This is a genomic window from Shewanella sp., from assembly GCF_041630135.1.
Classification (GTDB): Bacteria; Pseudomonadota; Gammaproteobacteria; order Enterobacterales; family Shewanellaceae; genus Shewanella.
The window spans coordinates 1-41,894 of sequence record NZ_JBFKLW010000032.1 but is presented as its reverse complement, the minus strand read 5'-3'; the positions used below and the strand labels follow the sequence as shown (position 1 = coordinate 41,894).

General features: G+C 52.1%; 39 protein-coding genes and 1 pseudogene. 26 read left to right on the top strand and 14 right to left on the bottom strand.

What is annotated here, in order from left to right; all coding sequences use genetic code 11:
• From ABYK60_RS10575 to lgt, 4 genes and pseudogenes are all read left to right on the top strand, one after another.
• Positions 1 to 419: pseudogene (locus tag ABYK60_RS10575) on the top strand (hypothetical protein); the annotation flags it as partial.
• Positions 420 to 476: 57 nt separating this feature from the next.
• On the top strand, positions 477 to 1,364 hold the full coding sequence (locus ABYK60_RS10570) for an NDP-sugar synthase (RefSeq protein ID WP_372871987.1): 888 nt from the start codon (positions 477 to 479) through the stop codon (positions 1,362 to 1,364).
• Positions 1,357 to 2,421 (top strand): phosphotransferase enzyme family protein, encoded by a 1,065-nt coding sequence (locus ABYK60_RS10565; protein WP_372871986.1) that lies wholly within the window; start codon positions 1,357 to 1,359, stop codon positions 2,419 to 2,421. The genes ABYK60_RS10570 and ABYK60_RS10565 overlap by 8 nt, the downstream gene beginning before the upstream one ends.
• 68 nt (positions 2,422 to 2,489) lie before the next feature.
• Positions 2,490 to 3,248, top strand: a complete 759-nt coding sequence (gene lgt, locus ABYK60_RS10560; protein WP_372871985.1) for a prolipoprotein diacylglyceryl transferase — start codon at positions 2,490 to 2,492, stop codon at positions 3,246 to 3,248.
• A gap of 110 nt (positions 3,249 to 3,358) precedes the next feature.
• Here lgt and pepT read toward each other — a convergent pair whose 3' ends face one another.
• On the bottom strand, positions 3,359 to 4,672 hold the full coding sequence (gene pepT, locus ABYK60_RS10555) for a peptidase T (RefSeq protein ID WP_372871984.1): 1,314 nt from the start codon (positions 4,670 to 4,672) through the stop codon (positions 3,359 to 3,361).
• Positions 4,673 to 4,744: 72 nt separating this feature from the next.
• Positions 4,745 to 5,794 carry an ornithine cyclodeaminase gene (locus ABYK60_RS10550; protein WP_372871983.1) on the bottom strand — a complete coding sequence of 350 codons (1,050 nt, stop codon included), beginning with the start codon at positions 5,792 to 5,794 and terminating at the stop codon, positions 4,745 to 4,747.
• A gap of 163 nt (positions 5,795 to 5,957) precedes the next feature.
• Here ABYK60_RS10550 and ABYK60_RS10545 point away from each other — a divergent pair, with 163 nt between their 5' ends.
• The 3 genes from ABYK60_RS10545 (at position 5,958) to ABYK60_RS10535 (ending at position 8,448) form a co-directional block, all read left to right on the top strand.
• Entirely contained in the window at positions 5,958 to 6,389 is a 432-nt protein-coding gene (locus ABYK60_RS10545) for an Lrp/AsnC family transcriptional regulator (RefSeq protein WP_372871982.1), read from the top strand.
• A 159-nt stretch (positions 6,390 to 6,548) separates the two neighbouring features.
• Positions 6,549 to 7,988, top strand: coding sequence for an MFS transporter (locus ABYK60_RS10540; RefSeq protein WP_372871981.1), 1,440 nt, complete (start codon positions 6,549 to 6,551; stop codon positions 7,986 to 7,988).
• A gap of 244 nt (positions 7,989 to 8,232) precedes the next feature.
• Positions 8,233 to 8,448 (top strand): LytTR family DNA-binding domain-containing protein, encoded by a 216-nt coding sequence (locus tag ABYK60_RS10535; RefSeq protein ID WP_372871980.1) that lies wholly within the window; start codon positions 8,233 to 8,235, stop codon positions 8,446 to 8,448.
• A gap of 56 nt (positions 8,449 to 8,504) precedes the next feature.
• On the opposite strand, the gene ABYK60_RS10530 is transcribed toward ABYK60_RS10535, so the two are convergent.
• From ABYK60_RS10530 to ABYK60_RS10520, 3 genes are all read right to left on the bottom strand, one after another.
• The gene (locus tag ABYK60_RS10530; protein ID WP_372871979.1) at positions 8,505 to 10,868 is read right to left on the bottom strand and encodes a hypothetical protein; all 2,364 of its coding nucleotides are present in this window, start codon (positions 10,866 to 10,868) and stop codon (positions 8,505 to 8,507) included.
• 198 nt (positions 10,869 to 11,066) lie between these two features.
• Entirely contained in the window at positions 11,067 to 11,750 is a 684-nt protein-coding gene (locus ABYK60_RS10525) for a sulfotransferase (protein WP_372871978.1), read from the bottom strand.
• Positions 11,751 to 11,819: 69 nt separating this feature from the next.
• Entirely contained in the window at positions 11,820 to 12,104 is a 285-nt protein-coding gene (locus tag ABYK60_RS10520; protein WP_372871977.1) for a hypothetical protein, read from the bottom strand.
• Between the two features lie 720 nt (positions 12,105 to 12,824).
• On the opposite strand from ABYK60_RS10520, the gene ABYK60_RS10515 reads away from it, so the two are divergent.
• Positions 12,825 to 14,081 carry a DNA cytosine methyltransferase gene (locus ABYK60_RS10515; RefSeq protein WP_372871976.1) on the top strand — a complete coding sequence of 419 codons (1,257 nt, stop codon included), beginning with the start codon at positions 12,825 to 12,827 and terminating at the stop codon, positions 14,079 to 14,081.
• A 572-nt stretch (positions 14,082 to 14,653) separates the two neighbouring features.
• On the opposite strand, the gene ABYK60_RS10510 is transcribed toward ABYK60_RS10515, so the two are convergent.
• A complete protein-coding gene (locus ABYK60_RS10510) occupies positions 14,654 to 15,451 on the bottom strand; it encodes a TdeIII family type II restriction endonuclease (RefSeq protein ID WP_372871975.1) in 798 nt (265 codons plus the stop codon).
• Between the two features lie 1,164 nt (positions 15,452 to 16,615).
• Positions 16,616 to 17,230, bottom strand: a complete 615-nt coding sequence (locus ABYK60_RS10505; RefSeq protein WP_372871974.1) for a paraquat-inducible protein A — start codon at positions 17,228 to 17,230, stop codon at positions 16,616 to 16,618.
• A 517-nt stretch (positions 17,231 to 17,747) separates the two neighbouring features.
• On the opposite strand from ABYK60_RS10505, the gene ABYK60_RS10500 reads away from it, so the two are divergent.
• The 7 genes from ABYK60_RS10500 (at position 17,748) to ABYK60_RS10470 (ending at position 24,110) form a co-directional block, all read left to right on the top strand.
• The gene (locus ABYK60_RS10500) at positions 17,748 to 19,181 is read left to right on the top strand and encodes an alanine/glycine:cation symporter family protein (RefSeq protein ID WP_372871973.1); all 1,434 of its coding nucleotides are present in this window, start codon (positions 17,748 to 17,750) and stop codon (positions 19,179 to 19,181) included.
• A gap of 108 nt (positions 19,182 to 19,289) precedes the next feature.
• Complete coding sequence (locus tag ABYK60_RS10495; RefSeq protein WP_372871972.1) at positions 19,290 to 19,952, top strand: Imm43 family immunity protein; 663 nt, start codon at positions 19,290 to 19,292, stop codon at positions 19,950 to 19,952.
• Between the two features lie 89 nt (positions 19,953 to 20,041).
• On the top strand, positions 20,042 to 20,512 hold the full coding sequence (locus tag ABYK60_RS10490) for a DUF4274 domain-containing protein (protein WP_372871971.1): 471 nt from the start codon (positions 20,042 to 20,044) through the stop codon (positions 20,510 to 20,512).
• 9 nt (positions 20,513 to 20,521) lie between these two features.
• Complete coding sequence (locus ABYK60_RS10485) at positions 20,522 to 21,217, top strand: DUF4304 domain-containing protein (protein WP_372871970.1); 696 nt, start codon at positions 20,522 to 20,524, stop codon at positions 21,215 to 21,217.
• A gap of 99 nt (positions 21,218 to 21,316) precedes the next feature.
• Positions 21,317 to 21,790, top strand: coding sequence for a hypothetical protein (locus ABYK60_RS10480; protein ID WP_372871969.1), 474 nt, complete (start codon positions 21,317 to 21,319; stop codon positions 21,788 to 21,790).
• A 746-nt stretch (positions 21,791 to 22,536) separates the two neighbouring features.
• Positions 22,537 to 23,253 (top strand): pyrimidine 5'-nucleotidase, encoded by a 717-nt coding sequence (gene yjjG / locus ABYK60_RS10475; protein ID WP_372871968.1) that lies wholly within the window; start codon positions 22,537 to 22,539, stop codon positions 23,251 to 23,253.
• Positions 23,254 to 23,300: 47 nt separating this feature from the next.
• On the top strand, positions 23,301 to 24,110 hold the full coding sequence (locus tag ABYK60_RS10470) for a hypothetical protein (protein ID WP_372871967.1): 810 nt from the start codon (positions 23,301 to 23,303) through the stop codon (positions 24,108 to 24,110).
• Between the two features lie 143 nt (positions 24,111 to 24,253).
• Here the strand turns inward: ABYK60_RS10470 and ABYK60_RS10465 are convergent, their stop codons facing one another.
• The gene (locus ABYK60_RS10465) at positions 24,254 to 25,117 is read right to left on the bottom strand and encodes a YicC/YloC family endoribonuclease (protein ID WP_372871966.1); all 864 of its coding nucleotides are present in this window, start codon (positions 25,115 to 25,117) and stop codon (positions 24,254 to 24,256) included.
• 242 nt (positions 25,118 to 25,359) lie between these two features.
• Here ABYK60_RS10465 and rph point away from each other — a divergent pair, with 242 nt between their 5' ends.
• Together rph and pyrE are read left to right on the top strand one after the other, a co-directional pair.
• The gene (gene rph, locus ABYK60_RS10460; RefSeq protein ID WP_372871965.1) at positions 25,360 to 26,073 is read left to right on the top strand and encodes a ribonuclease PH; all 714 of its coding nucleotides are present in this window, start codon (positions 25,360 to 25,362) and stop codon (positions 26,071 to 26,073) included.
• Between the two features lie 102 nt (positions 26,074 to 26,175).
• On the top strand, positions 26,176 to 26,817 hold the full coding sequence (pyrE, locus tag ABYK60_RS10455; protein ID WP_372871964.1) for an orotate phosphoribosyltransferase: 642 nt from the start codon (positions 26,176 to 26,178) through the stop codon (positions 26,815 to 26,817).
• Between the two features lie 67 nt (positions 26,818 to 26,884).
• On the opposite strand, the gene folE is transcribed toward pyrE, so the two are convergent.
• The 4 genes from folE to coaBC form a co-directional block, all read right to left on the bottom strand.
• Positions 26,885 to 27,535 carry a GTP cyclohydrolase I FolE gene (gene folE / locus ABYK60_RS10450; RefSeq protein WP_372871963.1) on the bottom strand — a complete coding sequence of 217 codons (651 nt, stop codon included), beginning with the start codon at positions 27,533 to 27,535 and terminating at the stop codon, positions 26,885 to 26,887.
• A 204-nt stretch (positions 27,536 to 27,739) separates the two neighbouring features.
• Positions 27,740 to 28,333: a nucleoid occlusion factor SlmA gene (slmA, locus tag ABYK60_RS10445; protein WP_372871962.1), complete on the bottom strand. Its 594-nt coding sequence runs from the start codon at positions 28,331 to 28,333 to the stop codon at positions 27,740 to 27,742.
• A gap of 39 nt (positions 28,334 to 28,372) precedes the next feature.
• Positions 28,373 to 28,831, bottom strand: a complete 459-nt coding sequence (dut, locus tag ABYK60_RS10440; RefSeq protein ID WP_372871961.1) for a dUTP diphosphatase — start codon at positions 28,829 to 28,831, stop codon at positions 28,373 to 28,375.
• Positions 28,828 to 30,090 (bottom strand): bifunctional phosphopantothenoylcysteine decarboxylase/phosphopantothenate--cysteine ligase CoaBC, encoded by a 1,263-nt coding sequence (gene coaBC, locus ABYK60_RS10435; RefSeq protein ID WP_372871960.1) that lies wholly within the window; start codon positions 30,088 to 30,090, stop codon positions 28,828 to 28,830. Before coaBC ends, dut begins: the two co-directional genes overlap by 4 nt.
• Before the next feature lie 83 nt (positions 30,091 to 30,173).
• Here coaBC and radC point away from each other — a divergent pair, with 83 nt between their 5' ends.
• From radC to ABYK60_RS10410, 5 genes are all read left to right on the top strand, one after another.
• Entirely contained in the window at positions 30,174 to 30,851 is a 678-nt protein-coding gene (radC, locus tag ABYK60_RS10430; RefSeq protein ID WP_372871959.1) for a DNA repair protein RadC, read from the top strand.
• Positions 30,852 to 30,970: 119 nt separating this feature from the next.
• Entirely contained in the window at positions 30,971 to 31,207 is a 237-nt protein-coding gene (gene rpmB / locus ABYK60_RS10425; protein ID WP_372871958.1) for a 50S ribosomal protein L28, read from the top strand.
• A gap of 6 nt (positions 31,208 to 31,213) precedes the next feature.
• A complete protein-coding gene (gene rpmG / locus ABYK60_RS10420; RefSeq protein ID WP_214508728.1) occupies positions 31,214 to 31,387 on the top strand; it encodes a 50S ribosomal protein L33 in 174 nt (57 codons plus the stop codon).
• 286 nt (positions 31,388 to 31,673) lie between these two features.
• Complete coding sequence (gene argA, locus ABYK60_RS10415; RefSeq protein WP_372871957.1) at positions 31,674 to 32,996, top strand: amino-acid N-acetyltransferase; 1,323 nt, start codon at positions 31,674 to 31,676, stop codon at positions 32,994 to 32,996.
• 155 nt (positions 32,997 to 33,151) lie between these two features.
• Positions 33,152 to 33,685, top strand: coding sequence for a hypothetical protein (locus ABYK60_RS10410; protein WP_372871956.1), 534 nt, complete (start codon positions 33,152 to 33,154; stop codon positions 33,683 to 33,685).
• A 20-nt stretch (positions 33,686 to 33,705) separates the two neighbouring features.
• On the opposite strand, the gene rarD is transcribed toward ABYK60_RS10410, so the two are convergent.
• Positions 33,706 to 34,587 carry an EamA family transporter RarD gene (gene rarD, locus ABYK60_RS10405; RefSeq protein WP_372871955.1) on the bottom strand — a complete coding sequence of 294 codons (882 nt, stop codon included), beginning with the start codon at positions 34,585 to 34,587 and terminating at the stop codon, positions 33,706 to 33,708.
• 208 nt (positions 34,588 to 34,795) lie between these two features.
• Here rarD and recQ point away from each other — a divergent pair, with 208 nt between their 5' ends.
• Positions 34,796 to 36,625 carry a DNA helicase RecQ gene (gene recQ / locus ABYK60_RS10400; protein WP_372871954.1) on the top strand — a complete coding sequence of 610 codons (1,830 nt, stop codon included), beginning with the start codon at positions 34,796 to 34,798 and terminating at the stop codon, positions 36,623 to 36,625.
• A gap of 72 nt (positions 36,626 to 36,697) precedes the next feature.
• On the opposite strand, the gene ABYK60_RS10395 is transcribed toward recQ, so the two are convergent.
• The gene (locus tag ABYK60_RS10395; protein WP_372871953.1) at positions 36,698 to 38,437 is read right to left on the bottom strand and encodes a hypothetical protein; all 1,740 of its coding nucleotides are present in this window, start codon (positions 38,435 to 38,437) and stop codon (positions 36,698 to 36,700) included.
• A 498-nt stretch (positions 38,438 to 38,935) separates the two neighbouring features.
• Between ABYK60_RS10395 and leuA the strand changes: the two genes are divergently transcribed.
• The 3 genes from leuA to ABYK60_RS10380 all read left to right on the top strand — a co-directional run.
• On the top strand, positions 38,936 to 40,504 hold the full coding sequence (leuA, locus tag ABYK60_RS10390) for a 2-isopropylmalate synthase (RefSeq protein ID WP_372871952.1): 1,569 nt from the start codon (positions 38,936 to 38,938) through the stop codon (positions 40,502 to 40,504).
• Positions 40,505 to 40,572: 68 nt separating this feature from the next.
• A complete protein-coding gene (gene leuB, locus ABYK60_RS10385; protein ID WP_372871951.1) occupies positions 40,573 to 41,667 on the top strand; it encodes a 3-isopropylmalate dehydrogenase in 1,095 nt (364 codons plus the stop codon).
• On the top strand, positions 41,667 to 41,894 hold a 228-nt coding region (locus ABYK60_RS10380; protein ID WP_372871950.1), incomplete at its 3' end, for an aconitase family protein. The genes leuB and ABYK60_RS10380, both read left to right, overlap by 1 nt.

Here is a 41,894-nt window from a genome sequence, read left to right as displayed (position 1 = left end):
GTCTGGGCAATAACACGGATACGCCCGGCGAGCCGACGAACAGCCCTCAAGCCGTCACAGCCCAAACAGTCATACGGCTTGAGTCCGGTTTGGAACTGGCATTGGAGAGTGAAACACTTATTCTGAGCTGGCACTCAGGCAGCAGTCAGAGTGGCATAATTTGGTCATTGGCTACCGCCGAGGGCGAGCGTCATTGTGCCAGTCTGCTGTTCAACAACGGTAACCGCTACCGGCCGGTGGAGGTTACAGCCGCGGGAGCCCGAAGAGAGGCTCGCTTTTCGCCGCTCGATACTCAGGCGATTGTGCGTGATATCGCCTTCAGGGGAAATGTGCAGCTTTGTGGTCAGGGATTCAGCCTGAAGGGCAGCCAGGCCTTGCTCGAAGGCAATGAACGCCTGAGTGAATTGCTGGTTCCCTGATTAATCTGCTGGCTCAGGTAAAAGACCATGCAGTAAACTCTCGGGCTTCGTGTGGTGATGGACGGCAAAAAGGCGTTTATGGCGGAACTGACATTGGTGATACTTGCCGCAGGACTTGGCAGTCGTTTTGGTGGCGACAAGCAGCTGGCAGAGATTGGCCCCGATGGCGAGACCATGCTGGAATTGTCGCTGCTAAGTGCCATTCGCGCAGGTTTTAGTCGCGCCGTGTTGGTGATCCGTCCCGAGCTTGAACTATTGCTGACGGGGCGCCTGGCCCGCTCTTTGCCGTCCCACTTTCCCATCACTTTTTGCCATCAGCGTCCCGATGATTTACCGGTAGCGGCCGGATTAATCCCGGGCCTGCTCGAAGGACGTCAAAAGCCCTGGGGCACGGCTCATGCGCTCTATTGCGCCCGTGAGCATTTCAGCGGCCCCTTTGCGGTGATAACTGCCGATGACTTTTATGGTGACTTTGCCTTTTCCGCCATGGCTGCGGGGCTGAAGCAGGGTGGTTGGCTGATGGTCGGCTACCCATTGTCGGCGACCCTGTCAGAGCACGGCGGCGTAAATCGTGGCATATGCGAGGTCGAACAGGGCTTTTTACGGCGGATTGAAGAATTTACTGATATTAAGCAATCGGTTAGTGGGATTTGTGGCAGCCATAATGGCGCAGTCAAACCGCTTGATGGCAGTGTACCTGTTTCCATGACCCTGTGGGGATTTGATGACAGCGTTGTCAATATGTTGCAACAGGCGTTAATATCCTTTTTATTGGCATCGCCATCTGCCCGGCAGGAATGTTATCTTCCTGATGTAGTACAAACCTGTATTGAGCAGGGACAAAAGGTTCGGGTAGAAACCGCCCGGGGAGAATGGCTGGGAGTTACCTATGCCGAGGATGCCCCCCGGGTCAGAACAAGATTGATGGAGTTATTGCGTGATTGAACTTATCCGGCAGCGGGTTCTGCCTCACTATGGATTGGAAGGCAAAGCTGCCAAGGTTTCCCCTTTGGGTAACGGCCATATTAACGACACCTTTTTGGTCAGCTGGGATGACGGCAATATGGTGTTGCAGCGTTTGAATACGACTGTGTTTGCCACCCCCTGGATCCTGGTTGAGAATGCCGACTTAATCAGCGGGCATCTGGTCGAAAAAGAGGGCATGGATTACGGCCTTAAAGTGGTCAGCCCAAAAACAACTGCCGAAGGCGAGTTGGCAATTGATTTGGGTGAGGATGGTTTCTGGCGGGCTATTCGCTATCTGAAGCATTCCGACAGTATTGATGTGGTTGGCAGCGAAGCGCAGGCCGAGCAGGCTGCCCGTGCCTTTGGGCATTTTGCCCGTGCCTTGTGCGACTTCGACGCTACCCGTATTGGTGATGTGATCCCCAAGTTTCACTTTCTCCCCGGGCGTATTGCTGCATTGGAAACCGCTGTGGCGGAAGATAAGGCGGGTCGACTCGCAGATTGCCGCCGGTGGGTTGATTTTGCGTTGAGCCAAAGGGACTTACTGGCAGAGCTGGCCGAACTTGAGCCAAAACTGCCGCTGCGGGTTTGTCATAACGACACCAAAATCAATAACATGCTTTTTGATAAGCGTGATGACTCTGCTCTGGCCGTCATCGATTTGGATACCTGTATGAAGGGCCATTTAATGTATGATTTCGGTGATATGGTGCGTACTTTCACCTCTCCGGAAGCCGAAGACAGTACTGAGCTTGACAAAGTACAGGTGCGGCCAGAGATATTCGCTGCTATCTGCCGTGGCTATCTGGCTGAGCTTGGCGATGTGCTGGAAGCGGTTGAGCGCGAAAGTCTGTGGCTGGGAGCCCGTATCATGTGCCTGATGATTGGTATTCGTTTCCTCACAGACCATCTCAATGGTGATCTGTATTTCCATGTGCACCGAGAGGGACATAATTTGGATCGTGCCGCCAATCAGTTTACCCTTTATCAAAGTTTACTTTCTCAGGCTGACAGGCTTAAATCCTACATCGGCTAGCTGACTGCACCGCCCCTGGGGCGGTGTTTTGTTGTCAGGTTACCCATTACCAAAAGAGATCCGAATTTATGAACTGGAATGTAGACCCCATATTGTTTCAATTTGGCGCTATCAGTCTTCACTGGTATGGCTTGCTGTTTGCCTGTGGTATCTGGGGTGGGGCGGCTTTGCTCAAGCGGATGCTGGGCGAGTCCAGACAAAATACCGGTCTGGTGGATGAACTGTTTTTCCCTGTGTTCATCGGTATTATCGTGGGCGCGCGTCTGATGCATTGTCTGGCCTATGAGCCTGACTTTTATCTCGCCCATCCCCTGGAGATTCTTTATATCTGGAAAGGTGGGCTTGCCAGCCACGGCGGTGGCTTGGGAGCGATACTGGGAGTGATGTGGGTAGCCAGGAAAAACAATCTGAAGCTGATGTATTTGCTCGACTACCTTGCCTTGCCTACATTGGTGTTTGCCGTATGTGTCCGCATGGGCAATCTGATGAACTCCGAAATATACGGCAAGGTGACCGAAGGCCCTTGGGCGGTGATTTTTGAGCGGGTCGACATGCTGCCCAGGCATCCGGCACAGTTGTACGAAGCCATGGGTTACCTGCTGATGGCGCTGGTGTTGTGGCAATTGCGCCGTTCGCTGTTGGCGGCACAGGGCAAGCTCTTTGGTGGCTTCCTTATCGGTGTGTTCGTTATTCGTATGCTGGTGGAAATGGTTAAACCTGAGCAGGCCAGCTACATTCCGTCACTGCCTCTCACCGTCGGGCAAATCCTCAGCGTGCCCTTTATTCTGGTTGGTATTTGGCTGTGGCTGCGCCCGGTAAATCGCTAAAGCAGGATAATTTTTGTCGAGACCGGCCAGTTTGCCTGTATCTTTTTCCTGTAGCGTCCCACAGATTTGGCGGGCTGGATTGATAGCCCGCCGGTGAGACAGTCACTTGATTACTTGCCTTGTTCTACGAACACTTTTGCCAGATTGATTAGGGTGTCAGTGGTTTTTTCCAGGCCTTGGCGGGAGTTGAATTCCAGCTTGCTGTGGAAGTTATGGCCACCGGTGAAGATGTCCGGACAAGGCAGGCCCATGAATGAAAGACTGGATCCGTCGGTGCCGCCACGGGAGGCACTGGTGAAGGCGGTCACGCCTGCGCGTTTGGCGGCAAGCTTGGCGTTGTCTATCAGTTCTGGATACTCCCTGAGTACCTGGACCATGTTGCTGTAGTTCTTGGCAATGTCTATTTCCACTTTAATACCGGGGTACTTCTGTTCAACGGCTGCACCCAGCTTGCCAATTAAGTCAGCCTGAGCGTCCAGGCCTGCTTCGGTAAAATCACGCAGAAGTAAATGCAGGCTTGATTCTGCAGTGCTCATTGTTGCGCCTTCTGGATGAATAAAACCCTGACGGTCCTCGGTGTTCTCGGGACGGATGTCCACCGGGATGGCAGCGACAAACTCCGCCAGTGCATAGGCTGAGTTGACCATGGCACCCTTGGCCGAGCCGGGATGGGCGCTCTTACCCAGGAAGCGGATGTGAGCCTCTCGGGCGCTCCAGGTTTCATTGGTTATTTCCCCCAGCTCACCACCGTCGACCGTGTAGGCAATCTTGGCGCCAAAATTGGCCACATCGAACTTCTCTATGCCGACGCTGGTCTCTTCATCGGGAGTGAAGGCGATGGCAATATCGCCATGGGGAATGCTCGGGTCTTTAAGCAGTATGTCGACCAGAGTCATGATGGCCGCAACGCCGGCCTTATCATCCGAACCCAGCAGGGTGGTGCCGTCAGCGGTGATGATGTCATCCCCGATAAGCCGGCTCAGATCTGCGGCGGGGATCACCTGAGTGGGGTCGGCAGGCAGTACCAGATCGCCACCCTGATAGTTTTTGTGGATCATGGGTTTAACGCCACGGCCGGGGGCGTCAGACGAGGTATCCAAATGGGCTATTAGGCCGAACGCTTGGATGTGCTTATCTTTGGGTTGGTTGCTTGGCAGTAGGGCGTAGACAAAGCCGTATTCACTCAGGCGCACGTCATTGACACCCATGGCAGTCAGTTCGTTTGCCAATTGTCTGGCAAATTCCCGCTGGGTTTCTGTGGTGGGCACGGTGTTACTGTGTTCGCTGGATTGGCTGTCTATCTGCACATAGCGCAGAAAGCGACTGACGACTGTTTCTTCTGGGGCGGCGGCATGGGTGGCTGCGACTGGCAGCAGCAGGCTCAGGCCACAGCAGACAGATCTCAGCGTATTTCTTTTCATCATTGGCTGTCCTGGGGGAAATTTAAGTTGCGCGGCCAAACCTGCCGCTGTTATCAGGTAGCACTGAGTATAACGTCAGGCCATCTTTCTGAGCAGACTCACATTGGCCTCACCAATGATGCGGCCGTAGAGATCTTTGGGGTCGGTCAAGCTGGGGATCAGTTCCAGTGGCTGCCCAAGACCCAGTTTGGTCGCCATGTCGTAAATGAAACGCAGGGTTGAGTAATCTTCCAGCGCAAACCCGACCGAGTCGAACAGGGTGATCTGCTCGCGGTGATCGCGCCCTGTTTGTCCTTTGGCGATAACGGCCCACAGTGGATGCACAGGGTGGTCGGCCGCCAACTGTTGAATATCACCCTCAATTCGGGTCTGTGGCTCATGTTCAACAAAGATCTTGGCGGCGTGAAGCACCTCGACGGCCAGCTCTGTCTTGCCCGGACAATCGCCACCGACACCGTTGATATGCATGCCGGGGGCAATCATATCGGCCGTGAGTATGGTGGCCTTGGTCTTGTCGGCGGTGACTGTGGTCACTATGTCGGCTCCCTGTACGCAATCTTTCGCCGACGTGCACAGCGTTAGCTTCAAGGAGGGGAAGGCCTGAAGGTGGCGCGCCAGTTTGGCCATGGCAGCGTTATCAATGTCAAACACCCGCAGTTCATTAATCCCCATCAGGGTGTGGAAGGCAATCGCCTGAAACTCACTTTGGGCACCACAGCCAATCATGGCCATGATGCGTGAGTCTTCCCGAGCCAGCGCTCTGGCGGCCATGGCCGATGTGACGGCGGTGCGCAGCGCGGTGGCCAGCGTCAGCTCAGACAGCAGTCTGGGATAGCCAGTGGTCATATCGGCCAAGGCACCAAAGGCCATTACGGTTGGCAGTCCCTGTGCCGGATTGCCCGGATGGCCATTGACATATTTGAAGCCATAGCCTTGTTCATCGGCAATGGGCATGAGTTCTATCACCCCCACATCCGAGTGGGCGGCCGTGCGTGCAGATTTATCAAATGCCTGCCAGCGGCAAAAATCCTGTTCCAGATAATCGAGCAAGCCGGCCATAAACCCGCCTACCCCTAAGTGATTCACCAGTCGGCCCAAGTCGGATACATCCACAAAGAGTGTCATCACTGTTTCCCTATTTTGTTTGTTGTTCTTAGTGATGACTATGCTACGCCAGGCCGATGATAACCAACAGCTAACAAAGTGTTCATTCTGTCAGTTGTATTTTACAAAATGTCAGGCACTATTTTCTTATTGAAAAGTAGCATTGAAGCAGACGATAAAATTGATGGCAAATGACAATCTGGATGAGAAGGATCGGCAGCTGATCGCCTTGCTCAGGGCTGATGCCCGTATGCCCATGGTGGACATCGCCAAAAAACTGGGGGTATCGCGTCCGACGGCGCAGAATCGGCTGAACCGACTGGAGCAATCGGGGGTGATTTTGGGCTATACCCTCAAGCTCAAGCCGGGAACCGAATCTCACCCCATCAGGTTGTTGATGAATATCTCGGTCGAGGCCAAAAGCGAGCCAGCTGTAATCAAGCAATTGCAACGCTACCCGGAAATTATTGTCATCCACCACACCACCGGCCATTGGGACCTGATAGCGGAGATCCGCGCCGAATCGCTGCCGGTGTTGAATGCCTTGTTGGGCGAGATACGTTTACTCAAAGGTATAGTGCAAACCGAGACCAACCTACTGCTCGACAGTGTTTAGTGGTGGTGTTGGCGTAATGCAGCCTGGGAGTTGGCTATGGGGCTATGGTGATTCGCGTTGGCGCTGGCCTGGCATTTTACCGGCTGGCTGGTGTTGGCCGAAGCTTTGGGCCATAATCTGCACCTTAATACCCCTTAGGTTCATATGGGCTTATCGTCAATGAATGCTTCAGTTGATGCCGTTGCAGCGTCACCTTGTAACGCCCGTGCCAGCAGAAATCTGTGGCTCCGGTGTACCCTGAAGCGTTCCCAGCAAGAGGCCGTTGCCTCATCGGCCATGACGGCCACCTCCGATAATTTCTTCAACGCTTTCGCGATATTTTTAGGCGCAACCCTGGGGCAAATGGCCTGGGTCAGCGGCTTGCCGCAATTGTTTGGTGCTGTCTCCCAGCTTTTGTCCGTCTGGCTTGCCAGCCATTTTGCCCGTAAAGGCTTTATTACAGTGTGCGCAGTATTGCAGGCCTTGGTGGTGCTGGCCATGGGCGCACTGGCGGCATTTCGTCCTGAGCAGGGGGTCTGGCTGTTTATTGCGCTGGCGGCGCTCTATCACGGCTTTATTAATCTTATCCAGCCTCACTGGCGTGCCTGGATGGGAACCGTGGTGCCACCCCGTCGCCGGGGGGCTTTTTTTGCCGCCCGCACCAGGCTGACAATGGCGTCGTCGCTGACGGTGTTTTTCCTCGGTGGCAGCATTCTCAGTGTGTGTGACAGCGCAGGTATGGCGTGGCTGGGTTTCAGCTTGCTGTTTTCAATTGCCGCCATGGGGCGCTGGGTGTCGGCCTGGCTGCTTTGGCAAATGCACGACCCCGAGCCAATGGAAGTTCGCAGCCCCGGTGTGTTTGTCCGCACCCTGAAGAATTTCCGTGAAGCCTGGAAAGACCAAACCTTCCGTCAGTTCAGTATGTTTGTGGCCGGTATGCAGGCAATGGTGGCCATCTCGGCACCGTTTTTCGCGGTATACATGCTCGAAGAGCTGCACTTCAGTTATCTGGAATTTGTGCTGGTCAGTGTGGCATCTATTGTTACCCAGTTTGTCAGCTTAAGATTTTGGGGGCGTTTCAGCGATCTTTATGGCAACCGGCTGGTCATGATCATCACCTCCAGCCTTATCCCGAGTTTGCCCTTGCTGTGGCTGTTTTCAGATGACTACAGCTATATTTTGGCTATTCAGGCATTCTCCGGTTTTGCCTGGAGTGGTTTTACCTTAAGCACCGCCAATTACCTGTACGACATTCGGCCGTTTCGTTCCGACTTTGCCACCTATGCTGCGGTGCAATCGGCGTTAAGTGCCGCCTTGGTGTTTATTGGAGCCATGGTGGGGGGGGCCATCGCCACCCAGGCTGCCGATTTTTTAAGCTTCACAGGCTGGCAGTTGGGCAGCCCTATTTTTGTCGTGTTTATAGTGTCTACCGTGCTGCGCACCCTGGTGACACTGTGGTTTATTCCCCGTTCAGTTGAGCCTAAAGTGCGCCCTCGGCCTGATCTATTAAGGCTGGTGTTTCGCATCCGCGGCTTTAACGCCATCAGCGGCGTGGCGCTGGACTTTCTTACCGTGGTGCGAAAGCGCCGCGACGGGTCGTCTGATTCGCGCCAACCGTGACTGTCTGCGCCCGGGCGTCCCCCCCAGTTGGCATTAAGAACAGTTGGGTAATCAAATCCCTGTGCTCAGGTCGCTGACGGATAAGTTCGGCCACAAAGTCTTCAGCCCGTGCGGGTGGCCTGGGGTACCCATGGTTCTGCCACAGCGAACGCAGGGTTGCCAGAATCGGCTCATCCCCCATGGCCGACCGCAAACCGGCAAAGGCAACTGTTGCTGCCGAATACTGCTGATGGGATGAGAGGGCGTGGATCAGCGGCAAGTCGTTGCCCAGCTCACGGCCAGTACTTTAAAGCAGTTGCTGGGGCGGCTGCCCAATGGCCGCTTCGTGCAGATCCATAAATCCTTTGCAGTGAATGTGGCGCAGATCGGCGGGCGTGGCAGCCAGCAGCTGACCCTGAAATCCGGTGTGAAACTCCGGATTGGTCAGGCCTATAAGGCTGGGCTGTCGCAGGTTTGGTAAACAAAAAAGCCCGGCACTGCCGGGCTTTAACACTTACAGAGCCAGAGCTCAGTGGGTTAATTGGCCTGAGCCATTCGCTGCCATTTGTCGCTCCATACTTCACCGGCACTGCCGTCCATCTGCGACCACTCTGCCTCTTCGCTGTAGCCCTTCATGGAGTAATAGTCGCCGTCCTTACGGATGACGCTGAGGTAGGCGCGCATTGCCACGCCACCATTGCCGTCGGCTACTTCCACGACTACCTCGCCCATCTCGCTGATGCTCCAGGTGAAATCTGTGGTCTCCACCGGATCTTCGTGATAATCGGTAAAGTTGCCGCCTTCAGCGTTGAACACAATCAGGGTTTCGAGGGTGCCGTCAGAGTCATACTCTTTGAACTGGAAACCCACCAACATCTCGCTGGTGAAGGCTATGGCATCCATACCATTGCGGCATTCGCTTACCAATGCGCGGTACTGGGTCAGGGATTTCAGGGTCGAGGTGACAGGACTGTCGCTGCTGTCGTCCCATTCGGAGTCGCCGGTTTCACACAGGAAGCCGGTTTGCGGTTTATCGCCGCCACCACTGAACAGGGTTAAATCCAGCTGGGTCAGTAGGTCGTTTTTGGCTGCCAGATTGAAAATAACCTCATCATCGTCGCCGGTGCCTGCGGGGATAAACTCACCCCTGCGCACCGCGCCCTGATGCACGGCCAGCAGCAGCTCGCCATCATCCTCATGGTCGCCAAAGCGGCGCACATCTTCCGGCAGCGACATCAGGATTAACGTCTGACCCGACTGGGTAAGCTGCCGCCACTCGCCAGTGGCATACAACATGACCGATTGCATGGCTTCACCGGTACTGGCGTTTTCGCTCCAATACACCTTGTGGTACTTCACCATGCCGCCTTCAATCAGTTCGGCAAGGATTTGCTTATCGCCGTGCCAGGCCACATAAGGACCCACCAGATTGGCCAAGGTGCCATCTGAGGCGCTTGCCGAAATCAGGGCGCTGAGGCTGGTGGCAGGGCCTTCGCTGCCGCCGGCCATCCGCGACCAGACACTGTTGCAGTATCCGCCCACCATGTCGCCTTCGCCGCAGTCGTCCCAATAGTAAAGCCGGTATTGGTCGCTGGCGGTTTTGGCTTTAATGGCAAAGGCTTTGGCGCCTTCGCTGAAAGCGGCATCGGCTGGCATCACCTTATTCCAGGGCCAGGTATTGTCTTGCTTGGCCAGCAGCACCTTGATATTGAGACCGCTGAGGGCATACTCGGTGGCACTTAAGGTTTCGGCAAGCTGGGGAAAGTCCGGGTGGCTGAGGGTGATGGTGCCGTCTGCATTGAGCTCGGTTATCACAAACTCATCTGTGGTGGCCTGCCAACCTGTAGCGGTCAGGATGAAGTCGTCAGTATCAAACTCATTGCTGTTGTGGGCCACAAACTCGCCGTTCACCAACTCGTAAAACACTTCGGTGGTGCTCTGATTGGTGGCGTCGTACTTCACATGGCCGTATTCCAGCCATAATCCGTCGCCATCGTAATCGCCATCAAACCAGAAAATGCCGTCACCACTCACTTCAGTTACCAAATTGGCGGCAGCGGCGCTGGCCTCGGCTTTCAGGATTTCCACTTGTTCTTCAAGGTTATCGCCGGAAACGGAGGCTTCATTTCCAACTTCATCGGAACCGGCAATCGCATCGGGATCGAACTCACCTCCGGCATTATTGGCGGCCTCCACCTGGTCTACAATGGTTTCCAATGCGTTTACCACAGTATCGACAATCAGGGAGATAAGGTCGTCCACCGAAATACCCGCGGCATCGGCGGCCGCCTGTATTTGCGCCAGATTGTTGGCTATCACTCTGGCGGTCACCTGCGCCACCTGATGCAGTTGCCGGTATTCGGCTTTTTGCTCGTCGCTGAGGCTGTCGTCATTTTGTGCGGCCACGTAATCCTGAGTCAGATCCATGGCCGTACCCAGTAAGGCCTTGATGGCGGCTTGCGCCTCTTCTTCGCTGCTGCCCTGTTCCACGGTTCCCTGAACCATGGTGGTGAGAGGGCTGACAAAGGTGTACCCAACGGGTGCTGTCAGGGTATAGCCTTTAGTAATGGCCTCACCCGTGTCTTCATCCACAGTGCCGGCGGTCACTTCCACCAATAAGGGGAAGCTTTCCAGCTGCTCCTGGGTTGCATCGGTTATGGTGAAGCTGCCGCCTGCCCCAGTGGTTGCACTGGGCTCACCTGTGTCACACATCTTGTTTTCATTCAGATCCAGACAAACCTTGGCACCAACCAGATAGCCGTCGGCAACCTTGCCATCAAGGGTAACAGTGGCGGGTGGTGGTGGCAGGGTGGGAGGGGATGATGTATCGCTGTTGCTACCGCCACAGGCGGTTAAAACCGAGCCTAGGGTGGCGGCAATGAGTAGTTTTTTGAAATCCATGTGTTCGCTCCGCTGATGTTCGCTGTCATTCCGATTGTCAAAGCGTGTGCCTTTGGGCACTCATCCGGCTGCGCTTGCCTGCCCGGGGAGTTTGCCTCCCTCGGTGTGATTGAGCTGCTTCGAACCTTACCAAGTGTAGAAGCTGAGCCGAAGGTCGCAGGGAAAATCAGCAAAGATTGGTCGAACAAATGGCGAGGATCAGCCTTTGCGGCTGCTGGCGTAGTCGAAAAAGGCACGCCGCTGTGGGCCCGACAGCTCGGCGGGGATTTTATTGGGATGTTTGAACTCATCAAATGCCGCCACCCGGCCCGCCTGATTCAGGTGCGGAAAAGCGGCGTCTTCGGCGACGTCGGCAAGACCTAAAAATCGGTGCAGCGCCGCCAGAGCCCCCGTGGCTGAGGGGTCAAGGTAAAGCAAGTCGTCGCGGCCACAGAAATAATCATCTACCCCTTGCCTGTGGCGGGTAAAACAGGGCTCAAGGTGCGCCGGGCTCATAATATCCACTGTGCCTGCCAGCGCCTTATTCAGCTCAAATATTTCATTAAAACTGCGCCGCAGCTGGGGGTGAAACGCGCCCTTGGCGCTTGGGTTAAGCTTTGGCAGCATGCGCTCAAGCAATCGCTGCATCGACGGCAGCCAACTATCAATTGTTCGCTCAAGGTAAACAAACTTACTGCCGGGGTAGAGTTTGTCGAGTTTTTGATAGTCACTGAACACGGGCGCATCGGCAATGGCGTCGGCGGCCTCAAAGCTCGCCTGGGTAAAGGCCATGTGTGCCACCTTGAGTGGTGCTCGTCCGGCCTTGGTTTTTGCTTCAAGCAGCGCCACGCACACGCTGGTGGTGCCGGTTCGCGGCAGGCTGATGATGAAGATTTTGCTCATGGTCAGATTGGATGCTTTGGCACTAATTGGCTGATTCGAAATAGGGGAATGGCCGGCAGTGTGGTGGAGTTAGTTGTGCAAGTCAAACTGACCACGGTTAAGTTGAAGCTGTTCCAGCCTGAAGGCCGGGTCGCATCTGGCTATCGAATCAAGCGCCGCCTTAACAGCATCCTCTTTTGACCAAGCTAATCCATCGTCCCAAATGTCACTTTCACAAACGCCATCGTTCCCGATGCCATCGTCTTTGACTATCGACCAGATGAATCCCCCACGATACCTGTCCGGATTAGGTTCTATGTAGATGCGCCAATCGCCCCGCGTGATTTCATTTTCAAGCGCGATTTCAATTTCCATGGTTGCTCCCCTGTTTGAGCTCAAACGTTGGTTGATGAGTTCAGGGTATGGGGAGTGGGGAAGATAAGCCACGGACTATGAGTCACATTGGGCCTCTGGTGTCATATAAAGTTGTGCCTGTGGCATGGGGACTGTTGTCGCTTGCAAAGCGAGTGAAGATCGAAGGCTTCCAGCCTTCACCCGGGCAAGAGGGAATCAGCAGCAATTCCCTCTTGCATCTCCCTTGCCGCCCCGACGAAGCCGGGCACTTTGGCCTTATGGGCTGAAAACGGCAATCGTGACCGATTCCCGAATTTACATCCCTATACATTCATCCCAGCTCGGCTATCCGTGCCTCGCGCTCATGAGCTTGTCGTTTCACGACATTCGCCCCTGTTTAACTGGTGCTGACAGGCATCTGCCGGACAGGGCTCCAATGCCGTGAGGGGCAGAAAGCCCGTGAACGGCCATGCCTTGCCACACCATTTTCAGCAACGCCCTCGGCCGCTTCGAGTCGGATTTGGTGTATTCCTCGGCAAAAGTGTTATGCGTGTCCTGTCTTTCTTCTGTCTTTCTTCTGTCTTTCTTCCGTCCTATATCTTGATGTTTACTTGACCACTACAGGCTATCCTCAAAGTTTCTTTGGAACTATCTCCAAAAAAAGTTAGTATAGGTCGACCATTAATAAACCACTGTATATAATATCAGTATCAAAGCCACTAGAAATTGGAAGCGTCATAAATGTTTGATGTCCATAGTAAAGAATCACACGGGTATAGCTTAGAGGTTTTAGCTGACATCCTCTCACAATCAAAATCAACTATTGAGTCCAGAGTCAGGAAGGGAGAGCTCTCTTTAATAAAGGGATCGAATTTGATCCCCCACTCACAGGTAGCACACCATCCTGAGATAGCCTCAATCGTAGCTTCCAAATGGGATCAAGAGCTTGGTATTAAACCTGCCCGCACATACAACCTAGTGGAGTTGTTTGCGGGTGGGGGAGGCTTAGCTCTCGGCATGGAGCAAGCTGGTTTAAACAGCATTTTCTTAAATGAAATGGACAGGCATGCCTGTGCAACTTTGAGACACAATCGCCCCGAATGGAATGTTGTGGAGGGAGATATTGCAAAAATCAATTTCTCCGAAATCAGAGAAGAAGTAGACGTGCTTACCGGTGGTTTTCCATGCCAAGCTTTCTCTTATGCAGGTAAAGGTCTTGGATTTGAAGATACTCGTGGCACTTTGTTCTATGAGATGGCAAAAGCCATAAACGAACTAAAACCAAAAGTATTTTTAGCTGAAAATGTTAGAGCACTACTGACCCATGAAGGTGGTAAAACTCTAAACACAATCCGAAAAGTAATTGACGAACTGGGTTACGATTTGGTTGAACCCAAAGTCGTTAAAGCAATTTTTTATAAGGTTCCTCAAAAAAGAGAAAGATTGATACTTGTGGGGATCAGAAAAGATCTTAGTCAAGATGTCACATTTCATTGGCCTTCTCCATATAAAAAGATAATGACCTTGAAGGATGCGTTTCTAAAAGGGGAGTTATTTAATTCTGATGTGCCGTTATCGGAAGGGCAGCAATACCCTCAGCACAAGAGAGAAATCATGGAGCAAGTGCCTGAAGGCGGGTACTGGAGAGACTTACCTGATGATCTCCAAAGAGAGTATATGAAGGGAAGTTATCATCTAGGTGGTGGCAAAACAGGTATGGCTAGACGTTTGTCAATGAGTGAGCCAAGCTTAACACTAACAACCTCCCCAGCTCAAAAGCAAACAGAAAGATGCCACCCTCGGGAAACAAGACCTCTTCAGGTCAGGGAATACGCTCGAATCCAAACATTTCCTGATAACTGGGAGTTCCAAGGGCCACTTTCTGCTGCCTACAGACAGATAGGAAATGCTGTTCCTGTCAATATGGCTGCGGCTCTGGGACGTTCCCTTGTAAGACTGTTAAATGATATCGAAAATATCAAAATAGCCCAATCCTAGGTGCTTACTTTTTGATGAAAGGTGGCTACTTTTAGTAGCCGCCACCCGCATATCTACCGTCTCTAATTACAAAAAATATATCAATATCTCTTTTCGTGTTTTCGAAATCTATAGTTAAATAAATAGATTGCTTTCAATTTAACAACTATTAATATGCGGAAGTCACATATTTATGTGAATATTTCATCTATTCTAATGGCGACCAACTGCATATATCGACAAAGACCATGCTATACATTGAAAATTGCATAAATAATCAGGTTGTTGCTCAACGCTGTTGGGTTGAACTACTCAACTAAAAGAGTTCATAAGAGATACTACAGACATTTGAAACTAATAACGGAACGCCATCACTGATGGCTGATTAACCTATACTTTTTTACTATGGTTAAGGCTAATTTGGGAACTAGGATGCCGTTATCCCCCCCCCCCCGGCTAAGTGTTTATTTCGAAACACTTAGCCGGGGGGGAGCTACTTAATAGTATTCCGGAGTCATATTTACTTACCTACAAACCTTAGTAATTTTTATAACTGCAAATAAATACAATCATTATATAAATATTATTTGCGATCAATTTAGCAACTCATCAAGTACCTTTTCCAGTTCTTTGGAATCCCTAATTTCAGTGAAGCTCTCAGTAATGACTTTATAGGTACCAATATAACCAGAGCAAAAATCCCAAAACTGATCTTCCACCCAACCTTCGTTATCCGCTTCTAGTGGCTTTCCTTTATTTATTGCGCCATTCCAAAAATCTCCTGGAGTATTTGGGTTGTATGGAAATACTATTCTTGAAACAGCATTTCCGGTTGGGTTGCGCGAATAGAAAAAAGAATACCATCCTAAAAGTTGGGAAAGGCAGCCTTTGAGAGTTGCTATATTTGGCTGCACTGTCTTAGTATCAAAAAAGTAATGGGTTCCGTTTTTTTCTAGCCAAATATCAACACCTTTCCCTGAGGGAGCTGGTTCAAATTGTTGAATTGGCCTCGCTATGAATGTTTGGCAGACTCTTTTTATTTCATCATGGCTAGATTGCGCATTGTAGAGACCGCCATCTCTATACCTATCCTCTAATATAGCTTGGAGCGAATTACTTAACGCAGCGGGCATATTGGAAGGACATTCGAGATCCTTGTCATGAACAGTAAAACCATTGCCTTTAGCCAGTGCTTTTCCTAAAGGCTCCCACAATGTTGTTCCCAGTGATGTCTCCATACCGCCAACAATTGATCTTATTTTACGCTCCCTAGGAATTATTAAGTCAAGTATTTGAAATTTAGCTTTCTTCTTTAGTGATTTTTCTGCAAAACCTGTAATGCTTTCAATGATAGTATCTTTAGTTATTCTTTTAACTTCTTCTTTTTCCACAGTTAAACCCTTATTTTGATATTTTCTTCCCTTAACGCATAAATCAGGTGCGCCCTAGACGTCACCTGGATTTTCTTGTTAGGTGCTTATCCCCAAGAAGAGATAGGACAGGCAAAACTTTTCCTCAGTAATGGCAGAGTATGCCTGTTCCCCGTTGGTGCCGCCGAAGAATGTTGGTGGAAATTGCGTGGCTTCGACATGGATGTCGAAGCAGGCTCAGTCGAATCATGGACGAGCGTCTGTGCCGATAGCTATTTTCATCATAAATTCGAGGGGCTGTCGGCACCGTCCGGGGCGTCCTTTGGGTTGCAAGGGGTTTTGGACGAGCAAAGCCCCTTGCCCCGGTGAAGCCTGGAAGGCTTCGATGTTCCGTCCCTTGCAAAGCAACAAACCCGCGGGGTTGCCAAGCGCAACTTGGCACAACAACACAGCCGCATGCAGTTTGGCTTGCCTGCCATCAGATATAGCTACCGCAAGGAACCATCGCTATTCCACAGCGCCACCCCTGCCAAATTCAATCGCAAAACAACACAGATGCGATGCACAGCAGCGGCAGAGCCTTTTCGGCAGCAGGTGAAAGAAAGATGAGGAAGGAAAGGAGACTAACATCAGCAACTCCTTGCCACTGGTACTGCCCATCAATCGAAAACGAAAGACAGGCGTACGCCACGTCAACCCTGCTATTGCGGCCTGATTTAGCCGCCGCTTAAGTATTGTTTTTAAAGTAATCTTTATTCAAAGGTTGCATCAGCGTACGATAAAAAATCTACCGCAGCAATAGTTACAAACAAAGGAAAAAGGCAGGATAGGCATAGCACCTCACTTGCAGATTACACCTGCCTTTCCCCGGTCGGTGGCGCTGAGGATGTTGGGGTTGGGCGCGTAGCCGAGACATGGGCGAGTATCGCGAAGTGATAAGCTCACGAGCGCGAGGCAGGATAGCCGAGCTGGGAGTGAAGTGCATGGATGTGCTTCGTCGAGGCAGAGACCGTCGAGCAGGACGCGAGTCGGTCACGGTGCTCGTTTTCAGCCCATTAGGCCAAGGTGCTCGGCTTCGTTTGGGATCGCAGGGGGATTGGATAAGGGGGCCAGTCGAAACGGCCCCCTTTCCTCGGGTGTGGGTTGAAGACCCTCGTTCTTTGCCAAGCGCAGCTTGGCCTTACGTTATTGGGCAGATTTCGAAATCTGCCGCCCCATCGTCACATTGGATGCGATGGCAAACAGGCAGTAGCCGGTGAAGTACCAGAAGCCGGGTTCGAATTGGGCGTGCATGATGATAAGTTCGCCCATCTGGCCCTTGGCGTTGCCGGCGAGGTAGCTGACGATGATGGCCACCACAAGCACGTCGGCCATGCTCCACTTGCCGATGGCATCGATAAAGCTCTTAAGGCCGCGGGCGAGGGTGCCTGAGACAAACAGCAGCACGGCCTGGGACAAGAGCTTCAGGGTCGGGATAACCACCGAGAAGGTGCCTATGAGTATGCCAACCAGCAGGTTACCGCTGTCGAACAGGTCTGTGATGGTGCCGATAATGCTGCGGCTTTTCTGGTAAATCTCGACCTGACCTTGCAGTTGATTAAAACCCAGAAAGGCCGACATTGAGCCCAGAATACCGCGCACGTCGCCATCGTCGGTCATCAGCTCTATGGTGGTTTGGGCAAACTGGGATTTATCGGCCTGACCATCGAGGCTTAGCATCGGCAGGCTGAGGCCGGGGATAAGCAGGGCCAGGGCTATCAAAATCAGCAGCAGTTGCGGCCATTTGCTTTTTGAGGTCATACGCACTCCAAATAGTCACTTCAAATTGTCATTGGAATAGGCCGCCGTAAAGTGGGGGGCGGCGGCAACGCAAAGAGGGCTGTTTTACAGCATCAGGGCTGAAAGCCGGCTGAATGCTTCCAGCCCTTTGTTTTTTCTCTGGGTATAATCCGTATTCCGTATTCCGTATTCCGTATTCCGTCCCAAGTTTATCCCGAAGGCCATGTGAGGTATTGCCACGGCTGCCGTTGTGGATGAAGCATCAGGCCCAGAGTTCAGCTATTGCGGCGACCGGATAATAGCCGAGCTGGCCGGGCAAGGTAAGCCCTAATCCCTTACTCCCAATTTACCGTTCCCGATTCCCCAATGCCCCAATCCCATTCCCCATTCCTCATTCCTCATTCCCTATTCCCCATTCACCATTCACCATTCCTCATTCCTCATTCCTCATTCCTCATTCCTCATTCCCCGAATCCCTTTCTATCGGGGGCGCAGGCTGATAAGTTAGTCCAATGACAGTTAACATAATTTCAACAAGATGATCGCCGACACTTCTTTTGATTTTGCTGCCGCCGCGGCCGGTTTTGCCGCCTTTGCCTGGGGGCCACACATGTTGGTTCTGCTGGTGGGTGGCGGGCTGTTTTTCCTTATTTACTCTGGGCTTGCGCCATTTCGCTATTTAAAACACGCCATCGATATAGTGAGTGGCAAGTACCCCGAAAAAGGTGCCGCCGGTAATATCAGCCATGCCGGGGCGCTCTCCAGTGCCATGGCGGGCACCGTGGGCATGGGCAATATTGGCGGGGTGGCGCTGGCGATAGTGGCGGGCGGTCCGGGCGCCATTTTCTGGATGTGGATAAGCGCGCTGGTGGGGATGGCCACCAAGTTTTTTACCTGCTCACTGGCGATTATGTATCGCGGCACCGATGAAACCGGGCGGGTGCGCGGTGGCCCCATGTATATCATCACCCACGGCCTTGGCGCCAAATGGAAGCCGCTGGCGGTGTTCTTTTGTCTGGTGGGGCTGGTGGGTAACTTCCCGCTGTTCAATACCAATCAGCTGGTGCAAATCCTCAAGGAGTACCTGTTTTTATCCCCCGGCGACACTGGCGTTGCCGTGGGCAGTGGCGAGCATTTTTACCTTGAGCTGGGCCTCGGGCTTGCCATTATGAGTCTGGTGGCACTGGTGATCCTGGGCGGGATTAAGCGGATAGCGGCAGTGGCTATTCGGGTGGTGCCTACCATGATCCTGCTGTACGTCGGCTGCGCGCTTTATGTGATTTTAAGCCACCTTGGTGATGTGCCCATGCACCTGTGGCGCATAGTGGAAGATGCCTTTTCGGTGCAGTCGGTGGCCGGGGGCATTTTGGGCACCATGCTCACTGGGGTGAAGCGGGCGGCTTTTTCCAACGAGGCCGGCATAGGCACAGAGGTGATGGTGCACGGCAACGCCAAAACTTCGGAGCCAATAAAAGAAGGGCTGGTGGCCATGCTCGGCCCCGCCATTGATACCCTTTTGGTGTGCACGGCCACGGCGCTGATTATACTTATCTCCGGTGTGTGGCAGCAGGGCGCTGCCAACGGCATCAGCCTCTCCAGTGCCGCCTTTGCGGCCACCATGCCCGGTGTGGGACCTTATCTTTTGCTTGTTTGTGTTAGCTTCTTTGCCATTACCACCATCTTTACCCAGGCTTTTTACGGCAGCCAATGCTTTGCGTTTTTGTTTGGCGCAAGGCGCGAGCGCTGGTACTTGTATCTGTATTTGCTGGCGATTTTGTTCGCCGCTACCAACAGCCTCACCGACATAGTCAACATAATCGACGGCGCCTACGGCCTGATGGCCATCCCCACCATGACCGCCGCGCTGCTGCTGGCACCACGGGTGCGGGCCGCCGCCAAAGACTACTTCCGTCGCCTGCACGTGGAGGGCGATACGATGATGCGAGGCGACGACCCGGTCGACAGGCGCTGATGGAGTGTGGAGTGAAAACACCTAATAAATGCAGCCAATTGTTGGCGGGCGTATGCCAGTTTGTGCATAGAATTAGCAACTGATTAAATCGCAAAAGGAATTAACGCGATGCAAGACGATTACTACATGTTGTTTAACGATGACAAAAGCCCTTATCAACCTGTGTTCTTGGAAGGAACCTTGTCCGCCTATCCCGGCGATGAGCAGGACAGGTATGAATACGATTTTCCAGGGGATGTGCCCAAAATAGTGCAGGAGCGGATTTACTTAAATTTTGATAAAACTCAGCCGCTGCGCTTTGACTATAGCAAAAAGCATGGGCATCTCGTCAGCCCCGCCGTGCTAGAGGTGTTAAAGGGGCTCAGGCTTGCCCCCCATTATCAGAAATCCCTGACCGTGTATATGAAGGGCAAGGCAATGGAGCATGATTATACCTATCTGGCCTTTGATGCTGGTTCCTGGTTAAAAGGGGTACAGCAAAATCCTGAGCGTATTTTTGTTGATGAAGCCCAGTCCGAAACCCAGCTGGACAGAGATGGCTGGCCACTGCCGACCGGATACATTGCCTTAACCGCTGAAGCCAAAAAATATGATGTATTCGAGCTCATTAACATTGCATACATTGCCCACTACATGGTCTGTAACGCCGAGACCAGGGCGAAGTTGGAAGCGGTGGGAATTAAGGGGGTGCGTTTTGTGCCCTTGCAGCAGGCTTTCTCCTTTTACCTGAAAGAGGTTCTTAGGGAAGAGTTGAATGACTTGCTGGGATAGCTTCTGGGCATAAGTTAACACGAAATGGAGCGCGAGGGCCGGGCGGTTATCTATCCCCCTACCCGGTTGCTACGCCTTGAAGAGGGGAAGTGATCATACATATGGATACGGAAGAGTTTTGCCGCAATCAGGTTTGGGGCGAGTTTTTAGCGCAGGCAACGGCGGATGAAATTCATCAGTCGTTGTTGAGTTCTAACTGGGATAACAATGAATTTTTACTCGATTGGATTTTGGAGCATCCTCAGGTAGATAAGGCCACCATATTACTGGCATTTTGGATGGGCGGCGCGTTGGAGATGGAAGTCTACGAGCAGAAGTATTTAAGCGGGTTTTACACTATCAGCGACATCGCCATGGATCCGGCTTGCGATCAAGACGGTTACAACTGGACTATCGATGACGAAAGATACTCGCATCCAGATTTTGCCTTGTTGGTGTCCAGCGAGATGTTAAAGCCGCTCACGGGCCGGGTAATTACCATGCCGACAGATTATGTGGAGGGCTTACCACTGGCGTATTACGACAAGTTCTGTGCGCTACTGGAAGAGATGGAAGACTAGCTCTATGCCATGGCCCGCAGTACTGAGGTTGCAGCCTCCATGTCGGGTTATTCCATTGGCTCCGCAGTTGCCATCGAGGAATATCAGGCGCAGGAGGTGCCTATGCTAAACGACTTTATCAAGTTGTTCATCTCGCCAATCTTGAAAAAGTATGGCTTCAAGAAACAGGGTCTCAAGTGGAATAGAACTGTTGGAGATGTCATCCAGGTTATTGATATACAAAAGCAACGCCTCGACCAGTTGTACTTTACAATCAATGTCGGCGTGCTGCATACACACTGTGGGCATGCATTCGAAATAGACATGACTAAATTTATCAACGAGGTCTTTTGTTTTCCAAGATTTCGACTTAAGAATTATGTGCCTGACTCTCAGTTTGGAAATGACGAGTGGTGGCCAATTGGAAGCGAGTTGCAACGGGCAGGAGTTGGGGAGGAGGTGTCGCGGGCGCTGGAGCAGATACTGCTGCCTGAATTAGATAAAGTTGATTCAGCGGCAGCTGTACTTGAATTTTCTAAAACTTTTAGGCGCTCTTATTTTCCTCCGCCAGAGCAGTTGGAAATAGCAATATTGTTGTATTTGGTCGGGAAAGTGGATGAAAGTGAAAAACTGATAGAGGTTGTTGCAGCAAGTGACTATTGGGAGAAAAGGGCTGAGTTTGTTCGTGAATATATACGCGCTTTGGATGCTGGCAGCCAAGAATAAAGGCTGTCATTGCAGGCAGGCTATGTGTTATGCCTGACCTGAACTTTTATATGGATGAAGGTTGTAGCAGTCAGTGGTGTATCTCTTAAGGCCTGAACCTTGTGGGAAGCGGAAGTGACTGCGGTTGTTAGAATAGGCAAGGAAATGAATATTAAATTTCCAATAGTGATGTGTGTAGACGATAAAGTTACTGTCGACAAGGAAAGCGAGTTTGGGATTATATCCTATGTTAAGGGGGAGTATCTCTATGTAAAAGAGAAAATTACAACCTCTAGGAATCACTCTGCACCAATATTAACGGGTTGGATTTTACAATATGATGGTGTGCTCTTGGATTTTGAGTTTGTGTGCACGAAAAACGAGTGGTTGAGGTCTCTCCAACCTTTATTTAATCCTGTGTATAACAAATATGCATTAGATAACAAGGGCGTTGCTAGAGTTTGTGATGTTATAGAACGGTTGAACTCGGTTAAGCGTAAACGGAAAATGGATAAAGATTTTCATCGTTATCTGTCGACTCTTAATGGAGAACAGCTTGTGACCAAGGAAGTTTTGGACCTTTGGCCAATCTGAGTCTGATCAAAAACAGTATGTAATAACCTCAGATAATTACCTATATTTAAGGAAGGTTTAGACACATGGAGGGCGTTGTTGACTAAACACATTATTTACTGAAATTTATGCTATTGCTTATGGAATGTTCTGCCTTCGGGCATCGATAGATGCCGAGTGAGTGTCGGAAAGCAGCATTCCTTCGTCTTCAAAAACAACGACTATAGTTCGGAATGCTTTTAGTCAACAACGCCCATATGGAGTTGACACTCATCCCCTGTATCAACGCCTGTGGCATTGTTTTTGGCTTTGGGCCAGAGGCGGTATCCACCGAGTTAACCTATTTTAATGTGCAAAATCAGCATGATTACCTCAGAGTTCAATATCACGGTGGAGGCGATCCTGTTGCTTTTCAGACAGCCCTCTGAAAGTTGCTCAGATGGTCGTCATCTGTGTGTGGAATAAGCATGTTCTGAACATTAGTGGCAAAACATACCCGATTGACTGAGTCGTCACAAACTCCTCTCCTAAATTAAGTTTCGTTTGCTCTGCTACTTCGTTTTTGCAGATACTGATTGAGAACCCAGTGTTTGATGGTGAGATACTGACGAGATTTCATCAGGGTTGGCGGGGATTACAATGGTCAATATCAGCCGCAGAGTTAACATTTTATGGGGGCAAGTATCTCAACCGGCGATGAAAGGTAAGTGGCCGAAAGCCTTCTGCCTTTTACCAATGCCGTTACTGGCATACAATTGGGCGCCCTGATGCCGTATTTTACAGGATTAGTGATGTCCAACTGCTCACCACTCAGCTTTGACTGGGTATTATTCGATGCCGATGAAACTCTGTTTCACTTCGATGCCTTTGCCGGGCTACAGCGCTTGTTTGCCCGTTTTGAGGTGGAGTTCGACAGGGCCCATTACGAGGAATATCAGCAGGTAAATAAGCCCTTATGGCTTGAGTATCAGGATGGGCGGATCAGTGCCAAAACCCTGCAGGAGCAGCGCTTTGCACAGTGGGGTGAGCGGCTCGGGGTTGCCCCCGGTGAACTGAACTCGGGCTTTTTGCAGGCCATGGCCGACATCTGTGCGCCGCTGCCCCAGGTGCCCGAACTGCTTGAAAGCCTGAAAGGCCGTTACCGGCTTGGCATTATCACTAATGGCTTTACCGAGTTGCAGCGCATTCGTCTCGAGCGCACCGGCTTTGCCGATCACTTTGAACTCTTGGTGATTTCTGAAGAAGTGGGCCTGGCCAAGCCCGATAAGGCGATTTTCGACCATGCGCTGGATGCCATGGGCAACCCTGCCCGTGAGCGGGTGCTGATGGTGGGTGATACCCTGTCGAGCGACATTCAGGGCGGCCTCAATGCCGGCTTGCACACCTGCTGGTATAACCCTTCCGGCAAAGATAACGACACGGCCATAGCGCCCCATTTTGAAGTGCGTTGTTACAGCGAGCTTAGCCTGAAGCTGAAGCCCTGATGATGCTGTTGCCACAGTCGTGAGATTGAGGAAACCTTTAGCGGGTGATGCATTATCCTCAATTGCATTGGCACTTCCCTTATCCGGACTGCATTCGCGCATTTAAAGATTGCCTATTACGCTTAGCCATATTGAATTGTACAGGGGCTGTAGCTGTGGCTGTGTCAGGTGGGGCAGTGGCGGTGCTTATGTTTGGATTGGCTATCCTGCCTGCATGGGGGATAGAACCTTTGGGTAAGTCTGTGCCGCATTCTTTGAGTGTGATTGCGGTGGAGTACCCGCCATTCACAACACAAAGTCAGCCAGATAACGGCAGTAATTTTAAAGTGTTACAGCAATATCTGAACACCATCGGTGCCGAACTGACCGTCCTCCCCCGTTTTTTGCCGACCGCGAGGGCTCAGGCAACAATTATCGATGGGGACTGGTGTGCCTCTTTTTATCCCCCTCCGGACAGCGTCACTGATAGGGCGAACTTCATTGTGTTAAGCACCCAGAAAGTCCAATTGGGATTATTTCGAAAAGCGCAGCCTGAACCCTTTGTCTGGCAAGCATTGTCTGAACTCGCTGGCGGCAAGGTTGCCGTATTGCGCTCGAAAGTGGATGGCCACTTTATCCGCCAGTTTATTGATGCAGGTATGACCCTGGAATACGTTAACGATGTCACTGGCGGCTTAAGGATGCTGCAGCACGGCAGAGTGGATTATGCGTTCGGCGACAGCAATGCTTTGCTGATAAGTGGAATGAATGCTTATGAGCAATCACAGTTACAGTTTTCAGAATCCCTGCTGTTGCAAGCACCCATAGGACTGTTCATCAATCCTAAGTGCTCAGTCACTGATATCCTGCAGCCCTGATACCGTTTTTCCTGTGGGCCGATTGGCGTGTTGAGATACTGCATGAGTATGATTCATGCGAGCCGCATTGAAGGATGTTAATACCAGCATTAAACAAAGAGCGCCCGAAGGCGCTCTTTGTTTTGTATAAGCGTAAAACTATCTCATTCCACGTTTTGGATCTGCTCGCGCATTTGCTCAATAAGTACTTTCAGCTCCACTGCGGCGGCTGTGATTTCGGTGCTGATGGACTTGGAGGCAAGAGTGTTTGACTCGCGGTTGAACTCCTGCATCATAAAGTCGAGGCGGCGACCTTCGCTGCCACCTTTCTTGAGGATGCGGCGGGCTTCGGCCACGTGGGTTTCAAGCCTGTCCATTTCTTCAGCCACATCAAGCTTTTGTGCCAGCAATACCATTTCCTGTTCGATGCGGGTGCTGTCGAGTTCGCCCTGCACTTCAGACAGGCGATTGGTGAGCTTATCTCGCTGCCATTCCATAATTTTGGGCATATGTTCACGCACAATGGCAATTTGACCTTCCACGGCACAAAGACGGCTTTCCAGCATCTCTTTGATGGCGCTGCCTTCACGGCCACGGGCTTCGACAAACTGATCCAGCGCCTTGTCGAAGGCGCCCAGCAATTCGGCGCTGATGGCATCCATATCCTGTTCGGCAGTGGCGATGACGCCGGGCCAGCGCAGAATGTCGGTGAGGGCGATATCGCCCTGGCCAGCTTCGGCCTTAAGCCAGTTGGCGGCGCCCAGCAGTTGACGGGCCAGATCCTGATTGATGCTCAGCTCACTGTTGTTGTCACTGGCCAGATCGTAACGCAGGTTTACTTCTACCTTGCCGCGGCTCAGACGTTTGCGCAGGCGTTCGCGCAGGGCCGGTTCCAGGCTGCGAAGCTGTTCTGGCAGGCGCAGGTAGGTCTCGAGATAGCGTTGATTCACCGAGCGAATTTCGAAGGAGGCGGTGCCCCATGTGGCTTTATGCTCGATACGGGCATAGGCGGTCATGCTGTGGATCATAAGGATTCCGGCTGGTTTTCGTCTGAGTCGAAACGCCATTATAACCAGATGTTGTTAAGGCGTCATGGAATCGGGTTTGAAGATGCGCGACTTGTGCCGCAAAGGGGAGTTTTTGGCCTCAGATTTCAGCTGCTGGGCGGTGTTTAAACCTATCCATGCAAAAGGGTCATGGCAACTGAGCGCCCATAGCCCTATAATATGCAGCCAATTTACAGCAAAGTTTTCACCTCACAGGAATTACCATGCGCCCAGGTAACCGCACATCGGCTCAGACCCGCCCCATCAGCATCACCCGTAACTTTACCGCCCATGCCGAAGGCTCTGTGCTGGTTGAGTTTGGTGAAACCAAGGTGCTTTGCACCGCAAGCTTTACCGAGGGTGTACCACGTTTCCTTAAAGGCAGTGGACAGGGCTGGCTTACTGCAGAATATGGCATGTTACCGCGTTCTACCCACAGCCGCATGGACCGTGAAGCTGCCCGTGGCAAGCAGTCTGGCCGTACTCAGGAAATTCAGCGTCTGATTGGACGTGCCCTGCGTGCTGCAGTGGATTTGAAGCAACTGGGCGAAAACACCATTGTGGTGGATTGTGACGTTATTCAGGCCGATGGCGGCACCCGTACCGCCGCTATCACTGGTGCCTGTGTGGCCCTGGTGGATGCGCTTAACTGGGCTCGCGGTAAGGGCTTGGTCAAGGCCAACCCACTTAAGTTTTTGATTGCCGCCGTGAGTGTGGGCATTCATAACGGCGAGGCCATCTGTGACCTTGAATACGTGGAAGACAGCGCTGCCGAGACCGATATGAACGTCGTGATGACTGAAACCGGCAAGATAATCGAAGTTCAGGGCACCGCTGAGGGTGAGCCTTTCAGCCACGAGGAGCTGCTGACCATGTTGGAGCTGGCCAAGCACGGTATTCGTGAAATCATCGATACCCAGAAAGCGGCGCTGAGCTGATAATTGATGTGATGTTTTAAGGCTCCGACAGGGGCCTTTTTACCACCTTGTACCCAGAAAAAAGGCGGCTTCGGCAGCCAGACACTTGATAGAGGAATGACAGTGAAAGCCTATCAGCGCGAATTTATTGAGTTTGCTCTCGAGCGTAACGTACTGAGATTCGGTGAGTTTACTCTCAAATCCGGCCGTAAGAGCCCTTATTTTTTCAATGCAGGTCTGTTTAACACCGGCCGTGATCTGGCCCGCCTGGGCCGCTTCTATGCCGCTGCGCTGATGGATGCCGGCATCGACTACGATTTGCTGTTTGGCCCGGCTTACAAGGGTATCCCGATTGCCACCACCACCGCCGTGGCACTGGCCGAGCATCATGATGTGGATATGCCTTACTGCTTTAACCGCAAAGAGAAGAAAGATCACGGTGAAGGCGGCAATCTGGTGGGCAGCGAGCTTAAGGGTAAGGTCATGCTCGTGGATGATGTGATCACCGCCGGCACCGCCATCCGTGAGTCGATGGAAATTATTCAGGCCAATGGCGCTGAGCTTGCCGGAGTGCTGATTGCGCTGGACCGTCAGGAGAAGGGCAAGGGCGAGCTGTCTGCGATTCAGGAAGTGGAGCGTGACTTTGGCTGCGGTATTGTCGCCATTATCAAGCTGGAAGACCTGATTGCCTTCCTGGCCGAAAAGCCAGGCATGGAAGAGGTGCTGAGTTCAGTGCGAGCTTACCGCGAGCAGTATGGCATTTAAGCTGTAATTCTAATTGATAAAAAACGCCGCAATCAGCGGCGTTTTTTATTGGGAATGCGATATCGCCCTAGCGGGGCTGATGCAAAAACTCCGCCCGGGTGGCCGGGTTGGACTTAAAGATACCGCCCAGTGCCGTAGTGGTGGTGGAGCTGGTGGCATCCATCACGCCGCGGGATTTTACGCAGTAGTGTACGGCATCGATTTTCACGGCCACGTCTTTGGTTTCCAACAGTGCCTGCAGCGCCACCAGAACCTGTTGAGTCAGACGTTCCTGCACCTGAGGTCGCTGGGCAAAGAAGCGCACTATGCGGTTGATCTTGGACAGGCCAATGATCTTCTTGCGCGGCAGATAGGCCACTGTTGCGGTGCCATCTATGGTCACCAGATGGTGCTCACAGGTGCTGGTGAGGCTGATATCCTGCACCCGCACCATTTCATCAACGCCCATTTTGTTGTCGATGACGGTGATTTTGGGAAAGTTTTCGTAGTCGAGGCCGGAGAAGATTTCGTCCACATACATTTTGGCGATGCGACGGGGGGTGTCGGCGAGGCTGTCGTCGGTTAAATCGAGCGACATCAACTCCAGAATGGCACGCATATGTTGTTCGATTTTGTCTTTGCGTTCTTCGCGGGAAAGTCCGCAGGGAACCATAGGGGTTTCCAGCCCACGCTCCATAAGCGCGGCCTGAACCTTGAGTGCTGCATCGCTGAGTGCCATATCTACCTCCAACCACTTCACCGGCGCGTTGCCGGGCGCAATATCAGGGCAATTTACTGGGGTATTGCGCGAAAGCGGGAGGATACCGCTATTTGGCGTAAATTCATACCGAAATTGTATTGCATCTATAAAAAAGCCGGACAAAGTCCGGCTTTTTAAGCGGCTGGTTTCTCACACAACATCTGACGATTGTGGTGCTGAAAGTTAGCTTTGTAAAAGCTGCTTTTGAATAAAGCCCCATTGCTCGTCGAAGTGTTCGGTGGGCTTTTGTTTGAATTCGCTGCGAATGTATTGGGCAATCCGGCCTTCAGCCACGGCCAGCAACAGGTTGGCCAGCATGGCTTCGTCCAGTTCAAACCCTTTGCCTTCACGCAGGGTTTTCTCCCGCAGTATTTGCTTGAGCTGGGTTTCGATTTTACCAAACAGAGTGCTGATGCGGCTGCGCAGGCGCTCGTTCTCGCCCAGCAGCGCATCGCCATTCAGTACCCGGGAAATGCCCGGATTACGTTCGGCAAACAGCAGCAGTAGCTGTAACACCAGCTGGCAGCGGCGCATGGTGTCTTTCTCATCGTCCATGATGAGGTTAATGCGTGACAGCAGTGAGTCTTCGATAAACTCAATCAAACCCTCAAACATCCGCGCCTTGCTGGGGAAGTGGCGATACAGCGCCGCTTCAGATACGCCCACTTCGGCGGCCAGCTTGGCGGTGGTGATACGTTGTCCGGGGTTGGTTTCCAGCATCTGTGCCAGACACTGGAGAATATGGTCGCGGCGGCTCAGTTTTTCTTTGGTGGCCATTGATTGTCCTTCATACAACACTTTGACAAAACGAGGGGGTTAACGGGTGCCTGAATGGCCAAAACCGCCTTCACCACGTGATGAGGTGTCGAATTCGTCCACCAATTTAAACTCGGCCTGTACTACTGGCACAAACACCAGCTGCGCCAGGCGATCGCCTATTTCCAGAATGTAATCTTTGTCGCTGCGATTCCAGCAGGACACCATCAGCGGGCCCTGATAGTCAGAGTCGATAAGGCCTACCAGATTACCCAGTACTATACCGTGCTTATGACCAAGGCCTGAACGGGGCAGGATAACCGCAGCCAGGCTGGCGTCGGCCACATGCACGGCAATGCCGGTGGGCACCAGTACAGTTTCCCCCGGCGCTATGGTAATGGCGGTATCCAGCATGGCACGCAGATCCATACCGGCGCTGCCTGGGGTGGCGTAGGCCGGCAACGGGAATTCGGAGCCGATGCGGGAGTCAAGGATCTTCAGTTCTATGGGTGTTTTCATTTTTTGGTTATTTTTGTCGCTATCAATGAAAGCAGTTGGTACGCCAGTGACAATTTGTCGGTGGCAGGCAGCTCCTGGTGTCCGTTTGGCCAGAACACCTGCAGGGCGTTGATATCGGAGTTAAAACCTTGCCCCGGCACAGACACATCGTTGGCCGCGATCATATCCAGATTTTTGCGCTTGAGCTTGTCTCTGGCGTAAGTTTCAACATCATGGGTTTCGGCGGCAAATCCCACCGTAAAGGGTCTTGTCTGGTGAGACGCGACCGTGGCTAAGATATCAGGATTGCGTACCAGTGCAAGTTGCATGGTCTCGCTGCTCTTTTTGATTTTACCCGTGGCTACGTCTGCAACCCGGTAATCGGCTACGGCGGCGCAACCAATAAAAATGTCCTGCTTGTCGATTTGTGCCATCACTGCATCCAGCATTTGCTGGGCTGAGTCGACATCGATACGTTTAACGCCTGCCGGAGTGGCAAGGCGAACCGGGCCCGATACCAGGGTCACCTCGGCGCCCATGGCGGCGGCTGCTTCTGCCAGGGCAAAGCCCATTTTGCCAGAGCTGTGGTTGGAGATATAGCGTACCGGGTCTATGGCTTCACGGGTTGGGCCTGCTGTGAGCATCAGTTTATGGCCTTTAAGGCTGTGCTTAAACTGCTCTGTGGCGGCGTCTTCTTCGAGCAGACGTTCGGCAAAGGCACAGATTTCCAATGGCTCCAGCATTCGGCCGGGACCCACTTCGCCGCAGGCCTGGCTGCCACTGTCCGGCCCCCAAAGCTTAATGCCGCGCCGGGCAACTGTCGCGAGATTATCCTGAGTAGCCTGATTGGCATACATTTGCTGATTCATCGCCGGACACAGGGCTATGGGGCTGGATGTAGCCAGACAGGTGGTGGTGATAAGCTCATCAGCCATACCCGCAGCGATGCGGGCAATCAGATTGGCAGTGGCAGGGGCAATAATCACCAGGTCGGCCCAGCGTGCCAGCTCAATATGCCCCATGGCGGCTTCGGCAGCGGGATCCAGCAAATCCATGGCGACAGGGTGACCACTGAGTGCTTGCAGGGTGAGAGGCGTAATAAATTCGCCGGCACTTTGGCTCATCACTACCCGTACATCGGCGCCTCGCTCTTTGAGGCGGCGCACTAAATCGGCACTCTTGTAGGCGGCAATACCGCCGCCAATTCCCAGTAAAATTTTTCGATTATTCAGGCTCACTGACAGATCCCGACTAAGATTAACTGGCGCTAACCATACCATAGTCGTTGGTCTCAGGGTGAGCGACCCAGTCCAAATTATTCACGCGAAGCGTTATCTCGCCACGGAAGGCAGGAGGCAGGTTGATGGCAATCAGGGATTGGCCACAGGGTGAGGGCCCAAGAGAAAAATTATTGCAGCGCGGGGCGGCGGTGCTCAGTGATGCCGAGTTGCTGGCGGTGCTGCTCAGAAATGGCGCCGTTGGCATGGATGCGGTGGATCTGGCTCGCAGGTTGCTGGTGGAGTTTGGTGGCCTCAGAGCATTATTCAGTGCTTCCAAGCAGCAAGTATGTCGACTACAGGGCTTGGGTCCGGTAAAATACGCCCAGCTTCAAGCCTCAGCTGAGCTTGCTAGGCGCCTTGCCGGTGAGTCTTTGCAACGGGGACAGGTGCTTACCAGTCCGGATTTGACCCGGAACTACCTCAGACAGCAACTGGCAGACAGGGCTTATGAGGTGTTTGCGGTGTTGTTGCTGGACAGCCAACACAGAGTTATCCAGTTTGTTGAGTTGTTCCGTGGCACCATCGACGCCGCCTCGGTATATCCCAGAGAGTTGGTGGCACTGGTACTGGATAAAAATGCGGCAGCGGTAATCGTTTGCCACAACCATCCGTCCGGCGTGGCTGAGCCCAGCCAAGCCGATAAACGGATTACAGATAGATTGAAAAATGCCCTGGCAACTATCGATGTTCCCTTGTTGGATCATCTGGTTGTGGGGGACCGGGAGATAGTCTCCTTTGCCGAGCGAGGGTGGATTGGTTGATCTTTACTTGATCTCCCATGGGCTTTCGTGTATAAAATGCGCCCTCTTTGTGCCTCGGGCGACGGCCATACGAGGTACATTAATGCTCGAGCGTTAAAAACTGTTTGGAGAAGATTGACATGTCAAGAGTATGCCAAGTTACTGGCAAGCGACCAATGGTTGGTAACAACCGTTCGCACGCAAAAAACGCGACCCGTCGTCGTTTTTTACCTAACCTGCAGAACCACCGTTTCTGGTTGGAAACTGAAAAGCGCTTTGTACAGCTGCGTGTTTCCACCAAGGGTATGCGTATCATCGACAAGAAAGGTATCGAAGTTGTTATCGCTGAACTTCGTGCCCGCGGCGAGAAGGTGTAATAGAAAATGGCTAAAGCTAAAGGCGCCCGTGAGAAGATCAAGCTGGTATCTACTGCCAAGACTGGTCACTTCTACACTACCGACAAGAACAAGCGTAACATGCCTGAAAAGATGGAAATCAAGAAATTTGATCCTGTGATCCGTCAGCACGTTATCTACAAAGAAGCCAAGATCAAGTAATTGATTTTAAGCTCTTTTAAAACCCCGGCCTGGTCCGGGGTTTTTTATTGTCTGTGGTTTCCCATCCGACAGACTTTTTTCCTAATGTTTGATTCTCTATTCACCTGTGCGCTTTATAAAACACCCGAGTTGTTTTTTGATGCTATGCTTTAGATTCATATGATTGAAACCATATCGTGGTAAAAATAAAAACTTTCAAAGTGAATTTAAATTCACTAAAATTGAGCAGTAATTCATATTGGCGCAGTGTGTCGCTGCGCAGGTGCCTGAGAGGATAATACAGCCAGTGAGAACCACTGAATTGGTTGACGGCTTCCGTCATTCCACCCCTTATGTTAACGCTCACCGTGGCAAGACCTTTGTGGTTATGCTGGGCGGCGAGGCCATGGTGCAACCCCAGTTCCGTGCCATCATCAACGATGTGGCCCTGTTGCACAGTTTGGGGATCCGCATTGTGTTGGTATATGGTGCGCGGCCGCAGATTGATTCAGCCCTTGAACTGCACGGTATTGCGCCTGCATATCACAATGGCGTGCGCATCACCGACGAAGATACCCTTAAAGTTATCAAGCAGGTGGCTGGTGCGTTGCAATTTGATATTACAGCACGTCTGTCGATGAGTTTATCCAATACCCCTATGCAGGGGGCTCATTTGAACGTGGTCAGTGGTAATTTTGTTATTGCTCAGCCATTGGGTGTGGATGATGGTGTGGACTATTGCCTTTCCGGCCGGGTGCGCCGTATTGATGTACAGGGTCTGCGTCACCAACTGGACAGCCATGGGATTGTATTGATGGGGCCGATTGCCGCGTCAGTTACCGGTGAGAGTTTCAACCTGACGGCCGAAGAAGTGGCAACCCAGGTGGCGGTGAAGTTAAAAGCTGACAAGATGATAGGCTTCAGCGCTCAAAACGGTATTCTGGATAGCTCGGGTGAGGTGATTGCCGAGCTGATGCCCAATGACGCTCAAAATATTGTGGCCAAAATGCAGGAGAGTGGACAAGCCTGTGTGGGCACTCTGGCTTTCCTTAAGGCCAGTATCGATGCCTGTCGCCATGGTGTACCCCGTTGTCACCTGGTCAGTTTTCTGGAGGATGGTGCATTACTGCAGGAGCTTTTCTCCCGCGATGGTATCGGCACCCAAATAGTGACTGAAAGCGCGGAAAAACTGCGTCGCGCTTCCATTGCTGACATTGGTGGCATTCTCAATCTGATTCGTCCTATGGAAGAGCAGGGGATTCTGGTGCGCCGCTCCCGTGAGCAGCTGGAAATTGAGATTGAGCAGTTTATGGTAATTGAGCGTGATGGCCTGGTGATCGGCTGTGCGGCGCTTTATCCCTTTGAAGAGGATAATGCCGGCGAGTTTGCCTGTTTGGTTGTTCACCCTGATTATCGCGATGCCGACAGAGGCAGTCTGTTGCTGAAAAATATTATCAGTCAGGCGCGGGTAAGGGGTTATGCCAGACTGTTCGCCCTTACTACACGCAGTATCCACTGGTTTTTGGAACATGGCTTTGACATGGTGGAAGTGGATGCGCTGCCAACCAAAAAGAAGCAGTTGTACAACTATCAGCGTCGTTCCAAAATTCTTGCACTGAACTTGCAATAGCCAGCCCAGTTTTACCTAAATAAAACGAAACAACCAGCCCAAGGGCTGGTTGTTTCGTTTATGGAGAGCATCAGGTTGACATTTTATGTCACCAATCGTTGACATATTATGTCTTTTGCGCAATGGTGATACCCTCGACACCCGGGAGAATAGAAATGGAACCCAATGTATTTATGCTGTCACCCTTGGCTGGAAACGCACTGTGGGGCGCTATAGGTTTGTTGGCGGGAGTACTGCTCATTGGAGTCATTGCCAGACGTAAACCCACTACAACGACGGCGCGCGCAGTGACAACAGGGCTCATTTTGGCCGTTGTCGGCTCTCTGGGCTGGATATTTGTGGGGGCACTTTCGCCTGAGCTGCGGGTTGAGCAAGATAAGCTGGTGCTGGATTTGCCTGCCTACAGTCGGGATATACCCCTGAGTTCATTGCAATTAGCTGAGGCTAGGGTTGTCAGTCGGGACGTCGCTGACGTGCCACGGCTTGGCTTTCGTACAAATGGCATTGGAATGCCGGGTTATAACCTTGGCTGGTTCCGGCTGCAGGGAAGTGAGTCCAAGGCTCTGGCGTCAATAACGGGGAACGACCCACTGCTGGTAATCCCTGTAGACGAAGGCTATATCCTGGTACTGAGTACGCCTGAAGGAGATGCCATACTCAGGGCGCTTAATGCGGCCAGCAGTAATTGAGGTTACGGGTTCAGCAGTGCTTATGCGCGTCTTCGTAACATATCCAGGGTAAAGACCGCCAGCGCCGTCCAGATGAAGCCGAAAGTGATGCCCTTTTCCAGATCAAAGGGTTCCTGATACAAGGTTACGGCCAGCATAAACATAATACTGGGGCCTATATATTGGAAAAAGCCCAGCATTGACAAAGGAATGCGTACGGCCGCACCGGCAAAGCACAGCAGGGGGGCTGTGGTTACCAGTCCTGCCGCGATTAGCAGCAGATTCAGATGCCAGTCATTTATCAGCATGCTGTGCTCAGCCGTTGGTAGAGTTAACAGCAAGTAGCCCAATGCCACTGGCATCAGGATAGCGGTTTCCACCAACAAGCCGGTTTTGGCATCGACATTGGCTTTTTTGCGCAGCAAACCATAAATCCCAAACGAGCCTGCAAGTGCCAGTGATACCACCGGGATAGATCCAAAGGATACCAGTTGCACCGCCACCCCAATACCGGCCAGTGAAACCGCGAACCATTGCAGTTTTCGCAGCCTTTCACCTAAAAATAGCATGCCAAGCAACACGTTAAGTAAAGGGTTGATGTAGTAGCCCAGGCTCGCATCAAGCATATGATCGTTATTCACTGCCCAAATAAACAGTAGCCAATTGCCTGCGATGAGCAGCGATGTGATAAGCAGCACCAGTAATTGCCGGGGGGCCTTCAGCAGTTGTCTGAGTTTTGTGAATCCACCGACAAATTTCATCAGCAAAGCGGTAAACAAAAACGACCAGATGACCCGGTGCAGCAGGATTTCAGTGGCAGACACCTGCTCAAGCAATTTGAAGTAAAGCGGTGCAAAGCCCCACATGGTGTAAGCACCAATGGCGAGCATTATGCCTTTGCGGTATTCCTGGTCCTGAGTCATTTACGGTCTCCGGCAATCGGGGCGCGCATTGTAAGCGCCCTTGATTGTTGGCTCAAGCCATACAAATAATCACCTGTCGGACAGTTTGGCAAGTTCAATGGACATTAATGTCGGCTTTGCTGGGGGGGACCGTTAATCGGTTTATCCGACAAGACATCATGCTCCTGCTTGGTTAGAATGGGCGCCTTGTTTTTTGGACGGCCTCTTCATGGAATCAGCTTCACCTTCTCAAACCCGCGACCCGCTCAGCCATTGCCTGCAACAGGTATTTGGTTACCGGGATTTTCGCCCCGGTCAGCGGGATGTGATGGAGCGGGTGTGTCAGGGTGAAGACACCTTGGTGATTATGCCTACGGGCGGTGGCAAGAGTTTGTGCTATCAGGTGCCTGCGTTGGTGCTTCCCGGGGTGACCTTAGTGGTTTCCCCTCTGATTTCATTGATGAAAGACCAAGTGGATAGCCTGCTCCAATCCGGGGTGGCAGCGGCGTATCTCAATTCATCCCAGCCACGGGAAGTGGCTATTGAAGTGTTGCGCCAGCTTAGATTTGGTGAGCTTAAATTGCTTTATGTGTCGCCTGAACGTTTGCTTCAGGGGGACTTTTTAAGCCGCCTCGATGATTTGCATCTCAGCTTATTTGCCATTGATGAAGCTCATTGTATCAGTGAGTGGGGTCATGACTTCCGACCTGAATATTCCGCCCTTGGTCAACTTAAACAAAGATTTCCCCATGTGCCTGTGATGGCGCTGACAGCAACTGCCGACGAGGCCACCCGTGTCAGCATTTGTGAACGCCTCTTTATCAATCCATACCGGCATTTGGCCAGCTTTGATCGCCCCAACATCCGCTATACCGTGGTGGAGAAGCTTAATGCCGCTAATCAGTTGCGACAGTTTATCCAGTCACGCAAGGGCGCCAGTGGCATAGTTTATTGCAGCAGTCGTCGACGGGTGGATGAAGTGGCAGCGCGTTTACGCCAACAAGGTTTTTATGCCGAAGCGTACCATGCGGGTATGACGGTGGATGAACGCGCAAGTGTGCAGGATAGGTTCCTTAAAGATCAAATAGATGTGGTAGTGGCTACTGTGGCTTTTGGCATGGGGATTAATAAATCCAACGTGCGTTTTGTGGTGCACTACGATATTCCAAAAAGTATAGAGTCTTACTACCAGGAAACCGGCCGCGGTGGCCGCGATGGCTTGGATGCCGAGGCGCTGCTGCTGTTTGACCCAGCCGACATCGGCCGGGTTAAACACCATATCGAGCAGCTGGAGCCCGGACCACAACAGCAGGTGGAATACCATAAGCTGGCATCTATGGCCGCCTTTGCCGAGGCGCAAACTTGTCGCCGGCAGGTGCTGCTGCACTATTTTGGCGAGGCTGCCAGCGAGCCTTGCGGTAACTGCGATATTTGCCTGGATCCGCCAAAGAGATATAACGGCACCGAAGATGCGCAAAAAGTACTTTCATGCATTTATAGGCTTGAACAGCGTTTTGGTATCAATCACTTAATTGAAGTGTTACGCGGTTCCAAAGCGGCGAATGTAGTCGAGCGTGGTCACGACAAACTCTCTACCTGGGGTATAGGCAAGGACAGAAGCCATGAGTATTGGCTCAGCGTTATTCGCCAGATCATTCACTTGGGATTTGCCAGTCAGGACATTACCCGAGGTTCTTCTATTCGCTTGAATCCCGCTGCCAGGCCTGTATTGAAAGGTGAAGTGGCTTTGATGCTGGCTGAGCCGAGGCTGAATATCAGTGTGAGCGAGGCGCCGCGGCGACGCAGCAATGCCAAAGCACCGGTGAATTATGACCGCCGTTTGTTTGCCCGCCTTAAAAACCTGCGCCGAACCATTGCAGAAGAGCATGATCTGCCTCCTTATCTGGTATTTAACGATGCAACTTTGGCCGAAATGGCCTGGATGCTACCTAAGTCTGCAGCTGAGCTGCTGGCGGTCAATGGGGTGGGCGAGCGTAAGCTCGCAAAGTTTGGCGACGCTTTCCTTGATGAGATTGCAGCCTATCTGTGCAATGAATAAGTAGTTGATTGAAAAGTATACGAATTAGCAGGGGCGTCAGGGAAATGAGTTTCGGGTCAGGGTCCGGTTAGCTTAATTTCCCAGTTGTGCCCTGCTCATGCCGCGAACGCTGGCGCGTTTAAGCAGAGTTTCGGTTGTATCGAATTGATGCATGCTGGCATGGCCGAGTGCTATTTTGCGTCCCTTGCATTCGTCCAGAACTGGCTGCAATTGTTTCATGACCAATTCAGCCCCCGAGTTACTGGTGTAAGGCAGCAACAGCAAAAGTTCATCGGCGCTGAATCGAAGAATCATATCAGTTTCCCGCAGGCGCTTTTCAATTGCTGCTTTTAACGAAGGCAGATCAACCGGGCTTATGTCTCGAATATTTAGCAATAAAATCGACAACGAATGATGGCCGTGCTTCGCTTGCTCCATGGCGAGTTCAAGGTGTTCCAGAGGTGACTGAGGCATCGGCGGCTCATTAATTTGCTTGCGCAGATAGACATGGCGTAGCAGTTGCCATAGTACCAGTGTCAGCAGCAGTAAAATCATCGCCAGCAGAACCATATACATCCAGCTGATGCTGCTGCGCTCTTCCAAATTCTCACTGAGCAGCTTCTCCAAAGTGGCATCACTTGCTCGCTGACTCAGCCGCGCCTGGAATTGCTGCATGCGGGTATCGCTCGTTGCTTTGTGTGCATTTTTAGCTGCTTGATAGCTTTTATTGAGGAGCTGATAGGCTTGCTTGAAGTTAGCTTTAGTGGCACTGTGCTCGGAAAGCGTCAGATAATATGACTCAAGCTCTGAGTAAACTTGCATTCGCTCTGCTGTGCCAATGGCGTCATCCATCAACTTAAGTTCGGTTTTTTCATCCCCTTTATCAAAGGCAATCAGTGCAAGTAACCGCTTGGTTCGCATACTGTAAAGTTGCTTTTGTTGCTGCTCGAAGGTGTTCAACGCCACATCCAACAAATCCTTCGCCTTATCGGAGTTTCCTCTTTCAATTTCGATAGCGGCAATAGTGGCATACCCGACAGCAAGCTCCAGCGGGGTGCTGAGTTCAGGCAGTAATTGCCTGGCTTCCTGAAGATAAGCGTCTGAGGTAACAGTGTCACCTTTTCTCATCGCAATGCGGGATGCATTCAACAATAATACCTGGCGAATTTTACCGATACATTCCGGTGATTTGAGCCCCAATTCGGTGTAGTACATGGCTTGTTGATAGTCATGTGTTACGAACAGCAGATTACCCATCGCGGCAAAAACAAAGGCTTTAGGGGGCCATGCCCAGTCGACATCCTGTGCGCTGATGTTGTCGTAAGCATCAAGCGCTAAGCGTAAATCTTCAATCGCTGATGCGAGGTTATCAGTTTCAGTATCCAATTGTCCTCGCAAGCGCAGTGCCATCACCATTGCTTGCGGTTGTTGATAGCGCTTTGCCAGAGAAATTGCCGTGTCCAGCAATGGCAGAGCAATCTGAAGGTTGTCGTATGCGCTGTAGGCATCGGCGAGGCAGGACATAAAATAGGGGCGTACATGATCTGCCCCGATACGCTTGGCTGTCGCTTCGCCCATTTGCGCCAGATTGATGGCGGCTTCGTTTTCGCCAAATTGTAATAACAGCTCGCATTTGAGCAATTTCAGCCTGAGTTCTTCAACGGGGGATGGTGAGCTATGGCGATGTGCTTCTTCAAGCTCGGCGATTTTTTGTTTGGCTTCGGCGGGATATTGGTAGACCAGGGTATTGATTTCATCCATGGGATCTTGCGCACAGGCAAGCAGTGACACCAGCCACAGCAGCAGGCAGCAACACCAACGATGAAACTCCATTTATTCTCCGAAAAACAGTAACAAATCCGTGAAATTGGCAAAGAGTATATCAATTTTTAACTTTATTTGCATAAATCAAACCAATGCTTTTCGTTTTGCGGACAATCAGGAAAATGGGTTTTCCGATACCGTGTGCATCTCTGATTGGTGCTAAAAACCACCAATTTTGTCAGTTTGTTGGTGGAATAATGTACATTCGGCGTCATTCTCGCTCTCGATGATGAAAAAAATGGGGTTGACACTGCTTTGTGGCCAAGTTACATATTAGCCACTAGCTTGGTTTTTCATCAGCATAAATATTTGGTTTTCATGAATAGAATTGTTGCGCTACTCGGCCTCCTCCTTCTTACTCTCGCAATCTCTGCGCGGAGGAAATAGTGTCGCACGCTCGCTAGCCAAGCAAAGCCTTCACAAACCCCGCGCTAACAACGCGGGGTTTTTTGTTTCAAATACTCAGTAATACGCATACAGAACCCAAGGGTTCCATGGAGAAGCGGAATGTCAGACAAAGTCATCATCTTTGATACCACCCTGAGGGACGGCGAACAGGCGCTGGCCGCGAGCCTGTCAGTGAAAGAGAAACTGCAAATCGCCTTTGCCCTTGAGCGTCTGGGTGTGGATGTGATGGAAGTAGGCTTCCCGGTATCATCTCCGGGAGACTTTGAATCGGTGCAAACCATTGCACGCAATATTAAAAACAGCCGTGTCTGCGCACTGTCGCGGGCGTTGGAAAAAGACATTGATGCGGCAGCTCAGGCGTTGTCGGTGGCCGAGCAGTTCCGTATTCACACCTTCATTTCCACCTCTACCATCCATGTTGAGAGTAAGCTCAAGCGCTCTTTCGATCAGGTGTTGGATATGGCCGTTGGCGCGGTGAAATACGCCCGCCGCTTTACCGATGATGTGGAATTCTCCTGTGAAGATGCAGGCCGTACGCCGATTGATAACCTCTGTCGGATGGTAGAGGCGGCTATTCGTGCCGGTGCCCGCACCATCAATATCCCCGATACAGTGGGCTACACAGTACCCAGTGAGTTCGGCGGTATTATCCAAACCCTGTTTAATCGCGTGCCCAATATCGATCAGGCGATTATTTCTGTGCATTGCCACGACGACCTGGGGTTATCTGTGGCCAACTCCATTGCCGCAGTGCAGGCGGGGGCACGCCAGGTTGAATGTACCGTGAACGGTATCGGCGAGCGTGCCGGTAACTGTTCTCTGGAAGAAATTGCCATGATTTTGGCCACCCGCAAAGACATGCTGGGTGTAAAAACCGGCATCAATGCCCGCGAAATTCACCGTGCTTCCACGTTGGTCAGCCAGTTGTGCAATATGCCCATTCAGCCTAACAAGGCGATTGTGGGCTCCAACGCCTTTACCCACTCATCCGGCATCCATCAGGATGGCATGTTAAAGGCGCAAAACACCTATGAAATCATGACGCCTGAGAGCATAGGTCTGAACCGTAATAACCTGAATATGACCTCGCGCTCCGGCCGCCATGTGATTAAACATCGCATGGAAGAGATGGGTTATGGCGCGGCTGATTACGATATGGACGTGCTGTACGACCAGTTTTTGAAGCTTGCCGATCGCAAAGGACAGGTGTTCGATTATGACCTCGAAGCGCTGGCCTTTATGGAAGCCCAGGCTGAAGACGACGACCATTACACGATGGAGCAATTGGTCGTGCAGTCAGACTCCACCGAAGGTAAGGCCACCGCCACAGTACGTATCCGGGTGGGTGAAGAGGTGATCACTGAGGCTGCCACCGGTAATGGTCCGGTCGATGCCGCTTACAACGCCATCGCCCGCGCGACCGAACGCACCATCAATATCAGCAGCTACAAGCTTGGCGCCAAGGGTGAAGGTCAGAATGCCCTGGGGCAGGTGGACATTACCGCCAAATATGATGAGCGTAATTTCCATGGCGTGGGTCTGGCGACGGACGTAGTTGAGGCGTCTGCCCAGGCACTGGTGCATGTGATGAACCTGACCTGGCGCGCCGACAAGGTGGCCCATTGTAAACAGCAAATTCAAAAGACCCGTGAGCTGGGCGGTGTATAAGTCCAGCCTTAAGCGTGGCAACGCATTTAAACAGCAAATTCAAAAGAGTCGCAGGAGTAGAGCAAAGCATGAGTTATCAGATAGCCGTATTGGCCGGTGACGGCATAGGCCCCGAGGTGATGGCGGAAGCACGTAAGGTGCTGGCCGAAGTAGAGGCGCGTTTTAATCTCGATATCGAATACAGCGAGTACGATGTGGGCGGTATTGCTATAGACAACCACGGCTGCCCGCTGCCGGATGCCACCCTCAAGGGCTGCGAAGCGGCCGATGCCATTCTGTTTGGCTCAGTGGGCGGCCCCAAGTGGGAACATCTGCCACCCAATGACCAGCCAGAGCGCGGCGCGCTGCTGCCTCTGCGCGGCCACTTCGAGCTGTTCTGTAACCTGCGCCCCGCTAAGCTGCACAATGGGCTCGAGCATATGTCGCCGCTGCGTGCCGATATCTCTTCTCAGGGCTTCGATGTGCTGTGCGTGCGTGAACTGACAGGCGGCATCTACTTTGGTAAGCCAAAAGGCCGTCAGGGCGAGGGCGAAGAGGAAGAAGCCTTCGACACCATGCGTTACAGCCGCCGTGAAATCCGCCGTATTGCCAAGATTGCCTTCGAGGCGGCCCGTGGTCGTCGTGGCAAGGTAACCTCGGTGGACAAGGCTAACGTGCTGGCCTGCTCGGTGCTGTGGCGCGAGGTGGTGGAAGAAGTCGCCAAAGACTTTCCCGATGTGACGCTGGAGCACATCTATATCGATAACGCCACCATGCAGCTGCTGCGTCGCCCGTTCGATTTCGACGTGATGCTGTGCTCAAACCTGTTCGGCGATATTTTATCGGACGAGATTGCCATGCTTACCGGTTCCATGGGGCTTTTGTCTTCTGCGTCCATGAATGGCTCGGGTTTTGGTCTCTATGAGCCCGCCGGCGGCAGCGCGCCGGATATCGCCGGTAAAGGCATCGCCAACCCGATAGCGCAAATCCTCTCTGCCGCGCTGATGCTGCGCCACAGCCTGAAACAGGAAGAGGCCGCCGCCTGTATCGAACGCGCCGTGGGTGCCGCTTTGGAAGCAGGCTTTCTGACTGGCGAGCTGCTGTCAGCTGACCAGCGTCACAATGCCAAATCAACCAAAGAAATGGGCGACTTCATCGCCAATGCAATCCGGGAAGGTGTGTGATGGCAAAGACTCTGTATGAAAAAGTGTGGGACGCCCATCTGGTAGTCGAGCCTGCCGGTGAAGCCCCCATCATCTATGTTGACCGTCATCTGGTGCATGAGGTGACCTCGCCTCAGGCCTTCAGCGGTCTGAAGATGGCCGGCCGCAAACTGCGGGCGGTGGAAAAAACCTTCGCCACCATGGATCACAACACCTCCACCAAGAGTGCCAGCTTAACGGCATTAAGC

Coding starts and splice junctions, on each gene's coding strand:
- coaBC (WP_372871960.1), bottom strand. CDS start 30,090: ATGGTATGGTTAGCGCCAGTTAATCTTAGTCGGGATCTGTCAGTGAGC.
- ABYK60_RS10525 (WP_372871978.1), bottom strand. CDS start 11,750: ATGAGCAAAATCTTCATCATCAGCCTGCCGCGAACCGGCACCACCAGC.
- ABYK60_RS10570 (WP_372871987.1), top strand. CDS start 477: ATGGACGGCAAAAAGGCGTTTATGGCGGAACTGACATTGGTGATACTT.
- ABYK60_RS10520 (WP_372871977.1), bottom strand. CDS start 12,104: ATGGAAATTGAAATCGCGCTTGAAAATGAAATCACGCGGGGCGATTGG.
- ABYK60_RS10540 (WP_372871981.1), top strand. CDS start 6,549: ATGAATGCTTCAGTTGATGCCGTTGCAGCGTCACCTTGTAACGCCCGT.
- ABYK60_RS10550 (WP_372871983.1), bottom strand. CDS start 5,794: ATGACACTCTTTGTGGATGTATCCGACTTGGGCCGACTGGTGAATCAC.
- rph (WP_372871965.1), top strand. CDS start 25,360: ATGCGCCCAGGTAACCGCACATCGGCTCAGACCCGCCCCATCAGCATC.
- ABYK60_RS10495 (WP_372871972.1), top strand. CDS start 19,290: ATGCAAGACGATTACTACATGTTGTTTAACGATGACAAAAGCCCTTAT.
- radC (WP_372871959.1), top strand. CDS start 30,174: ATGGCAATCAGGGATTGGCCACAGGGTGAGGGCCCAAGAGAAAAATTA.
- ABYK60_RS10500 (WP_372871973.1), top strand. CDS start 17,748: ATGATCGCCGACACTTCTTTTGATTTTGCTGCCGCCGCGGCCGGTTTT.
- dut (WP_372871961.1), bottom strand. CDS start 28,831: ATGAAAACACCCATAGAACTGAAGATCCTTGACTCCCGCATCGGCTCC.
- leuA (WP_372871952.1), top strand. CDS start 38,936: ATGTCAGACAAAGTCATCATCTTTGATACCACCCTGAGGGACGGCGAA.
- ABYK60_RS10485 (WP_372871970.1), top strand. CDS start 20,522: ATGGCCCGCAGTACTGAGGTTGCAGCCTCCATGTCGGGTTATTCCATT.
- ABYK60_RS10465 (WP_372871966.1), bottom strand. CDS start 25,117: ATGATCCACAGCATGACCGCCTATGCCCGTATCGAGCATAAAGCCACA.
- recQ (WP_372871954.1), top strand. CDS start 34,796: ATGGAATCAGCTTCACCTTCTCAAACCCGCGACCCGCTCAGCCATTGC.
- lgt (WP_372871985.1), top strand. CDS start 2,490: ATGAACTGGAATGTAGACCCCATATTGTTTCAATTTGGCGCTATCAGT.
- rpmB (WP_372871958.1), top strand. CDS start 30,971: ATGTCAAGAGTATGCCAAGTTACTGGCAAGCGACCAATGGTTGGTAAC.
- ABYK60_RS10515 (WP_372871976.1), top strand. CDS start 12,825: ATGTTTGATGTCCATAGTAAAGAATCACACGGGTATAGCTTAGAGGTT.
- ABYK60_RS10410 (WP_372871956.1), top strand. CDS start 33,152: ATGGAACCCAATGTATTTATGCTGTCACCCTTGGCTGGAAACGCACTG.
- folE (WP_372871963.1), bottom strand. CDS start 27,535: ATGGCACTCAGCGATGCAGCACTCAAGGTTCAGGCCGCGCTTATGGAG.
- leuB (WP_372871951.1), top strand. CDS start 40,573: ATGAGTTATCAGATAGCCGTATTGGCCGGTGACGGCATAGGCCCCGAG.
- ABYK60_RS10545 (WP_372871982.1), top strand. CDS start 5,958: ATGGCAAATGACAATCTGGATGAGAAGGATCGGCAGCTGATCGCCTTG.
- yjjG (WP_372871968.1), top strand. CDS start 22,537: ATGCCGTATTTTACAGGATTAGTGATGTCCAACTGCTCACCACTCAGC.
- ABYK60_RS10505 (WP_372871974.1), bottom strand. CDS start 17,230: ATGACCTCAAAAAGCAAATGGCCGCAACTGCTGCTGATTTTGATAGCC.
- pepT (WP_372871984.1), bottom strand. CDS start 4,672: ATGATGAAAAGAAATACGCTGAGATCTGTCTGCTGTGGCCTGAGCCTG.
- rpmG (WP_214508728.1), top strand. CDS start 31,214: ATGGCTAAAGCTAAAGGCGCCCGTGAGAAGATCAAGCTGGTATCTACT.
- ABYK60_RS10470 (WP_372871967.1), top strand. CDS start 23,301: ATGCATTATCCTCAATTGCATTGGCACTTCCCTTATCCGGACTGCATT.
- ABYK60_RS10395 (WP_372871953.1), bottom strand. CDS start 38,437: ATGGAGTTTCATCGTTGGTGTTGCTGCCTGCTGCTGTGGCTGGTGTCA.
- ABYK60_RS10530 (WP_372871979.1), bottom strand. CDS start 10,868: ATGGATTTCAAAAAACTACTCATTGCCGCCACCCTAGGCTCGGTTTTA.
- rarD (WP_372871955.1), bottom strand. CDS start 34,587: ATGACTCAGGACCAGGAATACCGCAAAGGCATAATGCTCGCCATTGGT.
- slmA (WP_372871962.1), bottom strand. CDS start 28,333: ATGGCCACCAAAGAAAAACTGAGCCGCCGCGACCATATTCTCCAGTGT.